At 46.1% G+C, this 57,671-nt stretch carries 48 protein-coding genes and 2 tRNA genes (1 of these 50 running past the window's edge); 34 read left to right on the top strand and 16 right to left on the bottom strand.

The features are described from left to right. The 8 genes from CIK96_RS11990 to CIK96_RS11960 form a co-directional block, all read left to right on the top strand. A protein-coding gene (locus tag CIK96_RS11990; protein WP_094440708.1) for a hypothetical protein crosses the window boundary here: on the top strand, nt 1–978 show its 3' portion. Its footprint begins 12 nt before the window's first position; only the last 978 of its 990 coding nucleotides appear in the window; its start codon lies off the left edge, out of view; it ends in the stop codon at nt 976–978. Further along, nucleotides 938–1,744 (top strand): hypothetical protein, encoded by an 807-nt coding sequence (locus CIK96_RS11985; RefSeq protein WP_094434352.1) that lies wholly within the window; start codon nt 938–940, stop codon nt 1,742–1,744. The genes CIK96_RS11990 and CIK96_RS11985 overlap by 41 nt, the downstream gene beginning before the upstream one ends. Nucleotides 1,745–2,147: 403 nt before the next feature. Then, entirely contained in the window at nt 2,148–2,648 is a 501-nt protein-coding gene (locus CIK96_RS11980) for a hypothetical protein (protein WP_216820949.1), read from the top strand. 229 nt (nt 2,649–2,877) lie between these two features. Next, nucleotides 2,878–4,209 (top strand): hypothetical protein, encoded by a 1,332-nt coding sequence (locus CIK96_RS11975; protein ID WP_254047138.1) that lies wholly within the window; start codon nt 2,878–2,880, stop codon nt 4,207–4,209. A 14-nt stretch (nt 4,210–4,223) separates the two neighbouring features. Next, entirely contained in the window at nt 4,224–5,156 is a 933-nt protein-coding gene (locus tag CIK96_RS11970; RefSeq protein ID WP_158214868.1) for a CHC2 zinc finger domain-containing protein, read from the top strand. 59 nt (nt 5,157–5,215) lie between these two features. Next, a complete protein-coding gene (locus CIK96_RS11965) occupies nt 5,216–5,434 on the top strand; it encodes a DUF4248 domain-containing protein (protein ID WP_094440706.1) in 219 nt (72 codons plus the stop codon). 595 nt (nt 5,435–6,029) lie between these two features. After that, nucleotides 6,030–6,140 carry a smalltalk protein gene (locus CIK96_RS13290; protein WP_158214867.1) on the top strand — a complete coding sequence of 37 codons (111 nt, stop codon included), beginning with the start codon at nt 6,030–6,032 and terminating at the stop codon, nt 6,138–6,140. 36 nt (nt 6,141–6,176) lie between these two features. Next, complete coding sequence (locus CIK96_RS11960; RefSeq protein WP_094440705.1) at nt 6,177–6,674, top strand: hypothetical protein; 498 nt, start codon at nt 6,177–6,179, stop codon at nt 6,672–6,674. Nucleotides 6,675–6,817: 143 nt separating this feature from the next. On the opposite strand, the gene CIK96_RS11955 is transcribed toward CIK96_RS11960, so the two are convergent. The 3 genes from CIK96_RS11955 to CIK96_RS11945 are packed head-to-tail and all read right to left on the bottom strand — an operon-like array spanning nt 6,818 to nt 7,745. Then, nucleotides 6,818–7,039 carry a hypothetical protein gene (locus tag CIK96_RS11955; RefSeq protein ID WP_005847932.1) on the bottom strand — a complete coding sequence of 74 codons (222 nt, stop codon included), beginning with the start codon at nt 7,037–7,039 and terminating at the stop codon, nt 6,818–6,820. 2 nt (nt 7,040–7,041) lie between these two features. Further along, on the bottom strand, nt 7,042–7,554 hold the full coding sequence (locus CIK96_RS11950) for a DUF3990 domain-containing protein (RefSeq protein WP_254047137.1): 513 nt from the start codon (nt 7,552–7,554) through the stop codon (nt 7,042–7,044). Beyond that, nucleotides 7,521–7,745, bottom strand: coding sequence for a DUF3791 domain-containing protein (locus CIK96_RS11945; protein ID WP_094434045.1), 225 nt, complete (start codon nt 7,743–7,745; stop codon nt 7,521–7,523). Before CIK96_RS11945 ends, CIK96_RS11950 begins: the two co-directional genes overlap by 34 nt. Nucleotides 7,746–8,350: 605 nt before the next feature. Here CIK96_RS11945 and infC point away from each other — a divergent pair. The 15 genes from infC (at nt 8,351) to CIK96_RS11865 (ending at nt 27,400) form a co-directional block, all read left to right on the top strand. Next, nucleotides 8,351–9,037, top strand: coding sequence for a translation initiation factor IF-3 (gene infC / locus CIK96_RS11940; RefSeq protein ID WP_094390500.1), 687 nt, complete (start codon nt 8,351–8,353; stop codon nt 9,035–9,037). A gap of 73 nt (nt 9,038–9,110) precedes the next feature. Further along, nucleotides 9,111–9,308: a 50S ribosomal protein L35 gene (gene rpmI / locus CIK96_RS11935; RefSeq protein WP_094440703.1), complete on the top strand. Its 198-nt coding sequence runs from the start codon at nt 9,111–9,113 to the stop codon at nt 9,306–9,308. A gap of 37 nt (nt 9,309–9,345) precedes the next feature. Next, a complete protein-coding gene (rplT, locus tag CIK96_RS11930) occupies nt 9,346–9,690 on the top strand; it encodes a 50S ribosomal protein L20 (RefSeq protein WP_094390499.1) in 345 nt (114 codons plus the stop codon). Nucleotides 9,691–10,492: 802 nt separating this feature from the next. Then, a complete protein-coding gene (locus CIK96_RS11920; RefSeq protein ID WP_094440701.1) occupies nt 10,493–12,433 on the top strand; it encodes an ABC-F family ATP-binding cassette domain-containing protein in 1,941 nt (646 codons plus the stop codon). A gap of 21 nt (nt 12,434–12,454) precedes the next feature. Continuing rightward, nucleotides 12,455–14,494 carry a M13 family metallopeptidase gene (locus tag CIK96_RS11915; RefSeq protein ID WP_094440700.1) on the top strand — a complete coding sequence of 680 codons (2,040 nt, stop codon included), beginning with the start codon at nt 12,455–12,457 and terminating at the stop codon, nt 14,492–14,494. A 132-nt stretch (nt 14,495–14,626) separates the two neighbouring features. Continuing rightward, on the top strand, nt 14,627–15,568 hold the full coding sequence (locus CIK96_RS11910) for a zinc ribbon domain-containing protein (protein ID WP_094440699.1): 942 nt from the start codon (nt 14,627–14,629) through the stop codon (nt 15,566–15,568). Then, complete coding sequence (locus tag CIK96_RS11905; RefSeq protein ID WP_094440698.1) at nt 15,565–18,528, top strand: protein kinase; 2,964 nt, start codon at nt 15,565–15,567, stop codon at nt 18,526–18,528. Before CIK96_RS11910 ends, CIK96_RS11905 begins: the two co-directional genes overlap by 4 nt. A 2-nt stretch (nt 18,529–18,530) precedes the next feature. Next, the gene (locus CIK96_RS11900; RefSeq protein ID WP_094440697.1) at nt 18,531–21,839 is read left to right on the top strand and encodes an AAA family ATPase; all 3,309 of its coding nucleotides are present in this window, start codon (nt 18,531–18,533) and stop codon (nt 21,837–21,839) included. 50 nt (nt 21,840–21,889) lie between these two features. Beyond that, nucleotides 21,890–22,480, top strand: a complete 591-nt coding sequence (locus CIK96_RS11895) for an FHA domain-containing protein (RefSeq protein WP_094440696.1) — start codon at nt 21,890–21,892, stop codon at nt 22,478–22,480. Nucleotides 22,481–22,499: 19 nt separating this feature from the next. Next, complete coding sequence (locus CIK96_RS11890; protein ID WP_094440695.1) at nt 22,500–23,255, top strand: PP2C family serine/threonine-protein phosphatase; 756 nt, start codon at nt 22,500–22,502, stop codon at nt 23,253–23,255. A gap of 60 nt (nt 23,256–23,315) precedes the next feature. Further along, nucleotides 23,316–24,233, top strand: a complete 918-nt coding sequence (gene metA, locus CIK96_RS11885) for a homoserine O-succinyltransferase (protein ID WP_094390491.1) — start codon at nt 23,316–23,318, stop codon at nt 24,231–24,233. After that, the gene (locus CIK96_RS11880) at nt 24,230–26,056 is read left to right on the top strand and encodes a U32 family peptidase (protein WP_094440694.1); all 1,827 of its coding nucleotides are present in this window, start codon (nt 24,230–24,232) and stop codon (nt 26,054–26,056) included. The genes metA and CIK96_RS11880 overlap by 4 nt, the downstream gene beginning before the upstream one ends. Then, nucleotides 26,037–27,008 carry a zinc ribbon domain-containing protein gene (locus tag CIK96_RS11875; RefSeq protein WP_173815103.1) on the top strand — a complete coding sequence of 324 codons (972 nt, stop codon included), beginning with the start codon at nt 26,037–26,039 and terminating at the stop codon, nt 27,006–27,008. The genes CIK96_RS11880 and CIK96_RS11875 overlap by 20 nt, the downstream gene beginning before the upstream one ends. A gap of 199 nt (nt 27,009–27,207) precedes the next feature. Beyond that, nucleotides 27,208–27,294: transfer RNA gene (locus tag CIK96_RS11870), tRNA-Ser, on the top strand. 31 nt (nt 27,295–27,325) lie between these two features. Then, a tRNA-Glu gene (locus tag CIK96_RS11865) sits at nt 27,326–27,400 on the top strand. A gap of 474 nt (nt 27,401–27,874) precedes the next feature. On the opposite strand, the gene pheS is transcribed toward CIK96_RS11865, so the two are convergent. Beyond that, complete coding sequence (gene pheS / locus CIK96_RS11860; RefSeq protein WP_094435924.1) at nt 27,875–28,912, bottom strand: phenylalanine--tRNA ligase subunit alpha; 1,038 nt, start codon at nt 28,910–28,912, stop codon at nt 27,875–27,877. A gap of 127 nt (nt 28,913–29,039) precedes the next feature. On the opposite strand from pheS, the gene CIK96_RS11855 reads away from it, so the two are divergent. The 3 genes from CIK96_RS11855 to CIK96_RS11845 are packed head-to-tail and all read left to right on the top strand — an operon-like array spanning nt 29,040 to nt 31,658. After that, nucleotides 29,040–29,882: a DUF4348 domain-containing protein gene (locus tag CIK96_RS11855; RefSeq protein ID WP_254046306.1), complete on the top strand. Its 843-nt coding sequence runs from the start codon at nt 29,040–29,042 to the stop codon at nt 29,880–29,882. A 19-nt stretch (nt 29,883–29,901) separates the two neighbouring features. Next, the gene (gene murB, locus CIK96_RS11850; protein WP_094390488.1) at nt 29,902–30,903 is read left to right on the top strand and encodes a UDP-N-acetylmuramate dehydrogenase; all 1,002 of its coding nucleotides are present in this window, start codon (nt 29,902–29,904) and stop codon (nt 30,901–30,903) included. Beyond that, nucleotides 30,900–31,658, top strand: a complete 759-nt coding sequence (locus tag CIK96_RS11845; protein ID WP_094440693.1) for an MBL fold metallo-hydrolase — start codon at nt 30,900–30,902, stop codon at nt 31,656–31,658. Before murB ends, CIK96_RS11845 begins: the two co-directional genes overlap by 4 nt. Nucleotides 31,659–31,834: 176 nt before the next feature. On the opposite strand, the gene CIK96_RS11840 is transcribed toward CIK96_RS11845, so the two are convergent. From CIK96_RS11840 to CIK96_RS11815, 6 genes are read right to left on the bottom strand one after another with little or no spacing between them, the layout of a single operon-like run. Next, complete coding sequence (locus tag CIK96_RS11840; protein ID WP_094440692.1) at nt 31,835–32,650, bottom strand: SDR family oxidoreductase; 816 nt, start codon at nt 32,648–32,650, stop codon at nt 31,835–31,837. Beyond that, nucleotides 32,643–33,875, bottom strand: coding sequence for a mannonate dehydratase (uxuA, locus tag CIK96_RS11835; protein ID WP_094440691.1), 1,233 nt, complete (start codon nt 33,873–33,875; stop codon nt 32,643–32,645). Before uxuA ends, CIK96_RS11840 begins: the two co-directional genes overlap by 8 nt. A 48-nt stretch (nt 33,876–33,923) precedes the next feature. Further along, nucleotides 33,924–34,400: a hypothetical protein gene (locus CIK96_RS11830; RefSeq protein ID WP_144007529.1), complete on the bottom strand. Its 477-nt coding sequence runs from the start codon at nt 34,398–34,400 to the stop codon at nt 33,924–33,926. Nucleotides 34,401–34,410: 10 nt separating this feature from the next. After that, on the bottom strand, nt 34,411–35,892 hold the full coding sequence (locus tag CIK96_RS11825; protein ID WP_094435854.1) for an ATP-binding cassette domain-containing protein: 1,482 nt from the start codon (nt 35,890–35,892) through the stop codon (nt 34,411–34,413). Next, nucleotides 35,880–36,437, bottom strand: coding sequence for a crossover junction endodeoxyribonuclease RuvC (ruvC, locus tag CIK96_RS11820; protein WP_094390482.1), 558 nt, complete (start codon nt 36,435–36,437; stop codon nt 35,880–35,882). Before ruvC ends, CIK96_RS11825 begins: the two co-directional genes overlap by 13 nt. A gap of 36 nt (nt 36,438–36,473) precedes the next feature. Beyond that, nucleotides 36,474–38,126: a glycoside hydrolase family 10 protein gene (locus CIK96_RS11815; protein WP_094440689.1), complete on the bottom strand. Its 1,653-nt coding sequence runs from the start codon at nt 38,124–38,126 to the stop codon at nt 36,474–36,476. 107 nt (nt 38,127–38,233) lie between these two features. Between CIK96_RS11815 and CIK96_RS11810 the strand changes: the two genes are divergently transcribed. The 4 genes from CIK96_RS11810 to CIK96_RS11795 all read left to right on the top strand — a co-directional run bounded on the left by CIK96_RS11810 (nt 38,234) and on the right by CIK96_RS11795 (nt 44,516). Beyond that, nucleotides 38,234–39,697, top strand: coding sequence for a carbon starvation protein A (locus CIK96_RS11810; protein ID WP_094390480.1), 1,464 nt, complete (start codon nt 38,234–38,236; stop codon nt 39,695–39,697). Between the two features lie 21 nt (nt 39,698–39,718). Continuing rightward, nucleotides 39,719–40,567 carry a carboxylating nicotinate-nucleotide diphosphorylase gene (gene nadC, locus CIK96_RS11805; RefSeq protein ID WP_094440688.1) on the top strand — a complete coding sequence of 283 codons (849 nt, stop codon included), beginning with the start codon at nt 39,719–39,721 and terminating at the stop codon, nt 40,565–40,567. Nucleotides 40,568–40,617: 50 nt separating this feature from the next. Further along, entirely contained in the window at nt 40,618–42,264 is a 1,647-nt protein-coding gene (locus tag CIK96_RS11800; protein ID WP_094440687.1) for a dipeptidase, read from the top strand. A gap of 236 nt (nt 42,265–42,500) precedes the next feature. Beyond that, nucleotides 42,501–44,516, top strand: a complete 2,016-nt coding sequence (locus CIK96_RS11795; RefSeq protein ID WP_094440686.1) for a sensor histidine kinase KdpD — start codon at nt 42,501–42,503, stop codon at nt 44,514–44,516. A 96-nt stretch (nt 44,517–44,612) separates the two neighbouring features. Here the strand turns inward: CIK96_RS11795 and CIK96_RS11790 are convergent, their stop codons facing one another. After that, nucleotides 44,613–44,972: a hypothetical protein gene (locus CIK96_RS11790; RefSeq protein WP_094440685.1), complete on the bottom strand. Its 360-nt coding sequence runs from the start codon at nt 44,970–44,972 to the stop codon at nt 44,613–44,615. A gap of 303 nt (nt 44,973–45,275) precedes the next feature. Between CIK96_RS11790 and CIK96_RS11785 the strand changes: the two genes are divergently transcribed. After that, nucleotides 45,276–45,908, top strand: a complete 633-nt coding sequence (locus CIK96_RS11785; RefSeq protein WP_094390475.1) for a peptidylprolyl isomerase — start codon at nt 45,276–45,278, stop codon at nt 45,906–45,908. Between the two features lie 18 nt (nt 45,909–45,926). After that, nucleotides 45,927–47,003, top strand: a complete 1,077-nt coding sequence (aroC, locus tag CIK96_RS11780) for a chorismate synthase (RefSeq protein WP_094390474.1) — start codon at nt 45,927–45,929, stop codon at nt 47,001–47,003. A 213-nt stretch (nt 47,004–47,216) separates the two neighbouring features. Here aroC and nifJ read toward each other — a convergent pair whose 3' ends face one another. Both nifJ and CIK96_RS11770 read right to left on the bottom strand, forming a co-directional pair. Next, on the bottom strand, nt 47,217–50,795 hold the full coding sequence (gene nifJ / locus CIK96_RS11775; RefSeq protein WP_094440684.1) for a pyruvate:ferredoxin (flavodoxin) oxidoreductase: 3,579 nt from the start codon (nt 50,793–50,795) through the stop codon (nt 47,217–47,219). Nucleotides 50,796–50,830: 35 nt separating this feature from the next. Beyond that, nucleotides 50,831–52,018 carry an ATP-binding protein gene (locus tag CIK96_RS11770; protein ID WP_094440683.1) on the bottom strand — a complete coding sequence of 396 codons (1,188 nt, stop codon included), beginning with the start codon at nt 52,016–52,018 and terminating at the stop codon, nt 50,831–50,833. Nucleotides 52,019–52,136: 118 nt separating this feature from the next. On the opposite strand from CIK96_RS11770, the gene CIK96_RS11765 reads away from it, so the two are divergent. Beyond that, nucleotides 52,137–53,222, top strand: coding sequence for a hypothetical protein (locus CIK96_RS11765; protein WP_094440682.1), 1,086 nt, complete (start codon nt 52,137–52,139; stop codon nt 53,220–53,222). 41 nt (nt 53,223–53,263) lie between these two features. Beyond that, nucleotides 53,264–54,895, top strand: a complete 1,632-nt coding sequence (locus CIK96_RS11760) for a glycoside hydrolase 43 family protein (RefSeq protein WP_094440681.1) — start codon at nt 53,264–53,266, stop codon at nt 54,893–54,895. A 399-nt stretch (nt 54,896–55,294) separates the two neighbouring features. Here the strand turns inward: CIK96_RS11760 and CIK96_RS11755 are convergent, their stop codons facing one another. From CIK96_RS11755 to CIK96_RS11745, 3 genes are read right to left on the bottom strand one after another with little or no spacing between them, the layout of a single operon-like run. Then, a complete protein-coding gene (locus CIK96_RS11755; RefSeq protein ID WP_094440680.1) occupies nt 55,295–55,939 on the bottom strand; it encodes an MBL fold metallo-hydrolase in 645 nt (214 codons plus the stop codon). Then, nucleotides 55,933–56,556, bottom strand: a complete 624-nt coding sequence (gene rsmG / locus CIK96_RS11750; protein ID WP_094435834.1) for a 16S rRNA (guanine(527)-N(7))-methyltransferase RsmG — start codon at nt 56,554–56,556, stop codon at nt 55,933–55,935. Before rsmG ends, CIK96_RS11755 begins: the two co-directional genes overlap by 7 nt. A 17-nt stretch (nt 56,557–56,573) precedes the next feature. Continuing rightward, nucleotides 56,574–57,365, bottom strand: a complete 792-nt coding sequence (locus CIK96_RS11745) for an RsiV family protein (RefSeq protein WP_094440679.1) — start codon at nt 57,363–57,365, stop codon at nt 56,574–56,576. Between the last annotated feature and the right edge of the window lie 306 nt (nt 57,366–57,671).

Genomic DNA, 57,671 nt, shown 5'->3' with positions numbered 1-57,671 from the left:
AAGTTTGTCTTCTGTAGGTATTCTTTCAAGGAAGACCCAGATTCTAAAGAAGAGAAAAGAGTTGAAAAGGAAAAAGTTCAAGAGCAATTTGGAAAGCTATTTCAAACTGCTGGAAAATTTCAGATATACATGAAAAAAGGAAAGGAAGAAGTGTGTTTGCAAAATAATGTGATTGCCGAGCATGATAATATTATCGTATTTAGACTTAATGATGATAAAGATATAAAGATAACATTACCTACAGGAACAACTACCAATAATATAGATGATTATAAAGAAAAGACTGAATCTTCCTATCCATATTGTCATATAATTTTTCTTAATCTTGGAGATGTGAAATATGTGGCTATTGAAAAAAATTACTCTACTTTCAATGGTAATATTGATAGGATTTTAAAGATACTTACTGCAAATTTTAATCGTTTAATAAAAGAATATGGTTATACTATTGAATTTGAAAAGATTTTGATGCGTGCAAAAGCTTGGAGTCTTATCAAAAGACGTTGCATAAGTAATAACGATTATGTGACTCAGATTTGCCTAACTGCAAAACGTGATGGGGAGACTGCAAAATTTGCTAACTTCTCGAGTGATAACGATATCAATGGGTTGATCAAGCGAGGTGAAGAAAACGAAGCAAAAGAGGTTTTCTTTGGAAGTAAATACGCAAAGGGTACCAATGAGCTAAGCATAAAAAATGCTATCGACACCATGTTTAATGTTGCAGAATTCGTATCCAAAAATGATTGTGAAATAAGGGTTAAGATGAGTAAAAGTGGAATGATATGCTTAAATGACGAGGTTGTGCCTATGTATTTTATGCCAGATTTAGCCATCGAAAATTTTCAGATGAAATCCTCTATTTCTATTGAAAAAGGCGACTATGAACTTCTTAAATGGCTCAATGAATGTATTGACGATATAAAGAAAACAGAAAATGAAACAACGCCTCCAGCCAAAATCAGTTGCCCTAATTAATGACACTCTACAGGATAATGTCATTATGAGGTTAATAAATACCAGTTGTAAACAATTTGAGAGCCGCATGAATACTTTGCGGTTCTCTACAATTGAAATTTTTATAGAAACGGTCGAAATTATTGATGAAATCAGAAAACAATCGTCCGATTACGATATTAAAAATTCTTATGACTGCCTTTTCTGTTATTTACGAGATTATGATGAAAGTAAAGATAATGTTGATGCAAAGTTGGCTGCATCTGTAATTATTGTATGGGTTTCTATTCTTTTAAATTATTGTTCCAAAGATAAAATGTTTTATGCTGATTCTTCTGATGGTTTGCTTGAAACGCTTCCTAAGGATTCTAAATGGAGGGATTTGGTACAAAACATTCAATCTCGATTATCCAAATTGCAAGAACAAGAAGACGAACTTAGTAAATATATGTGTGATTATATTGATAATCCGAAAAAATGGTTATCTGTTCAAATTCGGGATATCATAGATTATAATGGCATGAATAAAAAACTTATCGATGATCTAAAGCCTCATTTCTACAGCGATAATCAGCTTGAAAATATAATTGCTTATATTAAAGATATTCAAGAAGCTGGTAATGATCCTGCTATTGCCAAGATAACAGCCCAATATATCAAGAATAAAAAAATATCTGACTATAACAATTCGTACCTAAAACCTCTTTGGACGATCCTTAAAAGTCATGGTTTATATACTGCGACAAGCAATAACTGGAACAAAGCAATGAATAATCTACTGTCCTAATGATTCCTTGATATTATCTTCCCATTCTTTATAAATTCCTCGAAAATAGGTCAGCATTCCTCCTTTTGGGTGATTTGCTGGCCTATTTTAATGATATATTGCTTGATTTGTTCTATTTTAAGCATTATCTCACCGGTAATTCTTTGATTCTTTCCTTTTCAATTCCTTTTCATTCCTTTTTATTCCTCGAGCGAATGATACATTAGAAAAATAATACACTCCGCATTTTCTTTATCATATCTTTGCAGCAGAAATTTCTAATTCGGAGTTTCTGCTGCATTCTTTTATAGATTTCAGTCAGCGGTCAAAAACGAAACACGGCTCCGAGCGTAGGACATGAATTACATTGTCTATATGATCCTGCGTAGTGTGAGACAATACTTTTTTTAAAAATTATACAACAATGACAAAAAAGATTGTCGAGAACGGTTCTGCTTCATCGCACGAGCCACAGATTATCGGTAGCGTAGTTAACGACATGCTACAAGGTGATTCACCATTTGCTTGCGCTTATCGCGAGCATACGTCGGCCTATCCCCATACGGAATTGGGGATTTACCTCAAACTGATGACGCAACAGCCAGGGAGATTGCCTGTAGGCAGGTATCTCTGCGGTACGATCACGCGTGATGCAGAGGATCATTACCTCTTCGTGGAGCATGTGGCAAAGGCGTTATGGCCGGTAAAGCGTAACCCACACGTGTTTGTGGGACGGTATATCAACGTGAATAGAAAACCAGACGGGACTATCTATCCTACGTTCAATCGCCCAGACTACAACGAGAAACTCACTTTCGCTAAATTCTGTATGGAAGCTGCCAAAGAACTGAGGCAGGTTGCCAAACTGGTAGATAGTGCAACAGGCCTCGGAGAGGGAGAGGGGATAGGGTTGATCAGAGCGTAGAATCTTCCAATATTCCAGTTCTTCCAAATTCCAATTAAGGGTGTGAAAACGCAAAACCCCTTTTTAGAGTCTTATAACTTATTAATAATTAAATAGTTATATATATAATAAGAGAAAAAGGCACCCTCGAAAAATTAATTGGAAGAACTGGAATTGGAAGATTTAGTCCATCGAATTTCTATCTAAAAGGCAGAATATCAACAAGTTATAAAATTTTGAAAGAACAATCATGAAGTATAATATTAGTAAAAACACCGCTCCGACGATGCCAAAACTTGGAAAAGGAACGGAAATTGTGGCTCTTTTGCTCTCACAAGTATCAAAAGACATGCATGAGCCCCTCGTTCCGATGATTTTCCCAGTTCTCGGAGCACACGTCAGCGGAGCGGAATTCATGTATCCTGACCTTAGTTGGAAGGAATTATGTGGCATGATGGCCAATCTTGTTGCAGATTCCGGCTGTAATAAAGGGCAATTTACAAACATTTCGGAAGCTATGTGTCGCGACTTCCGCAGTCACGATGAGGACGAGCTTGCCAAACTGGTGGAGTGGCAGAAACTGATTAAAAGCAAGTCTGCCAACAAGGAGAAACCTGTGCGCCCAGATGTGGCTTTTTGGTTTCCCCCTGCCGATGTGACCAACGCTGCCTTCATTCAGAATGCCATGGGATGCGAGGTGTTGGGCAAACGCACACAATATCTCAACATGCCTGAGGTGGAGATGGCTGATAAGATGTGTGGCGGACATAAGCAGGTGAGCCAAATGCTTCGCAACATCTACGACAAGGCCAGAGCTGGTGCGCTTCGTGCCACAGCTGAGGGTGTGACGGGAAATCCGGTGCTGCGCACCAACATCACCATTTCTTCTACTCCCTTTGCCGCTCGCAAATTCTATAAGAACGACCTGTTCAACGGTACGTTTGGGCGTATGGTCTTTTCCTACAAGGCTCGCACAAACCGCGACGGACGTATTCCCCGGCAGGGTAAGTATGACGAGACGTTCTACCATAAGCTTGATGAGTATATCGCCCGTCTTGGCATCTGCAAAGGGCGCTTTGTCATCAAGCCGCTGAACAAACTTGTTGACCAGTTGGCACAGGACATGGCATCGCTGGCTGATCTTGCGGACGACGATATGTTGTGGGACATCTCCAAGCGTGCTATCGTGTCGGCATGGAAGGCGGGCTGTCTGCTCTGGGTGCTCAACGGCATGGCGTGGTCCAAGTCTATGGGCGAACTGGTGGAGTGGCTCGTGTATCATGACATCTGGAGCAAGATGCAAATCTTTGCTGACATGCTCGGACAAGAGGCTGACAACATGAATGTGGCAGGCAGACGTGGTCCCAAGAATCTGTTGGACGATCTGCCTGAATCATTCAACGAGGCTCAATTGGAAGCGCTGCGTCTCTCATTGGGCAAAGATAAAGATGGGACAAAGAACCAACTCTACAAGTGGACTCACCGTAAATTCATCACGTATTCTGCCCAGACGGGGCTGTACTCCAAGACGCAGGAGTATCTGACGGGGAATGTTGCCGGACGTGGTACTAAAAGGAGATAGCCATGCTCGACAGAATGAAGATTGAAAAGCTTCGCGCACTGCCCATTGAGGCGGTGGCGGAGCGCCTCGGACTGCGGGTGACGCGACATAAATGTCTGTGTCCGTTTCACGATGACCATCATGCGAGTATGACGTTTCTCGCAAGGACTAACAGCTTCAGGTGTTTTGCCTGTGGGGCTCACGGCGGCACGATAGACCTCGTGATGCGCCACCTCGACAAGGACTTCCCCAGGGCGTGCCGTTGGCTGGCTGACGATGCTAACGTGGTGATCGACGAATACCGACCGCGTACGCCTGTGGCGGAGAAAACCATGAGGCCGTTTGATGCCTCGCGCTATGTCCGCAACTTCGAACATCCGTGGTTGAGCAGCGAGGCGCAACAGTTCCTGTTTGCCGAACGGAAGATCAATCCGCGTGTGGTGCGCTGGTGTCGCCTGTCGTCGTGGACTGACCGCCAGGGCATCCATTGGTTGCAGACGCCGTATTTCGACACGACGGGGCAGCTCATCGGTTTGCAGAACCGCAACCTCGACTACCACAAGGGGGACGTGACGCCTCGCTTCCGCTTCCCCTACGGGGCACGCTGCACCATCTACAACCTGCCTGTGGTGGCGATGCTGCGGCCTGAGGAACCGCTCTACATCACGGAGGGATGCTCCGACTGTTGGGCGATGCTCTCGGCGGGTCATAAGGCGGTGGCGATTCCGTCTGCCACCTTGCTCTCCGTGGCAGACAAGGAGCTGTTGGGCGATCTGGCAAACCGGTTGGGTACGTCGTTCCACATGTTTCCCGACCGCGATGCGCCTGGTGAGCGTCTCTTCATGCAGTTGCGTGAGGTATTGCCGACGCTCCATCACCACCAGTTGCCGGCAGGGTGCAAGGATTTCTCTGATTATTATGTTTCATCTATTAACAATTCAAGTTTCGCAACTGAGGGAATTGATTGAAGTTAAAGAAGTTATCTTAACTTCCCCACATGCGAAAGTTCAGTTAACAACAACACGCTATGAACAATTTTGAAATTCGGTCTTATACCAAAAAAGATTTGGCGCTCAGATATTTCCCGTCTGCCACGCCGCACACGGCGGTCAACCGCCTGATGTCATGGATCTGCCGCTGTCAGCCCCTGACGGCTGCCCTCGCGAAGCAGGGGTACAGGAAAACGAGTAAGTGGTTTTCGGCACGTGAGGTCAGACTCATCGTGGAATACCTGGGTGGGCCGTGATCCATCGGATCATCGGATCATCGGATCATCGGAATTTAGACGGATGTTTTTGGTTGCGCGAGCGCAAGAAATCTTTGGGGGAAATCTTTGATTAAATATGGCCTTTGACCAGAAATAATAATCTTTAACGAAAATCTCGACTGAAAATGCGCTCGAATACCTCGCTTTTGGGAAGGGCTTTATTATGGATCGCCTTACAGGCTCGAAATCTTAATGAAAATCTTTAAGAATAATCTTTATTCAAGTTTCGCAACTGAGGGAATTGATTGAAGTAAAAGAAGTTATCATTTCCTACGGTCGTTCGGGAAGTTAAGAGACAATAGGCTTTTTCCGTAAGACGTAGGACATTTGTCCCTTAACTTCTCTCTAACTTCCCTAACTTCCCTTAACTTCCCCACATGCGCAACAGAGGGAATTTTAAAAGAAAATGTCCTCGAATCGCAGGAAACGTATAGAAACGTATGATTGATTTTTGGGGATGTCGTATCTTTGCAACAGAAACAAAAAAGGCTGGCAGAAGCCGAACGCATCTCGGAGGCGCCCCGAATGTAGCAGGTGACAACAGCCAAGTAAGTAACTTTAATGATCTAATACCATGAGTAACTCAAAAAACAAAGAAACGCTCAAGACTGTACTCCAGTTTATCGTAAGCGTGATCACAGCACTCCTCGCCACACTCGGCGTTCAGAGTTGCGTCGGCATCTGACAAATTAGTTATTAACCTTAAAAAAACACAATTATTATGGCTACAATTCAAGCAATCGACATCATCAAGGGTATCAGTGGTAAGTATGGTAACAAGTCTAACGACTACTTCGCCACTAACAAGTCTAGTAACAAAATCCATCTCGCCAAACTCGCCAACCCATACAAGGGTCCTGCTACCGAGAAGCAGAAGCTGCAGCGCGAGAAGTTCGCCAAGCAGCAGGCTGCCAGCAGCGCATGGCTTAAGGCTAACCGCCCGAACGAGAAGAACGGCATCAAGGGTACTCCTATCTACCAGTATGCCCTGAAGCTGAAACGCACCTTCGCCTTCTCTAACGTCAACCAGGTGTTGTTTAAGTACATGGACAAGGAGTTTAACATCAAGTTGCCTGACTCCATCGATGTACCTAAGGTGGACGGCGAGGATACCGGTTCTACTACCAATCCTGGCAGCGGTGACCAGGGTACTGAGCAGAAGCCCGGTGGAAGCGACCAGGGTACAGAACAGCCTGGTGGCGGAGGTCTGGAGGGTTAGTCTTCCGTTTTCTTCTTAACCATAATTCCTTCATCGTCACAGCGCTCCTTGTTGTCAGGGGGCGTTGTATTCTTTATCCACGGAGGACACGGATGACACAGATTTTATTTGTGTTCCGGGGACTTTAGTTGCTTCGCAAGAAATCATTTTACCACTCCTGTTTCCATCTCATTCTCCAAATATGAGAATACATACACTGCTCCTTCGTAATACAAGCCACAGGCAGGATTACACAGGCGCTTATAGGTTTCTGAAGAATACAGCTCATCCAGAGCTTTCTTCATATCCCATCCATACTTCTGCATTAGCATCTCAACCAATTCTGTAGAGAGACATTCTATCTGAAACTGTATATCTTCATTCATAATCAAATCTTCTTTAAGTAACTAACAGCTTTTTCTGTTCCAAAGAAATACTGAACAGCAGGCTTTTGAAATCGCAGTTCTTCAATCATTCTGTCAATACTGATATAGCCCTGGATAAAACGACGCATTTGAAGACCTACCGTATCGTCTGCAATCGGACCAATAACTATATCATAAGGATGAGCAGGCGTAGAAGACATATTTCTTCTATTCATCAAAATAAATTCTGCCCATTCTTCAGAATAATTTTCAAAGACTTTAACGGATAAAACCGTTGAATCTTCCATAAGCAAGCTGTCATCAAACAAGTAAGCATTAACTACAGGTGTTCCCTCCTGTAGTCTTTGGGCAGTACGAACTGCCATTTCCCTTGCTTGCGATTCATTTGGATTCAGATAAAAGCCACATCCAAAATCCTTGCCTTTTCGTGAAAGACATAAATCTATTTTATCTATCACGACATTGCTACCATGATATAATTTTAGCATCCTAATCGCCCTCCATTCTTTTGACATAATATGGTAATATCCTCCACCGCATCCTCTATTGAAAGAGTATGCTCAGCCGCATAGCAATCAACAAGGAAGTCTATTCCTTTAAATCTACGCAGATAGGCGTACGAATCTGCCAATGAAAGCTTAAAACGATTCGCAAAAGCACCCACGCAGCAGTTCACGTATTCAATTATATTATGAGTCAAATCCATATTTCCCGCTTTTAAAAATTTTTAATGCAAATATAACGAAATATTTAGAAATCACCAACTTTTCCCGGTATTTTCTTTTATAAAGAGAAAAAAATAAGGGGGGGAGGGATGAAGTCTGAAGTCTGAGGTCTGAAGTCTGAGGTTTGTCATCCTACGATAATTTCAAAATAAAAATCTCGACTGAAAATGCGCTCGAATACCTCGCTTTTGGGACGAATTTTTATGGGGATCGCCTTACAGGCTCGAATTTTTGGAGTAGCGAAGACAGAGCGAAAGCTCGCTTTCACTATGCTGAGTCACGACAAAAATAACCTATGGTGTAAATCTAAACTAGAATCTTAAAAATAATCTTTAACTAAGATGAAGTCTGAAGTCTGAGGTCTGAAGTCTGATGGAGTGGTCTTTGTCATCCTACGATAATCTTAAAAATAATCTTTAACCTTTAACCTTTAACCTTTAACCTAAACGCTCCTTGTGCGACAAAATAGGGTGGGGAATAAAATTATGTGAGAAATAATGAAAAAATAATGCGAAAAGTTTTGTTAGTCCGAATAAAAGCAGTAACTTTGCAGCCAATTTGAGTAATTACACCGAAAATATAGTCGATGAAGAATGACAACATGAAGAATCAGTACCGCGTCAACGAACAGATTCGTGTGCGTGAGGTACGTATTGTGGGAGACGACGGATCAACAGTAGTTCCCACCCGTCAAGCATTGGATATGGCTCGTGCAGAGGGCGTTGACCTCGTTGAGATATCCCCAAATGCCAACCCTCCCGTTTGTCGCATTATCGACTATTCGAAATTCCTCTATCAGCAGAAGAAGCGTCAGAAGGAAATGAAAGCCAAGCAGGTGAAGGTGGAAGTGAAGGAGATTCGCTTCGGACCTCAGACCGATGAGCACGACTACCAGTTTAAGCTGAAGCACGCCAAGGAATTCCTGGAAGATGGTAATAAGGTACGCGCATACGTATTCTTCCGTGGACGTTCTATCCTGTTTAAGGAACAAGGAGAAGTGCTCCTGTTGCGTTTCGCAAACGATCTGGAGGAATACGGTAAGGTAGAGCACATGCCCTCACTCGAAGGTAAGAAGATGTTTATCTATCTCGCTCCTAAGAAAGCAGGTGTGGCCAAGAAGAGTCAACAGGCTCGCGACAGAGAGGCTTCTGCAGCCGAGATCAAAGAGGCAGAGCAGCAGCAGGCCAAAGAGCGCGTGGAAACGAAAAGCGGTATGCTGGCAAATGCCAAGATTAGCGCAGACGCTCTCGAAAAGTTGAAAAACAATATCTGAACGAAAACAGGTGCGTAACGCCCGGTATATGCGTTGCCACCATATTATTAAATAACAATTAAATAACAAAACAATGCCAAAAGTAAAGACAAATTCCGGCGCAAAGAAGAGATTTCGTTTCACCGGTACAGGTAAGATCAAGAGACACCATGCTTACCACAGTCACATTCTGACTAAGAAAACTAAGAAGCAGAAGCGTAACCTGGTTCACCAGGCTATCGTGGACAACAGCAACATGAAGCAGGTTCGTGACCTGTTGTGTCTCCGTTAATTCACCTATTGTCAAACATTAAAGTAAGAAGAAAACTATGCCAAGATCAGTAAATCACGTTGCTTCAAGAGCAAAACGTAAAAGAATTCTGAAACTCACTCGCGGTTACTTTGGTGCCCGCAAGAATGTTTGGACAGTAGCGAAGAACACATGGGAAAAGGGTCTTACCTACGCTTACCGCGACCGTAAGAACAAGAAACGCAATTTCCGCGCTCTGTGGATTCAGCGTATCAACGCTGCTGCCCGTATCGAAGGTTTGAGCTACTCTGCTCTGATGGGCAAGCTCGCTCAGGCTGGTATTGAAATCAACCGTAAGGTGCTTGCTGACCTCGCTGTCAACAACCCTGAGGCTTTCAAGGCTATCGTCGAGAAGGTTAAGTAAAGTCTTATTCTCGTAAGAGAACGAAAAAATGCAGGAATACTCGCAAGGTGTTCCTGCTTTTTTTATCTCACACGGATTTATTCTTTTGCTGGTTCCCCCCTTTTTAATGTCACACAGAAATCATGGATGTTTTTTGGGGGTTGCTTCGCAAGAAATCTTTGGGGGAAATCCTGTTTAAGATGTTGCCTACGGCAAGAAAAATTTTTTATCATCGGAATTTAGACGGAATTAGACGGAAATAAAATCTTTACTGAACTTTCGCATGTGGGGAAGTTAAGAGAAGTTAGGGAAGTTAGAGAGAAGTTAAGGGACAAATGTCCTACGTCTTACGGCAAAAGGCTATTGTCTCTTAACTTCCCGAACGACCGTAGGGAGTGATAACTTCCATTTTATGGCACCTTTTCTCGCCATGACAGAATTAAAGCGAGCTTTATTCTGCTCATTTGGCTTAACGAAAACGTTCTTTAACTTCAATCAATTCCCTCAGTTTCGAGACTTGAAATCTTTAACGAAAATCTCAACTGAAAATGCGCTCGAATACCTCGCTTCTGGGAAGGGTTTTATGGGGATCGCATCGGAGATGCTCGAAATCTAAACTAGAATCTTGAACAAAATCTTTAACTATAATCACTAATCACTAATCACTAACCTCTAACCTTTAACCTTTAACCTTTAACCTATAACCTAAACACTCCGTGTTCTCCGTGTGTTCCGTGGATAAAAATTTCCTTGTAATCCGTGCGACCTTTTCGGTGGGAATACGGGAATAATTTTGTAACTTTGCATGGTAAATATAAATAGAATGATATCAGTAGAAGGATTACAGGTGGAGTTTGGGGTCAAACCCCTCTTCCAGAATGCCAGTTTTGTGGTCAACGACCGCGACCGTATTGCCCTTGTGGGTAAGAACGGAGCTGGTAAATCAACGCTCTTGAAAATACTGTGTGGCTTGCAGCATCCTACGGCAGGAACTGTCAACGTGCCCTCCGACACCACTATCGGCTATCTGCCACAGGTGATGGTGTTGCAGGATGATACGACCGTGAAAGAAGAGGCGATGAAAGCCTTCGCCAATGTCACACGACAGCAACAGTTGATAGACAAACTCAATCGCGAACTCGCAGAACGTACGGACTACGAGAGCGAAAGTTATTTGGCGCTGGTGGAACGCTTCACGCAGGAGCACGACCGCTACATGATGATGGGAGCGGACAGTAATGATGCCGAAGTGGAACGCACCCTGACAGGTCTCGGTTTTGTAAGAACAGATTTCGACCGTCCCACACGCGAGTTCTCAGGAGGTTGGCGCATGCGTATCGAACTGGCAAAGATTCTGTTGCAGAAGCCCGACGTGCTGTTGCTCGACGAGCCTACCAACCACCTCGACATCGAGTCGATACAATGGTTGGAGCAGTTTCTTGCACAAAGTGCGAAAGCCGTAGTATTGGTCAGTCACGACCGCGCCTTTATCAACCATGTGTCTAATCGCACCCTGGAGATATCGTGTGGACACATCATAGACTATAAGGTGCGCTACGATGAATATATGGTGCTTAGAAAGGAACGCCGCGAACAACAGCAGCGTGCCTACGAGAACCAGCAGAAGGAGATAGCCGAGATGCGCGCCTTTATCGAGCGCTTCCGCTATAAGCCCACCAAAGCCGTACAGGTGCAGCAGAAGGTGAAACAACTGGAGAAGATAGTACCTATCGAGGTGGATGAGGTGGATAACTCCGCCATGCACCTGAAATTCCCACCCTGTCTGCGAAGCGGCGACTATCCCGTCATCTGTGAGGACGTCAGGAAAGACTATGGCGCCCATACCGTATTCTCGCATGCCAATCTGACCATCAAAAGAGGAGAGAAGGTGGCTTTTGTGGGAAAGAACGGCGAAGGAAAGTCAACCCTCGTGAAATGTATCATGGGCGAGATACCCTACGACGGTATGTTGAAGATAGGGCATAACGTACAGATCGGCTATTTCGCACAGAACCAAGCCCAGCTCCTCGACGAGTCGCTCTCCGTATTTGAAACGATAGACCGTGTGGCAAAAGGAGAGGTCAGACTGAAGATCAACGACATCCTCGGCGCTTTCATGTTTGGAGGCGAAGCATCTGACAAGAAAGTGAAGGTGTTGAGCGGCGGCGAACGCAGTCGTCTGGCCATGATCCGGCTGTTGCTCGAACCCGTCAACCTGTTGATCCTCGACGAGCCCACCAACCACCTCGACATGCCCTCGAAAGACGTGTTGAAGGAAGCCATCAAGGCCTTCGACGGCACAGCCATCATCGTGAGCCACGACCGTGAATTCCTTGACGGCCTGGTCACCAAGGTCTATGAGTTTGGCGGAGGACGCATCAGAGAACACCTCGGAGGCATCTACGATTTCCTACAGTCGAAGCGTATTGACGAACTGAGCCAGTTGGAAACGAAGCCTGCGGCAGAAAAGACGCCCAAGGCAGCAGAGAAAAAATCAGACGAAAAATCGCCAGCCCTGTCGTATGCCGAACGCAAAGAACAGCAGAAGAAGATCAGTAAGGCAGAAAAGGCCGTAGCCGCCTCGGAGAAGAAGATCAGCGAGATGGAAGACCGCCTGAAACAGTTGGACCAACTCCTCATGGACCCCGCACAGGCATCCAATATGGAACTGGTGACCGAATATACCAATATCAAGGCAGCCCTCGACGAAGAAGTGGAGCGCTGGGAACAACTCTCAGAAGCGTATGACGCATTAACGAAATGACGAACAAAGATCAATAATATTATGAAAATGAAAAAATTACTTCTAATGATGGCAGTTACAACGATGGCCATTCCTTCGATGGCTCAGCAACAACTGAAATCGGGATTGTCTCTGGCCGACATGGATCAGAGTGCCCGTCCTGGAGACGATTTCTACACTTATGCCTGTGGCGGATGGATGAAAGCCAACCCTCTGCCGGCAGCCTATTCACGCTATGGAAGTTTTGACCGCCTGGCAGAAAACAATACCAAGCGCATCAACGGCATCCTGAAGGAGCTGCAAGAGAACAGCTATGCCGAAGGAACGGTAGAGCGTAAGTTAAGCGACCTTTACAAAATGGCTGTAGATACAGACCGCAGAGAAAAAGACGGACTCTCGCCCGTACAGCCCATCCTCAAGCGCCTTGAAGCCGCCAAGACTACCAGTCAGCTCTTTGCCATCCAAAAGGAAATGATGCCCGCAGGAGCACCTATGTTCTATGGCGCCGGTATCGGAGCCGACGAGATGAATGCTACGCAAAACATCCTCGGCGTCAACCAAGGCGGACTGACCCTCGGACAGAAAGACTACTATCTGGAGAATGATCCCGCCACGACAAAAATCCGTGAGGCGTACAAGCTCCACATCGTGAAAATGTTCCGACTCTTCGGATTCAAGACGGGGACGGCACAGAAGAAGATGCAGAACGTCATGAAGATAGAGATGGCTTTGGCGAAAGTATCACGATCAAATACACAGCTGCGTGACCCGAAAGCCAACTACAACAAGATGACGCTCCAGGAGTTTCAGAGCAAATACCCCCATCTGCAACTGGAACAGCTGATGAATGCCAAAGGCATAGACAGCAAATACCTGCAGACACTCGTCGTAGGCCAGCCCGACTTCATGGCAGGTGCCGAGAAAGTGATTGCCGGTCTCTCAGCTCCGGCATACCGCGACTGGATGGAATGGCGCATCATCAACGGCGCCGCCAACCTGCTGAACGACGAAGCCGCACAAGCCAGTTTCGATTTCTACGGCAAGGTGATGGCAGGACGCAAGGAAAACCATCCCCTCTGGCGCAGAGCCACCTCGCAGGTGGAAGGCGTGATGGGTGAGGCCCTTGGAAAAATCTATACAGAGAAGTATTTCCCCGCCTCTTCTAAGAAGCGCATGACCACCTTGGTGGAAAACCTCCGTATCGCCCTGGGCGAGCGTATTGCCGCACAAACCTGGATGGACGACAGTACCAAGGTGAATGCCTTGTTGAAACTCAACACCTTCTATGTCAAGATAGGATATCCCGACAAATGGACCGATATGAGCGAGCTGACTATTGATCCGTCGAAATCGTATTATGACAATATGAAGGAATGTAACCGCTTCTGGAACAAATGGCAGATCAACCATACCGCAGGAAAGCCTGTTGACAAAGACGACTGGTATATGAATCCGCAGACCGTCAACGCCTATTATAATCCAACCACCAACGAAATCTGTTTCCCTGCCGGCATCCTTCAGCCCCCGTTCTTTGACCCAGAGGCAGACGACGCCTTCAACTATGGTGCGATCGGCGTGGTCATCGGTCACGAAATGACCCATGGATTTGACGACCAGGGACGACAATACGACAAAGACGGTAATATGCATGACTGGTGGAAGGCTGAGGATGGGAAGAATTTTACGGAACGTACCGACCGCTATGTGGAATTCTTCAACAATATCAAAGTATTGCCCGACCTCAATGCCAACGGACGTCTGACCCTTGGTGAGAACCTGGCCGACCATGGCGGTCTGCAGGTGGCCTATTACGCGCTGAAGAACGCCACCAAAACCCAGGCCCTTCCCGTGATCGACGGACTGACACCTGAGCAACGCTTCTTCCTCGCCTACGCAGGAGTATGGGCAGGAAATATCAATGAAGCCGAAATCCGCAACCGCACCAAGAGCGACCCACACTCCCTCAGCCGTTGGCGTGTGAATGGTGCGCTTCCCCATATCGACATGTGGTATGAGGCATTCGGCATCAAGGAAGGCGATAAGATGTTTATTCCGAAATCAGAACGTTTGGAACTCTGGTAAACACCCGATTTGAGGCATTTACAAAAAGAAATTATAAGAAAAACCGCTGTAGATGATAATTTACAGCGGTTTTTTTAGTATATTTTCAAAAAAAATAAGTATCTTTGCAACAATATTACAACGTTTGTAGTAATGATAGAAGATAACCAGACAATTAAAAACCAAAACCAGCGCACAGTACGTCCGCAGGAAATGTTGCCAAGCCAAGAACTCCAAGAAGATCAGGTTTTGCAGCAGGCGGAAATGCAAACCTTGCGTGCCAAAGTCAAAGTATGTCCGTATTGCGGCGCAGAAAATGAAGAAGAATCCATCTTTTGTGCACAATGTGGACAACCCATAGGAAAACTTACGTGTCCCTATTGCGGGGCAGAAATGGACCCAGGAGCAGATTTCTGTGAGACCTGCCATCGGTATGTGCGCAAAGACGTTTGTTCGTACTGCGGCTATGCGCTCCACGGCAACGAAGCCTACTGTCCCGAATGTGGAAGTCCGAGAGGAGGACTGGTTTGTCCGACCTGTCATACGATGAACGATTTTGCTTTCTGCAAGAAATGCGGTACTCCGCTGACGGCAGAAGCCAAGGAGATGGTGAAGCGATTGCAGAAAGAGCCCGATTATATCCATCTGCAAGAAATCGTCAAGGAGTACAACCGTCTGGAAAGCATCCTGCCTGCCTGTACGGAGAAAGACCGTCTGCGCGACAAAAAGAACGATGAGTTGAGAAAACGCGTGTTGACGCTTCTCGCGAAAGACTCGGGGATGCCTGAGGAAGACATCGTTATTCCATCGCGCAACCGCATGACCGATAAACAGTTGGAGAAGTTGAAACAGCAAAATATGGAGGCGCTGGCAGAAGCGTTGGAAAAACTTGCAACCAGACCTACCGAGTCGCCTATCATGGCCAGAAACTACACTATGGCCTGCAAGCCACAAGGCATACGCCTCGCGTGGGTATGCAACTATAAACACGCCATGCACAGCAGTCCTTGCGGATGTGCCAAGCCACAGCTTGGAGGCAAATGGGTGGTATTGGGAACAAAGAGCAGTTCCGACATAAAAGATGATAAGAAATGACAGACAAGACCATCGTAAATCCGGAACAGACACAACGGGTCCAACAGGCAACGTTTCGTGTACAGGCATCTGCCATGGCGGATGACCAAACCATTCGTACCAATAGAATTGCCAATGACGATGAAGAAAAGACAGGAGATTTCATTCTCAAAGGCAAATGTTATCAGAATATCAAATGTCTGAGCGACCATTCTGGTGAAGCACAGGTGTTTCTGGTGAAAGACGGAGAAGGGGAGAAGGTGCTGAAACTCTATTACCCCAACTTCAGCATCAACAAGACGTTGATGCGCATCATTCAGAACTTTGACATGGAAATGGTTGTCAAAGTGCAGGATTACGGCAAGACATACGTTGACGGCAAAAACCGAGACTACGAACTGATGGAATATCTGCGAGGAGGTAATCTTGGAGAATACGACCTTGACGGTAACTTCAATCAGTTCAGACGTATTGCCCTGCAAGCCGCAGCAGCCTTGGAATATTGCCACAACAGCAATATCATCCACAAAGACATCAAACCTAGTAATTTCTTCTTCCGCGATGAGAATCACACGCAATTGGTGCTGGGCGACTTCGGCATCTCAAGTGTGATACGTGACGATGAAGATATGCATAAGACCACACAAGCGCGTACCCCTGCCTATGCAGCACCGGAGATGTATAACGACGTGATTGACGGCCAGGTGGAGATTACGCCTTCGGTAGATAGCTACTCGCTGGGAATCGCCTTGATGACCCTGTGGCTCGGAGAGAGTCCGTTCAGCCAAAATGAGCGCGTGATGATGCGCAAGAAAAACGAAGGACGTCTGCCAAGAATCAACGAACTGCCAGAACGCGTCAAGATGATCGTACTGGGTCTGACGGCTGTCAACCCAAAGAGCAGATGGGACTACAATCATGTGGAGCGCTGGTTCCTGGGAGAGAATGTCCCCGTGGATATTTCATCGCCACTTCTGAAATATCGCAGTTTCGTGGTAGATCCAGAGCGCAACCTTGTGGCGGATAATGTGCATGAACTCATCCCCTTGTTGGTAGATAACGAGAAGCTTGCCATCAACTATCTCTATAACGGTCACATTACCAGTTGGTTGGAACAATGTGGTAATGTAAAACTTAGCGCTACATTGAAGGATATCGTCAGCAATCGCTATCCTGTCGATCAGACAGCAGGTCTGATGTCGGCCATCTACGCCATGGAGCCTACCTATCCGTATCGGGACCTCCGAGGCAAGCTATGTGACAACCTTCACAGTGTGGTCATCTCTGTACTTGCAGCCTCCGATGAATATGCGCTGGCCCTGAAGAACGAAAATGACAGCCTGTTCCTGTATCTTGAAAGCCATTCAACAGCTAATATTGAACGCCTCAGAAGTTATTTCCGCGAAGACAGCCACTTAGACTCGCGTAAGGCGATACTCCAGTTGGCCTATGAGGTAGATAGCGAAATACCGTTTCTTCCGAAATATCCATCATCCAACATCTCGGAAATCGTCAGAGCATACGGGTATGAAGACTGTACAGACGACGAATGGATGGCGCTGAGCGACGGACGCCTGCTGTCGTGGATGTATGCACACGAAGATCGCATGGCCTGTGAGTCGTTGCGCATCATGACAGAAGGACAGCAGCCTTCAAAGGCGCTGGGGTATAAGGTGTTGTATAATATCGACCGCAACGCGGCATTCGACCTGCGCGAAGCACAAACTCCAGATGCCGTTGGCGCCTGTCTTCTCGCTTTGCTTCACGATACCCAGCATAGTAATGATGAGGATTTTGCGGCAGCCATAGCCGATTACTCAGACCCCGACGGCCGATTCCATTATTTCGCACAGTTGCACGGATGGATGGAACAAATCAATATGGCACGTTCATGTTTCGACATGTCGAGCGATGAGAATACCGAACGCCTGGGAGTTTACGACCTCCGTACGGCAGCCTATCGCTTCTGCATGATGCTCGGCGTCTGTCCAACCTATATGTTGGAGGACGGTATCGAACTGCATGATGTCAAGGCGATGCAGCAGTATGGGAAACGTACAGTACTCATTGGCGAACTCCAACGGGGTTCGTTGAAGCAATGGATGTCGATCTTCTACCACGAGAATCCGAAAGAAGACTTCCGCGAGTCATACAGTTACGAACGGAGTCTGGAACAATGGATACTGGCATTAGGAGAGATAGACCAGACGCAGACCTATTATAAAAGGTATTGTGAGGCGAAAACACAAACCGCGCAGAAATTTGAACGCGTGCATGGCGATTATATCCGCGCCAATATGAAGGAACGCATGTCGCGCATGGTCTTTTATGCGCTATGCGTACTGTGGGTTCTGATGCTGGCGGTCTGCGGCATCAGCGGACGCGAGTATTTGCTGGAACATGCCGGACTCACCATCGTACTGCCTGTGGGAGGAATCATGGCACTTATCATAGCCATGAGAGCCTATTTCCACGGTTTCGGATTCGTGCTCTCGGCATTATGGGGAAGTCTGGGACTCTTCTCTACCTATATTCCTGTGGCCATTCTGCGGCATACGCAGAAAACGGCCCCCGCTATGTTTGTCCCGGTAGTAATCGTCATTACAGCCGTATATATGGCCATCTGCTATTTTACCGACTACCGGAAGGAAAGACGTAATGACGGAAACCTGATAGACGAGGTGATGGACGACGACATCAAGACCTCCCTGCTGGAACCATTGTACTTCACCTTCAGACAGAAGAGTTATCGGTTTAAGGGTTCTAAGTTCGGACTGTTGGACGATGTCTCCAATCAGATACGTTCCATCAGCGGAGAGTCGGTAGCCCACTACCTGCTGTGGTCTGTCATGGTGCTCATCATGGTCATGGAACTGCTGGTCTATAGCCCGAAGCTATTGAATGTGAAGAATCCTGATTTGGACAACTGGCGGCTCAATCCTACCAAAGTTGTCAATCAGTTGCAAAGAGATGTAGAATAATTATGGTCTGTGAGAAATGTCATAAAGAAAATCGCTCGATAGCGAAATTCTGCAAGTGGTGCGGCCAACCTCTTGCCACAAAACACGTGCTTGACCGCATGGTCGGTCTTGACGAGGTGAAGCGTCAGTTGAAGACCGTAGTAGATACCTATACCTATTTACAATCGCGCAAGGATATTGTCAATATCCGGTTGAGCATCAATACCATTATTATTGGTGAGACAGGTACGGGAAAGACCGCTTTGGCCGAGGTCATTCGCGACTATTTCTATCAACATAAGATTATCGAGAAACCCAAGTTGACCATGGTTGACGCCGTGGATTACCAGCGTTTCGTGGATAAATGGGACGATAATGTGAAAAAGGCGCGCAACGGTATTCTCTTCTTTGACAACGTACAGAAACTGTTGCCAGACCGTTATTCCAATCAGGTCAACCCGCTCGACAAGTTGTTTGTGGAAATGGACAAATGGAACGAGAATCCTATCGTGATCATTTCGGGACTTCCCAAGGGACTTGACGATTTCCTGAGCAATAATCCTGCGGCGCAGAACCGCTTCAAATATACTTTCCGGTTGCCTGCACCAGGCTATGCAGAACTCTGTGAGATCTGTAAACTGGAGTTACGGAAGAAATACGCCATAACCTCCTTTACCCAGGCTGCAGATCATAAGTTGCAACGGTTCTTCCAGTATCAACTGAAGATCAAGGACGAGACCTTCGGATACGGACATCTTGCCGTGAAGACAGCAGAAGATATCTTCACCTCTTTCATCAGCAGGGGAGCCCAAGCCGATACCGTTGAGGAGTGTGACATCAGAGGATATGTTCCTGCAGAACGTTCTGTGGATGACATTCTCAAAGACCTTGACTGCTTCATCGGAATGGATGAAGTCAAGAAGACCGTGCGCGAGATTGCCTATAGCGTGAAGAATAGTGTGGAACGTGCACAACGGGGACTCGGCGATCAAGAGAAAGTCGGCATACATATCGTGCTGACGGGTAATCCCGGAACCGGTAAGACGACCATCGCCCGGAAACTGGGCGAGATACTGGAGTCGATAGGTTATCTCGACAGCGGTCATGTGGTAGAAGCCGACCGGTCGAAGATGGTGAGTCCATACCAGGGCGAGACTCCGAAGATCGTAGATCGCCTGTGTGATAAGGCCATGGGCGGCATCCTTTTCGTGGACGAAGCCTATACGCTGGCGCCACTCAGTCAGACGGGCGAGCGCGACACGCAAGGAGCGCAGGCCCTTGAACAGCTGATGAAACGAATGGAGGACGACCGCGGCAAATTTGTTGTTATTGCCGCAGGTTATCGGTCGGAGATGGAAAATCTGTTCCGTATCAACGTGGGTTTCAGAAGTCGATTCAGCTATTTCCTGAATATAGAAGACTACTCTCCAGAGCAACTTTTCGACATCATGAACATGTTTGCCAAGGAGAAGAAATACGAATTTAGCGAGGCGGCAGAAGGATTGGCGCGCAAGATGATCAAGGAGATGTATCAGTCGCGCGACAAGGATTTTGCCAACGGCCGCACGATGCGTCAGTTGTTTGACAAAATCTGTACCCGTCAGGCAGAACGTCTGCAACGCCTTGACATCAACAGTCTCGACAATCAGCAGTTGATGACGATAGAGCAGGTGGATATTCCCTATCAGGCTCCCAAGAGTGTCAACTACGACGAGTGTCTCGAGAAGCTCCATGGCATGGTGGGTCTTGCTGCGGTAAAACAGGAGATTTCCAATCTTGTCTCGTTTCTCAATCTGCAGATTCGCCGTGGAGAGACGGATACATTCCAGGGAAAACACTATGTGTTTACAGGAAATCCGGGAACCGGTAAGACTACCGTTGCTCGCATCATGGCAGATGTGTTTCGTACACTCGGAATCCTGTCGAAAGGTCAGCTTGTAGAAGCCGACCGCAGCAAACTCGTAGCGGGCTATTCCGGACAGACAGCTATTAAGACCAACCAGGTGATCGATTCAGCCTTGGGAGGCGTATTGTTTATCGACGAGGCCTATACGCTCAAGACCAGCGATGCCGACACATTCGGTAGTGAAGCCATAGACACCCTGTTGAAGCGTTTGGAGGATGACCGTGGAAAGTTCATCTGTATTGTTGCCGGATATACGGACCAGATGCATGATTTCATCAGTTCTAACCCCGGACTGAAGAGTCGTTTTACCCAGACCATCCATTTCGACGATTATACGCCTGATGAGTTGACGCAGATATTCATCAATATGGCGACGGCAAAGAAATTCACCATCGATGCATCAACCACCAACGCCATTCACCGGCAGTTTGAGCAGATGTATCTGCGACGGGATAAGAATTTCGGTAATGCGCGAGAGGCACGCCGCCTTTTCGACTCGGCAGTAGAGAAACAAAGCCAGCGCCTGATGAAACAGATGAGCGATCCGAATTTCAATCAGGAAGATATGTTCAAAATCGTGGAAGACGATTTGGCAGACGGACGTAACGAGCAAGCACGCCCATTGGACGAAGTATTGTCAGAACTGGACGAGTTTGTGGGCATGCGTTCGGTCAAGAACATGATCCGTCGTCTGGCAGTACAGAGCATGTTCATGAAGCAACGTGCCGCCATGGGCGCAGGAAAAGTGCAGCAGATGTCTATGAACTTCATCCTGATGGGTAATCCCGGAACGGGAAAGACCACTATCGCCCGTAAGATGGGAGAAGTGTTGCAAAGCATGGAGATTCTCCCGACAAGTCACGTGGTGGAAGTGAGTCGTGCCACGTTGGTAGGAAAATACATGGGCGAGACTCCCAAGATCGTCAATAATATGTGTGACAAAGCCATGGGCGGCATCCTGTTTATCGACGAAGCCTATACGCTATCGGAAGAAAACGACCAGTATGGTAAGGAAGCCATCGATACGTTGATGAAACGGATGGAAGACGACCGTGGCAAGTATGTGGTTATTGCTGCAGGCTATAAGGATCAGATGGAAAATTTCCTGATGACCAATCCAGGTCTTGCCAGCCGTTTCACACATAAGATGCAGATAGACGACTATAATGAAGACGAGTTGCTGGCCATTTTCAAGAAGATGGCACAGAAAGACAATTACACCTTGTCGCCAGCAGCTGAATTTAAGTTGATGGACCTGATCTGCAGAAAAGTGGTATCGAAGGATCAGAATTTCGGTAATGCACGAGAAATGCGCAACCTGCTCGATGCAACCATCCAGCAACTCTCCGTCAGAGTCAGCGGTATGCAGGAGGTGACCAAAGAAACCTATCAGACCATTATGCCAGAAGACATCTGTGACGTGTAGGTCGTGAGGGGAATTGCAAATAAAATAAGAATCTACGTAGAAAAGAAATTATGATAATATGTCCTAATTGTAAAGAAGAGATCGACGACGATTCGCGCTTCTGCGATCAATGTGGTCAGGCATTACTCTATTGCAGCAGTTGTGGTAGGGTAGGACTGGGTCATCGCTGTACCCATTGTGGCGGTCTGATGATCAGTTACGATGAATTACAGAAGAAGCGGGAAGAGCGCAATAATATGACCTCCTTGTCAACGTCTTTTGTCAGCCAGTCGGTAACCATCGGTCAGGCAACGAAGGGCAATATGGAAACAATTCCCAACGATGTCCCGCAAATCAAGGGAATGCCCATGCTGTTGTTATACAACTCTTCTTTGGCCATCCGTATCGTAGGAGTGAACGGGGCTGTCATAGGACGCCGCCAAGGTCCATACGCAAAATTCTTCAGCAACAACATGTATGTATCGGGTGTTCATGCCCAACTGCTCTTCAAACAAGATTCTGGATGGTGTGTCATAGACAAGCATTCTTCAAACGGAACGAAGCTGAACCAACGGGATCTGTTGCCCGATGTGCCGATGTCTGTTAAGAATGGAGATATTCTGACCATAGCAAATGTCAGTTTACAAGTAAGTATAAAATAATGATAAGATAAGATAAGATATGAGTAAGATAACGATAACTGCATCGAGTCGTGTCGGATGTATTCGAAGCAATAATGAGGATATGATTCTGGTGGAAAACAAGTATGTAAGGAGTGAGGCCTGTGACTTGCAGTTCTTTACAGAAAACAAGGATCGTTTTATTGTGGCTTTGGCAGACGGAATGGGCGGACATAATGCCGGAGAAGTTGCCAGCGAGGAGACGCTAAGAAATCTACATTTCTTCATCCACGACCTACCTGCACATATGAGCGAAGGTGCCTTGTGTGAAGCTATGGTGGAGTGGCTCGTTTCCATCAATAAGATCATCTCTTCGCGTGGTGTTGAAGACCGCGAGCTTCAGGAAATGGGTACCACACTCGTTGGAATACTATATTACGAAGGAAACTATTTCTGGATGAACTGCGGAGACAGTCGTCTGTATATGCTGTCAGATGGTAAACTGAAGCAAATCACGACAGACCACAGTCTGAACGAAATGACTGGTGTAAAACGCCATTCCAACGTCATCACCAACTGTATCGGAGCTGGATGTACCACCTCGTTTCTCGACTTTACCGAGTTTACCAATGATGTAAAAGCAGGTTGTACCTTCCTGTTGTGTTCTGACGGACTCAGCGATATGGTAGATGATGAACATATAGAAAAATTACTCAATGAAGGGAAGGATGCCAACGCTTTGTGTGAGGCAGCTATCACAGCCGGAGGTTTCGACAACGTGTCGGCTTGTGTTGTTGCTGTTGCTGAGAGCCATTGAGGATATATAAAAAAGATTGTATTGAAAAAGATTGTGTTGAAAAAGTAAACTGAAAGAAACATGCCTTTAAAATTACCAGATCAATTACCGGCAATAGAGTTGCTGAAAAAGGAAAACATTTTTGTGATGGACGATTCACGCGCCCACATGCAGGATATCCGCCCGTTGAAGATTGTGATTCTCAATCTGATGCCATTGAAGATAACTACTGAGACAGACCTGATCCGTCTGCTTTCAAATACACCCTTGCAGTTGGAAGTGAGCTTCATGAAACTCAGAAGCCACACGCCAAAGAACACCCCAATCGAACACATGATGATGTTCTACCGAGATTTCCAGCAGATGCGCAAGGAGCGTTATGATGGCATGATTATTACCGGTGCACCCGTCGAGACTCTTGATTTTGAAGATGTCACCTATTGGGATGAAATGACAGAAATATTCTCATGGGCACGTACGCACGTGACTAGTACATTATATATCTGCTGGGCTGCGCAGGCGGGATTGTACTACCATTACGGAGTGCCGAAATACCAGTTGCCCAAGAAAATGTTTGGCGTATTCCCCCAACATACATTACAGTCCAAGCTCCCTATCTTCCGAGGCTTTGACGATGTGTTTCAGATGCCGCATAGCCGACATACCGAGATTCATCGCGAAGACATAGAAAAGCAGCATGAGCTGAGTCTGATTGCCGAATCACCGGAAAGCGGAGTGAGTATTGTGATGGCGCGAGAGGGTAGAGAATTCTTTATTACCGGCCATCTGGAATATGCTCCCAATACTCTTGACAAGGAGTATCGACGAGACTGTGGCATACGTGACGATGTGGATTTGCCTAAGAACTATTATAAAGACAATAATCCATCCAATGAGCCCCTTGTCACATGGAGGGCCCACGCCAATCTGTTTTATAACAATTGGATCAACTATTACGTATATCAAGCAACACCGTTCGATATCAATACTATACGATGAGAAAACTGGAACTGCTGGCACCTGCCAAGAACCTTGCCTGCGGTATTGCTGCTATTGACCATGGGGCCGATGCCGTATATATCGGAGCATCACGTTTCGGAGCAAGGGCTGCTGTGGGAAATAGTGTGGACGACATCAGACAGTTGTGCGACTATGCCCATCTGTTTGGTGCAAAAGTTTATGTGACGGTCAATACCATTATTTATGATGGTGAACTCGACGACACGCTGTCACTTATCCGCGAACTCCATGGGGTGGGGGTTGATGCCATTCTCGTACAAGATATGGGACTGCTCAAACTCCAGTTGCCTCCTATAGCGCTTCATGCCTCAACACAGACCGACAATCGTACGGCAGATAAGGTGAAATGGCTGGCAGAATTGGGATTTCAACGGGTGGTCTTGGCACGCGAACTATCGGTAGAGGAAATCAGAAGCATCCATGAGGCTGTGCCAGATGTCGAACTCGAAGTGTTTGTTCATGGAGCCTTGTGTGTCAGCTATAGCGGTATCTGCTATGCGTCGCAATACTGTTTCGGACGTTCTGCCAACCGTGGAGCGTGTGCGCAGTTCTGTCGTATGAAATTCGACCTTGTCGATGCAGAAGGACGCGAAATCGAACACCAGCGCCACCTCTTGTCGTTGAAAGACCTCAATCAGGCGGATGTGCTCGATCAACTCGTCGAAGCAGGAGCCACCTCATTCAAGATAGAAGGAAGGTTGAAGGATGTCACCTATGTAAAAAATGTCGTGGCTGCCTATAACCTTCGCCTCAATAAGATTGTTGCCAATCAGCCTGATCGCTATTGCCGCGCTTCGAAGGGAACGTGCAGCTATACCTTCACACCCAATCTGAAAAAGACCTTTAACCGTGGTTTTACACATTATTTCCTGAATGGACGCCAACCAGACATCTTCTCTCCCGATACACCAAAGGCCATGGGCGAGTATGTGGGATATGTGAAAGAGATACGCAACAACTCCTTTAATGTTGCAGGAACTGCTGCATTTGCCAATGGTGACGGATTGTGTTTCATTACGGGAGACCGCGAACTGGAAGGATTCCGTGTCAACCGAGCGGAAGGCAACAGACTCTATCCTCAAAAGATGCCTCGGAATCTTCGTCCAGGAATGGCACTCTATCGTAATAACGACCAGGAATTTGAAAAACTACTCTCTCGTCCGAGTGCAGAACGCAAGATTCCCATCATCATGCGGTTGGCAGCCGACGAACAGGGCTTTAATCTCTCGGTTGGCGAGGTTTCGGTAGGTATTGCCTGTGAGCATCAGGCTTCAGAGAAACCACAACGCGACAATATCGTCAGGCAACTCTCGAAACTCGGAGGAACACCCTATCTTTGCGAGCAGGTGGAGATGAGTGATGATTTCAATTATTTCATCCCCAGCAGTTTCCTCGCAGATCTGCGCAGGCGTCTTGTCGAAAAACTCATGTTGTCCACTCCTCAAGCGGATGGTCAGTCTAAAGTTTTATCGGCCCACATTCCCGCGTCTGTGTCGGCCCTTTATCCGTATGACTATCTGTATAATATCTCCAACGCAAAGGCACACGACTTTTATATCTCACAAGGGCTTCATCCTTCCGAACAAGCATTCGAACTCCAGTCATCACGACAGAAGGCTTCCTTGTTGATGCAATGTCGCCATTGTCTGCGCTATGCGCTTGGCGGTTGTGTGAAACATGGCGGGACAAAGGCCCATTGGAGGGAACCCTTGTTTCTGCGATTGTCTGATGGTCGTAGGTTTCGTTTAGAGTTTGATTGTCGTCATTGTCAGATGAATGTCTATGGAGAAAGTGAAAAATAGCCTGTTGTGTGTGATCGTCCTGTTGTTGTCTGCCTGTTACAACCATGGACCTGTTTCGCCTGACGCATGGGACCTTACCGAGCGTCAGATAGACTCCTTGTCGTTCTTTACTACCCATCATTATTCTCAGAACTATAACTTCGTGGTTAAGGCCAGCCAGATGCCCATTTCCGATGAGGCAGGATCTCAGGCTTTCGATACGCTATATGTGTCGAAAGGCGATCCCCTTGTTGTGGCCGACATCAAGACCATCTCGTCAGATACGATAGATTCCGTTTGGGTGAAGGTGGCGCGCGACCAGATGACACAGGGATGGATTCGTGAGAGCGAGATGTTGCCTTGCGTATCGCCCAACGACCCCATTTCCCAGTTTATAGATTTCTTTTCAGATACCCATCTGTTGCTATTCCTGGCATTATTGGTTGTTGTCGTAGTGGCATACGGTCTTCGTCGTTTGATGCGCCATAATGCGCGTATAGTTCATTTCAACGATATTGATTCGTTCTATCCTACATTGTTGTGCATACTCATCGCCTCTTCTGCAACGCTCTATGCATCCATACAGATGTTCAGTCCCGAATCGTGGCGACATTTCTATTATCACCCTTCGCTCAACCCGTTTTCGCTACCGTGGTTTCTTGCACTCTTTATTGCCTCCGTATGGGCCATCCTTATCGTAGGTGTGGCGACGATAGATGATGTAGTGCATCGTTTGGAGCCTTCTGAAGGGTTGCTTTACTTATGCGGACTTGCTGGAGTATGTGCAGTCGATTATGTTCTTTTCAGCATCACTACCTTATATTATATAGGTTTCCTATTTCTTGTTGTCTATATCATCTTTGCCCTGTGGCGCTATTTCCGGTATTCGCATTATCGGTATGTTTGTGGCAATTGTGGCGCAAGGATGCATCGCAAAGGTATCTGTCCGAAGTGTGGGGTGGAGAATGTCTAAGGGATGTGCGGAAAACTCAAGAATCGTCAATATATAGGCTCAAGAGGGTAGGGCTTGCGGTGGAAAAGCAGAAAAAATGGGCATAATGCAGAAAAAATCAGAAAAATTTTTCAAAATATTTGGTGTTCTCAAAAATATGTAGTACCTTTGCACCGCGTTTGAGAGAAAACGCCTAAGGTTAAGAAAGAACAACCGGTTAGGAAGTTTGGGTGAGTGGCTGAAACCAGCAGTTTGCTAAACTGCCGTGCGGGTTACCGTACCGGGGGTTCGAATCCCCCAGCTTCCGCTGGGCTTTCCTAAAAAGACAAAAGAATGATGGTCGATTCATCTAATGGTTAGGATACAAGATTCTCAATCTTGGCATAGGGGTTCGATTCCCCTATCGACTACCAACAAGCAGCGTAAATGATGTATTTACGCTGTTTTTTTTTGTTCAAAAGTAGTATGTGAACCACCTTTTGCAGATTAGTCTCTTATGGTGATGCCGTGTAAAAAAAGTAAATCTAGAACTCGCAATTTTTCGGAAAGTTCCCTAACAGATTATTTCTTATCGAATATGGTCTTTCTTTTCTACATTCTATAGCTGTTCAACCTTTCTGTTGATTATGGTTTGAGAAGCGTAAGACTACTACCTCTATCCGTATTATTCCAAAGCTACCTCTATCCGTATTATTCCTCTAAGGAGAGGATGATACTTTTGTTTGAATGATTGGAATGATTATTCTTGTGGCGCAAAAGTAATTTTCATGGAGCCTTGAAACGGTTAGAACTTTGCCGTACAGACGAAAGACTATGGTTGAGTATAGCAACAAAAAAGAAGGCTCGCTGATGACAGGAGCCTTCTTGAATATGTCGGTGTGATGAAATTAGTCGGCTGACTCGAATTCGTGGAGGAAGCGGACGTCGTTCTCAGAGAACATGCGGAGGTCGCTTACCTGGTATTTTAAGTTGGTAATGCGTTCAACACCCATACCAAAGGCATAGCCGCTATAAACGCTTGAATCAATACCGCATTGTTCAAGAACATTGGGATCGACCATACCACAACCGAGAATCTCTACCCATCCTGTGTGCTTGCAGAATCCGCAGCCTTCTCCGCCACAGATGAAGCAAGAGATGTCCATCTCAGCGCTGGGCTCGGTAAATGGGAAATAGCTTGGACGAAGACGTATCTTGGTATCTGCACCAAACATTTCACGTGCAAAGGACAACAATACCTGCTTGAGGTCGGTAAACGATACGTTCTTGTCGATATACAATCCTTCTACCTGATGGAAGAAACAATGAGCACGGGCGGTAATGGCCTCGTTACGATATACGCGTCCGGGGCAGATGATGCGGATAGGAGGCTGGGTAGTCTCCATCACGCGAGCCTGTACACTTGAGGTATGGGAACGGAGCAGGATATTTTTGGTGACATCGTTAGGATGTTGTGACACAAAGAAAGTATCTTGCATGTCACGTGCAGGATGGTCTGCAGCAAAGTTCATACGGGTGAACACGTGGAGGTCGTCCTCTACTTCAGGTCCATCGGCTAATACAAATCCCATACGCGAGAAGATGTCGATAATCTCGTTGGTAACAATAGTGAGCGGATGACGTGTACCCAATCCGATGGGGTAGGGTGTGCGTGTGAGGTCGATATGTTGCGCATCGCATTCTACTGTTTCGGTATCAGTCTTGAGTTGGTTGATGCGCTCCTGTGCTATTTGCTTGAGTTCGTTGATTTTCATGCCCACAGTCTTTTTCTGGTCGGCTGGAACATTGCGGAAATCGTTCATCAAAGCTGTAATGGCACCTTTCTTGCTGAGGTATTTCAGTCGTAACTGCTCTACCTCTTCTGCGTTGGCGGCCGTCATTTGCCGCACTTCGTCTAAGAGTTGGTTTATCTTGTCGAGTATCATAATCATTGATATAAAACTAAATTTTCTGCAAAGGTATAAAAAAAATAAGAATTATGGATTAGGAGTTGGGAGTTTTTTGTACCTTTGCCGAAAAATTGAGAGAAGTTTATAAAATAGATGGAGGTCAATGATGAAACGATATTGGATTGCGTTTTATGTTATGGTCTGTTTGCTGGCTGGTTGCCAGGGTAACAAAACGGTAGAATCTACCGAAGAAACGGTTGCTGACACTACTGCGACTGTTGACTCTACGGTTGCTGACAACGAGATGAAGGCAATCGAAGAGGAGCCGATGCCAAAAGCGGCTGATGAGCTGTTTGATGATTTTGTATTCAATTTCGCCGCCAATAGGAAATTACAATACAGCCGTATTAAGTTTCCACTACCTGTCGTACGTGGAGACGATATTGAATTGTTGCCTAAAAGCAAATGGCATATGGAGAATTTCTTCATGCGACAAGATTTCTATACGCTGATTTTCGACAGCGAGAAACAATTGGAAGAAACCAAGCAGATTTCTGTCTCACATGCTGTGGTGGAGAAAATATATTTTCACTCGAAATCCATCAAACAGTATGTCTTCGACCGTATTAACGGAAGATGGATGATGCAGAAGATCATACACATTCCTTTGCATGAATCACATAATGCATCGTTTCTTGACTTTTACGAGCATTTTGCTTCTAATGCCGACTATCAGATGCACCATCTCCGAGAGACGGTAGATTTTGTGGGACCGGATCCTGACGATGACTTCAATGAGATGGAAGGAGTGATAACACCAGATACGTGGCCAGCTTTTGCACCTGAATTACCTACGGATATGATTTATAACATTATCTATGGTACCAATCATAAAGCAGGAAAATGTAAGGTGTTCGTGCTGAGAGGTATCGCTAATGGTTTGGAGACAGAACTGACCTTCCGACACGAAGGAGGAAAATGGATGCTGTCTAAACTCTCAACCTAATATAAATAGGAACAACGCTATGAAAGATATTCATGACTATAGTTTGAAGCAGCACAATACCTTTGGTATTGAAGCCCGTTGTGACCGCTTCTTGGAATATTCGACTGCCGATGAAGCAAAAGCTGTGGCCGACATTCTTCGTCAGTCAGCCCAACCTTTTCTGATTATTGGAGGTGGAAGTAATCTCCTGTTGACACAGGATTTCAAAGGCATTGTCGTGCGCTCAGCCATCAAAGGCATAACACCACAGAAGGACACCCTACGCTGTGGAAGCGGCGAGGTATGGGATGATGTAGTAGATTATAGTGTGAAGCATGGATATTACGGCATGGAGAATCTCTCGTGGATTCCGGGTGATGTGGGTGCCAGCGCGGTACAGAACATCGGTGCCTATGGTGTTGAGGTGAAAGACTTTATAGAGACCATTGAAGCCATCGAGATCGCTTCGGGAGCGTTACAGCTCATAGATGCCGCTGCTTGTCGGTACGCATATCGTCAGAGTCGGTTTAAAGGAGAATGGAAGAATCAATATCTGATCACCCATGTGACCTATCGTACCCAAAGAGATTTTCAACCTAAACTCGATTATGGTAACATTCGCAGCGAACTTGAAAGGCGAAACATGACTCATCTCACAGCAAGTCAATTGAGAGAGGTCATCATCGGCATACGACAAGAGAAACTGCCTGATCCTGCTGTTATGGGAAATGCAGGAAGTTTCTTCATGAATCCCATTGTGGAACGATCACAATATGAGGCATTGGCATCACAATATGAGAATATGCCACACTATACCATCGATGCAAATCACGAGAAGATTCCTGCAGGATGGATGATAGACCAATGTGGATGGAAGGGACGTACCGTAGGACATGCAGGCGTTCACGATCGTCAGGCCTTGGTGTTGGTGAATCGTGGTAATGCTACCGGTCAGGAAATTGTTGATCTTTGCCGGATGATCCAGCGTGATGTGAAAGAAAAATTCGGAATAACCATCAAACCAGAAGTGAATATTATATGAAAATAACCTTCCTCGGTACTGGAACATCGTGTGGCGTTCCTACCATTGGATGCCAATGTCCTACCTGTAGCAGTCAAGATCCACATGATAAAAGGTTGAGATGTTCGGCGCTGTTAGAGGAGGGAGACACACGCTTGCTTATCGACTGTGGGCCAGACTTCCGTCAACAGATTATGCCCTTGCCCTTCAGTCGGATAGATGGAATCCTTATCACCCATGCCCACTATGACCATGTTGGAGGACTTGATGATGTCAGGCCTTTCTGTCAGTTTGGAGAGGTGAACGTCTATGCGGACCCTATTGCACGTCAATCGTTATTGAAGATGCTTCCATATTGTTTTGGAGAACATCGCTATCCCAATACTCCTGTCATCAGACTTCATGAGATTCATCCTCATGAGGTGTTTAACATCAACGGTATTGATATCATGCCGATACAGGTGATGCATCACGACTTGCCCATTTTAGGTTATCGGATTGGTGGATTGACATATATTACAGATATGAAAACCATTGCAGATAGTGAATTGGAATATCTGAAAGGAACAGAAGTGCTGGTGGTTAACGCGCTTCGCCGTACTCCGCATCATTCACACCAGACGCTTGATGAAGCGGTGGCATTTGCGAAAAAGATAGGAGCACGTCAAACATGGCTTACTCATGCGGCACATAGCATAGGAAAACATGATGAGGTCAATAATATCTTGCCTCCTCATATTCGCATGGCATACGATGGACTTGTGGTCAACATATAATGAGTCGCAGGAGGTTCTCTGCCTTGAGAATCTCTTTTTGTCTTATGCCGTAATCCTAACTCTCTTTTTATAATCATACACAGAAAATTTATGAGGAATACTAAAACTTTCTGGAAAAAGAAAGAGAGTCACACGAGGTGTGGCTCTCCTTTGGAGTATGATGTATTGTTTGGAACTTACATGGCAAAAGCATTAAAACCTCCGTCAACAACAGCAACGGTACCGGTGACGAATTTTGCAGCTTCTGACATCAGATAGTGGATTGTGCCACAGAGTTCTTCAGGATCACCCATGCGGCCGAAGGGAGTCTGACGAATCACATCCTGACCACGCTGTGTGAAGGTACCATCGGGATTGGTCAACAAAGCACGGTTCTGTTCGGTAATGAAGAAACCGGGAGCAATGGCGTTGACGCGAATTCCTTCGCCAAACTTCTTGGCACATTCTGTTGCCATATATGCTGTGAAATTGCTGATACCAGCCTTGGCAGCAGCATAACCACATACGCGAGTCATGGGACGGAAAGCAGCCATCGAAGAGAAGTTGATGATGCTACCTTTTCCCTGAGCTACCATGGGACGAAGAAATACTTGGGTGGGGATGACCGTTCCTGTGAGGTTCAGATTGAGAACAGTCTGGAACTGTGAGGCATCGAGGTCGAAGAAGGTTTTATCGGGAGCGATGGTAGCGCCCGGCATATTACCTCCCGCAGCATTGAGGAGAGTGTCGATACGTCCGTATTTACGCATGATGTCGTCGCAGTTTTGCTGAACGACCTCTTGGTTCATGACGTCAGTTTTCATAAACTCACACACGCCACCTGCTTCGCTGATGTCAGAAGCAATTTTCTGTCCAACCTCTTCCTTACGGCCGAGGATGATGACTTTGGCTCCTTCAAGGGCCAGATACTTAGCGATGGCACGTCCAAGAACGCCTGTTCCGCCTGTGATGACAACAACGTTGTCTTTAATGTTGAAAAGGTTGTTATTCATAAAATCCGGGTTGTTTGTATTCTATTCCTAATTCACGGTCAACGGTGGCGAGAATGCCTTGTACTTGTCCCATGGCAAACATACGTCCGAGGAACGAGTAGCCTGCATTATAACCTTTAGTCTCGTCGCCAAGCATTGTCATGCCGTGATCCACACGCATGGGCAACGCAGGATTCTCTTGTTCGAAAATACGTGCCAGTTCGATGATATCGGCACGTCCTCCAAGGTGTGAGGCTTCTGTAAAGTCGCCATTGGGGAAGATATGACAAGAGCGGAGGTGTACGAAATGGGTGCGTGGTGCAAATTTACGTGCCATCTCCACCACATTGTTATAAGCGCCAGCAGAGAGACTCCCAGCGCAGAAGGTCAGTCCGTTGTGCTTGTTAGGAACAGCATCAAGGAACCATTGGATATCTTCTTGGGTGCGTACGATGCGTGGGAGACCGAGAATCTCGATGGGGGGATCGTCGGGATGCACACACATGTTCATATCACACTCTTCGCAGGTAGGCATGATAGCGTTGAGGAAGTATTTCATGTTTTCCCTCAGTTGATTCTTGTCAATACCATCATAGTTTGCGAGCAACTGGTGGAAGAGTTCGAGGGGGTGTTCGTCGCCCTCTTTGAAGTTGCCACTTACAAAACCTTGCGTTTTGATAACGATGTTTTCTACCAGTTGATGGTCTTTCTCTGGAGTCATGGTTTTGGCGAGCGCATCAGCCTCTTCCAGTACGTTACGTCCTTCACCTACGCCAGCTGGGAATTGGAAGCGTGCCCATTCTTCGCGTGCGCCTTGTCTTTTGAGTATATAAATATCGAAATAGGCAAATTCTGCATAAGAGAAGAATAGGTTTGACGAACCGTTAGGATTCGCGTGAAGCAAGTCTGTACGAGCCCAGTCGAGTACGGGCATGAAGTTGTAACAGATGGTATGGATGCCTTCAGCCGATAGGTTGCGGAGCGATTCCTTATAGATTTCTATCTGTTGGTCACGGTCAGGACCTCCGTATTTGATAGTCTCTACCACGGGTAATGATTCCACGACGCTCCATCGCATGCCGTAGCTTTCGATATATTCGCGGAGATCTTTGATTTTTTTCCTGGTCCAAACTTCACCAAGAGGTACGTCGTGAAGAGCAGTTACGATGCCTTCCACACCGATTTGTTTTAGCATGGCAAGCGTTATCTTATCGTTTTTGCCAAACCATCTCCATGTTCTTTCCATAGTTGTTGATCTGTTTTTGTTATTGTTATTGTTAGTTTTTGGGTAATGTTAGTCTTTCAGTTGTGCTTGAACAGCAGCCAAAGCCCGAGGCCAGTCGGTATCGAGTGAGAATCGTGTGATGCTGCTGGCATTGTTTAGATAGCTGTGTGCAGGTTCTTCTTCCTTGTCGTTGAAGAGTGGGTTTGACACGGAGGCATCGATAAAAATCTTGGTGATCTTCACTTGTGCAGCATCGGGCATATTATTCATTTTTACCAGTTGCATGATATATGCCGTAATGAAATTGTTCAGTCCTAATGCCTGTTCGTCAAGATAGAGTACTGGTGCGTCTGGCATCTGTTCCTGCATGCTTATTGCAAGATAATTGAGCGCATCGAGTTTAAACTGATTGATCTGTTTCATGATTGGCAAAGTCTGTTCGTTGCTCACAGCATCGAAGGCTTTGTGTTTAATCTCGTTGAAGATATCCTGTGCTTGCGCATTAGCACAGAAAGCCATCATTAGTACAATAAATAACTTCTTCATATATAATATGTTATTGTTGTTTGATTAAGTAAATCTTGTTAGTGATATTGTTGGGTAGTTCCTCTTCGTAGTGGGTCACCATGACCATTGTCTTGTGTGGACGTTGGCAGAAGGTTTCTATCACATCTTTCACCAAACGGCGATTGTAGAGGTCGAGCCCGTGGAGTGGTTCATCAAGGATAATGAGTTGTGGGTCTTTAACGAAGGCACGAGCCAAGAGTACGAGTCGTTGTTCACCACTTGACAGTTTGAGAAAGGGTCTGTCGTAGAGTCCTTCGAGTCCGAAGATATCCATCCACCATCTGCATATTTCGTATTCTTCGGGATTGGGTTTGACGTAGAGTCCTACAGAATCTTTCAGTCCGCTTGCTACGATGCGAACGGCAGGAAGGTCTTTTTGATAAGCTCTATGCATTTCAGGAGATACATATCCAATATGTCGTTTGATGTCCCAGATGCTCTCTCCCGATCCGCGTTGTCTGTCGAAAAGTGTTATGTCGCAAGCATAGCTTTGAGGGTTGTCGGCGCATACCAGAGAGAGAAGAGTGGATTTTCCGCTTCCGTTCTGTCCGCTGAGCGCCCAACGCTCTCCATCGCATACCGTCCAATCGAGTTCTTTCAAGATGGTTCGTTCTCCATAGCGTATGCCCACCTGATGCATGGCAATAACCTGATGTGCTGTATAGTCATTGGCTTTGTTGGGCAATTGGATGATAGCTTCGCGTTTCTCTTCGGAGAGGACGTGTGAAGGTATAGTTGGTTGTCTGTTGTTGTATTCTTCTAATGTGCATTTGGGTTGTACCACTCCTTGTTTGACCTCCACGACATGCGTGATGAAGTCTGGAATGTCATCAGTTTTGGAGAGCACAAGGATGATCTGTAGCGCGCGCTCATGAGCCAGGGTGCTCAGCAATACTTTGAGTTGGTCGCGTGTTGTGGCATCGAGTCCAATAAACGGATTATCCATGATTAGTACGCGAGGATCTGCAAGGAGCGTCTTAGTGAGCTGGAATTTGCGCAGTTCACCACTCGACAGACTGATGATATATTTATCAGTTAGCTGTTGGATATGGAAGAGTTCGTATAGATGTTGTTGTAAACCTCGATGTTCTGGTGTATCTTCGCCTGCCATTTGGTATGCCTCTTCCAAGAGGTCACCCACACGTGGAGTCTCAGGGTCTATATCGTGTTGATTCCATCGTTGCTGGAGGTAATATGCTCCGTCAGACGTACCGTATGAATCGCGAAATGTGATGTATCGTATGTTGTCTGAAACCAACGGTTTTGTACTTGGTGAGAAATCGTATTTAGGAGGCTGCAACCGTAAAGGATGTCTGCCGGTAATGATATCTACGAGCATGGATTTTCCACTGCCGTTGCGTCCTACAATGGCGATATGTTCGCCGTCGAGAGATTGGAAATCGACGGGTTGAGCCATTCGCCATTCTTCCATACGGGTGACACCCTGTTGTATATCAATTATTTTTTGCATATTCTATTCTGATTTTTATTGGCGAAGTCTTTCCAGCTACGATAGTTGGCCTGTGATTCTGGTCTTCCCATTTGCAGAAAATGGCAATAGGCTGCGGCCAGCGCATCTGTTGCATCCCGGAATTTTGTTAAAGCGTCTGCATCAAATTTCAACATTCGTTGTAGCATTCCTGCTACCTGTTCTTTGGATGCCGAACCGATACCTGTTATTGCCATTTTGATTTTCATCGGAGCATATTCATGAATAGGAACTCCATGATGGATGGCTGCAGCGATGGCTGTACCTTGTGCACGTCCGAGCTTCAGCATGGTCTGTGCGTTCTTTCCGAAGAAAGGTGCTTCAATAGCCAATTCGTCGGGCAGATAGGCATCGATGATTCCCGTGACTCGCTCGAAGATGTGTCCGAGTTTAAGGTAGCCATCTGGAAATTTTCGCATATCGATAACTCCCATCGTCACCATTTCGGCGTGATGGTCCACCACTTTCAGCACACCATATCCCATGATATTCGTGCCAGGGTCGATACCTAATATGATTTTTTCCATTTATTTTGTTTTGCAAAGTTAGTCAATTCGTTTGAATTATTTCCCTTTTCTGATGACAAAATATCCAATATGTTGTTGGTTGTCGTGTTGTCGTGGCGAAACAACCTCATATACGCCATCTGGCAGAAACCCTACGGGGATTGCTGTGTCAGCGGGATGGGTGGCAAGTGTTTGTCCTTGCATAGAACAAATGGCAATTGTGGTAATCTCCCCAGTCAGCAGTTCGGTAGGAACGTGAAGAGTTGTACCATCGCAGTCGAGTAGGGAAGTCTTAGCCTCTTGTTGAGCAGTCGTTCGGTTAGGTTGAGCAGGCTGGCTCTCCTGTCCGTAGCGATCTACTGCTGATACTGCGAAGTGAAGTGGTGCTTCTGTTTTCTGTCGTTTGATTTCTATTGTCGTATCTTGCCAACGGATGGCGACGATGTTGTTGGCATCATTTGTGTTGACAGGATAGTGAGTAGAAGCATAGACGGTATAGACGATGTATTCGTTGGGATGCTGTGAGGTAACAGGAGCCCAAGACAACCGGTAGCCCGATGGAGACGGAGTTGCCGAGAAGTGCTGTGGAGCCGCAGGCGCAGGTGTTGATGTCTTGAGGGCAGGGGTGAGCGCCAATGTGGCATCGAAACGACAAACGAAGTCGTATATGCCCTTCACATTGTCTGTGAGGAATTTTGTACGGAAGTAAGCATGTCCCAATCCCATTTGTCGTGCCACATTCATTTGTCTTTCAACAGCCGACAGCGACCAGTTGCGCTCTTTGGGTGAGAGCATATAAATGCCCAGTCCTGCTGCTGTTTGTCCATCATAACGGTTGTCGCTCCAATCGCTGGCAAAGGGATAAAAGTGTTTGCCGTCGAAATACATCATCGGATAGAGTTGATCCATTATTCCGTCACGTAACCATTGCTGTGCATCTTGACAAACGCGTGTGTATGCATTCCACCCATAGCTTTCTTGTCGGTCGAGGTCTTTGTATTTTCCGATAGGAGAACAGCTCATTTTTACCCAAGGTTTGATGGATTTCACCCTTTGGCTAATTGCCTGTGCGATGCGAGTAATATACGTACGTCCCGTCTGCCTGTTGATATTAATTTTCCATGTTTCTGGGTAGCGGATGTAGTCGAGATGGATTCCGTCCACATCGTAACGCTTGGTAATGTCGCCACAAAGGTCTGCCAGATAGTCTGCAGTACCAGCCGCTTCAGGATTCATATATGCCTCGTCTCCTATACGTTTGACGAGGCGTGGGTTGCGTCGCATTAGGTTGCGAGCTCCAGCTCCATTCCATTTACCTATCGGAATGGTAACCACCCAAGCGTGCAGTTCCATACCTCTGCGATGACATTCATCGATGGCAAACTGCAGGGGATCGTAGCCGGGATTTTGACCGGGATTGCCCGATGTGCATCCGTCCCATGGCTCTTGTGTAGAGGGGTAAATGACAGTACCGCGGATACGCGTCTGAAAGAGCACGGTATTGACGTGAGCCTCTTTCAGAAGGTCGAGAGTGCGACATAGTTCTTCTTGTTGCCGACGTATAGATTTAGGAGACTGCGCATAGTTATGCGGCCAGTCTAATCCACCTACTGTGGTGAGCCATGCTGCCCTTAATTCATGCTTCGGCTGTGCTTTACAGGAGAGCGCAAAGAGTGCGATGAGGATATATAAAAAGGTTGTCCGTTTCAATTTATTAGAGTTTTTGTGCACAAAGGTACAAAAAAGTTGGTAGAACGGCGTTCAAACTATAAAGTTTTTATTATCTTTGCACGAAGTTTATAAATAACAACTAAAAAATGGTATCTTTTATATTGAGTCTTGTGGCTCTGATTTTGGGATATCTTCTCTATGGACGCTTTGTGGAGAAGGTATTCGGTCCAGACGACCGTGTGACGCCAGCTGTTGCTAAGGCTGACGGTGTTGACTACCTTGTACTTCCTGGATGGAAGATTTTCATGATTCAATTTTTGAACATTGCCGGTACTGGTCCTATTTTCGGCGCTATTCTGGGCGCGAAGTTTGGTCCTGTGGCTTATCTGTGGATTGTGCTCGGCTGTATTTTTGCCGGAGCTACGCACGATTATCTCAGTGGTATGCTTTCCATGCGTAATGACGGAGCCAGTCTGCCTGAACTTATCGGCAAGTATCTGGGCCGCAATGCCAAGATGGTGATGTTGGCCTTCACCGTACTGCTGCTTATCATGGTCGGTACGGTATTTGTATATTCCCCAGCCGAGATCCTTCATTCGATATGGGGTTCGAGTCTGTTTTGGATTATAGTCATTTTTGCTTATTATGTAATTGCAACCATGTTGCCAATCGATAAGATCATAGGAAAGATCTATCCTCTTTTCGCTTTTTCGTTGCTTTTTATGGCAGGCGCTCTTATGGTGATGCTCTTTGTGAAGATGCCTCAGCTTCCAGAGCTATGGACTCATTTTTATAATATGGGTGCAGAAGCCGAACCGGAGAAATGGACAGATCAGATATTTCCTTGTCTCTTTATCACTATTGCCTGTGGTGCCATTAGCGGTTTCCACGCTACTCAAAGTCCATTGATGGCTCGTTGTGTGAAAAGTGAGCACATGGGACGCCCCATCTTCTATGGTGCCATGATTACCGAAGGAGTTGTTGCCTTGATTTGGGCTACCGTATCATCTTGGTTCTTCTATGGCAGTCCAGCTCCTGGATACGAACTGATTGCTGCTGTGAATACAGGATTTTCGACATCAGCCCCTGCGGTCGTAAATATCGTTTGTAACGACTGGTTGGGTGTGGCAGGTGCTATTCTTGCCTTGTTGGGTGTCGTAGCTGCCCCTATTACCAGTGGTGATACTGCATTCCGTTCTGCCCGTCTGATCATTGGTGAATGGCTTCATATCGACCAACGTCCAATCATCAAGCGTCTTGCCATTTGTCTGCCCTTGTTTATATCCTCCATCGCCATGTTGGTTTGGCAGATAGAAAATCCTGATGGCTTCAATATCATTTGGCAGTATTTTGGATGGGCAAACCAGACGCTTAGTGTATTTACCCTATGGACATTAACGGTGTATCTTGTACGCCAGAAGAAACCCTATATCATCACGCTCATACCTGCGTTGTTGATGACAACGGTGTGTACCACATTCCTCTTTGTCTCCAAACAAGCATTCCACCTGCCTGAAAACATCGGATATCTGTTAGGCATCCTCTGTCTGGTTGTAGCTCTTGTGTGGTTTATTGTCTGGTACAGAAAAGAAAAAAGCAAATTAGTATAAACTCTTAAATACAAAAACATTATGTTAAGTGTAGAACAACTCGTGGATCAACTTATTGATCTCTCCTTTGCCGAAGATATTGGCGATGGTGACCACACCACTTTGTGTTGTATTCCTGCTGACGCCATGGGAAAATCGCATCTACTCATTAAGGAAGATGGTATTCTTGCTGGTGTAGAAGTTGCCAAAGAAGTGTTCCGTCGCTTCGACCCAGAAATGCAGGTAGAAGTACTGATGGGTGACGGATCGAAAGTGAAGAAAGGCGACATTGCCATGGTAGTAACAGGTAAGGTGCGCTCTTTGCTTCAGACAGAGCGTCTGATGCTTAATATCATGCAGCGCATGAGTGGTATTGCCACCATGACCAATCGTTATGTAGAACGCTTGCAAGGTACAGGAACACGCGTGCTCGATACCCGTAAGACCACACCAGGTATGCGCATGTTGGAGAAACAGGCCGTGAAGATTGGCGGTGGTGTGAACCATCGTATTGGCTTGTTTGACATGATTCTGTTGAAAGACAATCATATAGATTTCGCAGGAGGCATTGTTAATGCTATTGACCGCTGCCACAAGTATCTTGAAGAAAAAGGACTCCATCTAAAGATAGAAATTGAGGTACGCTCGTTTGATGAATTGCAGCAGGTTCTCGATCATGGCGGCGTAGATCGCATCATGCTCGATAATTTCTCTGTTGCTGACACCAAGAAGGCGGTTGACATTATCGCACATCGTTATGAAACAGAGTCGAGTGGTGGTATTACCTTTGATATCATTCGCGACTACGCCGAACAAGGTGTTGATTTCATCTCGGTTGGCGCTCTGACCCATTCTGTCAAGGGATTGGATATGAGTTTCAAGGCTTGTTAGATATTGATGTATAACTATGAAATTTCACGATAATGTTACAATGTAAACGAATGATTCTTTCGGTGAGCATGCTGATGGCAACCATGATGGCCACCGAAGTGGAAGCTTGCACCAATTTTATTGTCGGCAAGAAAGCCAGTGTTGACGGATCGGTCATCTGCAGTTATAGTGCAGATTCCTTTGGCTCTTACATGCCACTTTATCATTATGCAGCAGGTAAACATGCTAAGGGTACTAAGCGTAAGGTTTATGAATGGGATACCAATAAATATCTTGGCGAGATTGATGAAGCAGAAGAAACCTATAATGTAGTTGGAAATACCAACGAATGGCAAGTTACTATTGGTGAGACTACGTATGGCGGTCGTGAGGAAATGGTTGATTCTACAGGTATCATCGACTATGGTTCACTCATTTATATCGCCCTGCAACGTTCACGCTCAGCTCGTGAGGCCATCCGCGTAATGACCTCTCTTGTAGAACAATATGGTTATTGTTCAGAAGGTGAGACATTCACCATCTGTGATGCTGACGAAGCATGGATTATGGAGATGCAGGGATGCGGTCCTGATCGAAAGGTATCCAAAGAGCGTACCGTATGGGTTGCTTTGCGTATTCCCGATGATGCTATCTGTGCACACGCCAACCAGAGCCGTATCGGACGTTTTAATATGAAGGACAATAAAAACGTTCTCTATTCAAAGAATGTGGTGAAGTATGCCCGTAAGATGGGATGGTACACTGGTAAGGATGAAGATTTCGCATGGAAATGGACTTACGCAGCTCCCGATTTCTCTGGTCGCCGTATTTGTGATGCTCGTGCATGGAGTTTCTTCAATCACCATAAGAAGGGAATGGAACGCTATCTGCCATGGGTACTCGGTAAGGACAAAGATGCCGAGGATATGCCTTTGTGGTTAGTACCTGACAAGAAACTGAGTGTTGCCGATGTCATCAACGACATGCGTGATCACTATGAAGGCACCCCGTTGGCTATTGATTCTACCGACATCGGAGGAGGAATCTGGCAGATGCCATATCGCCCGACACCTCTTTACTATAAGGTTGATGGTAAAACTTACTTCAACGAGCGCCCAATCTCAACCCAGCAGGCATCCTTCGTATTTGTTTCGCAGATGCGTTCTTGGTTACCTCGTGAGGTAGGAGGATGTTTCTGGTTTGGCAACGATGATGGCAATATGGTGGCATTCGTGCCTATCTATTGTTCGATGACCCAGCGTCCGGAATGCTTCAATGCACCAGGAGCTGATGCCATCACTTTCAGCGACCGTAGTGCTTTCTGGGTGTGCAACTGGGTGAGCAATATGGTTTATCCCCGTTATTCAGCTCTCTTCCCCGACTTGAAACAGGTGAGAGACTCTTTGCAGCAGTCTTATTTCGACCAACAGGCAGAAATAGAGGCGAAGGCACAGACGATGGAACCTGCACAGATGCAGAAGTTCCTCAATGACTATAGTGTCAATAAAGCACAGCAGATGCTTGCTCGTTGGAAGCAGTTGGCTACCTATCTTATCGTTCGCCATAACGACATGGCAGTCAAACCTGTAGATGCTCAGGGACGATTCTTGCGTAGCGAGTATGGTTTTGGTAAAACTGTTGAACGTCCTGGTTATCCTCAGCCGTTTGCTCGTCGCCTTGTCAAAGAAGCTGGCGATCGATATAGTAAACCTGAATAAAAAAGCTACAATAAGCCTAAATCCGGTCATAAGGATTTGGGAGAGATTAAATAATCAGCACACTGGTTTCCCCGACCGGTGTGCTTTTTTTATTTGCTTGTCCAGGAATGCGAATATTTTAAGGTTCTGTATAGAGAAAAAAGATAAAAAACTTGGTAGTGAGTCAATTAGTTTGTATATTTGCATATTGGTTAACCACGACCATATCATATTACTAACACCTAACCAGATAATATATGACCAAAATCGTAACTGTTTCAACCTCTGTGCTTGTCAAGAGTGTTTTGACGATATTTGTGTTGGCAATAGCATTGTCAGTCCAAGCAAAAAGTCAATATGACGGCTTCAAGACCGCCCACCTTCAACAGTTGTATAAGAATGCAGAAGCAGCCATTTATAATGATAATGCCATGCAACTTTCACAAATGCTGATGAGAGAAGGAAAGAAGCAGAACGATACGCTTGCCATTACTGAAGCCTATACGCAGCAAGTGTATATTTATGCGCTGAAATATAAAAATCCTAATAAGGCGCGTGAAATCCTTTACGAACTGAAACAGCACTATCCTAAGCGTATGAATGCCATTTTCAACTGCTTTCGCTTTGTGATGTATGGTTATCAGAACAACGGACTATTCCATACTGCAATGGTCATAGCACGCGAAATGACAAATATTTCCCAAGAACCTCGCTGTGTGATAGAAGGCAAAAGTGCTATCTATGAACACTATAATGATACCAATAATGAGCAAATGGCATTGAATACTATGCAGGAACTCTGTCAATATATTGACCGCACCTTCCCAGGTGAAAAGATCAAAAAAGCCTATATGGCAGCGACCATATTCTCTGAAATGGCATTAGCGGCTTGCAGCAATGGTAAGAATGCTTTGGCGTTGAAGTATCTGAAGCGTACTAAGGAACTCTACGATAAGTATAAAGATGACTATGAAAAGCGCGACCATCCATCGCAACATTGCCTGTGGGCATTTCAATTGAATCGGTATTGGTATATTTATGGCACCTATTGTTTGCAACATGATACAAAGAATAGCAAACCGAAAGGTGACAACATAGAATTGTCAACCGTGCTAAAAACATTATTAGCAGACAAAAGCGATGATTCAAAGCGCTATTACTATAATCTTGTTATGGAACACGCTATGAACCAAGGCAAATGGCACCAGGCTTTACAAGCTTCCGATTCTATTGTCGCTATCAAGAAACGTATGGAAATAAATCCATATACCAGTTTGTATTTTAAGAATCGTGCAGAAATATTGGAACATCTGAGAGACTATAAAGGTGTCGTAGAATGTTATAAGAAACTGGTGGAAATCAACGATTCTAATCGTCTGGCGGAGGCACGTAGCAGTACGGAGGAATTCTCACAAATTCTTGGATTGCATGATCTTCAACGCCGCAACTCTGCTATTCAGGAAGAACTCGAACATAAGAAATTGCAAGAGGCATATTTCTTTATCTTTGTCTCTGTTGTCATATTGATCGTATTAGGATTGTGGCTCTTCTCGGTATTAAGGGCACGCAAAAAATTGCAGAGAGCTTATAATGATGTGTCGTGTGCACTTGAAATGAAAACCAATTTCATCCGTAATATCCAACATGAGATTCGTACGCCGCTCAACGCCATTGTGGGCTTCTCTCAGATTGTAGATATGAATTATGCAGATAATCCTGAGTGTAAGGAGATGACCAAACTCATCGTCGATAATGGCGTCTTATTGACTAAATTGATCGACAATATTATTGATGTGTCCGATGTTGAGAGCAGACAGTTGAAGGTAAGTACTTTCAATCCGGTAGCATTACTCCACGATACAGTACGTCAGATGGAACATCATACAGAATGTTCGTTTGAAATAACAACGCAAATAGAGCCAAATTCCGACCAGACATTCTGCAGTGATATGGATCTCATAGGCAAAGCGTTAGCACTCGTTATTGATAATGCTACAAAATTTGCAAAAGAAGGTCATGTGGTGTTGAACTGTGCCATAGATGGAGATCTCTTGCGTTATACGGTGACCGATAACGGTCCTGGTATTCCTGCCGATAAGCAAGAATGGGTTTTCGAACAGTTTACAAAGATTAATCCGTTTACTGTAGGTACGGGTATTGGACTTCCTCTGTGCCGTGCCATAGCCCGCCGCTTGGGAGGAAATGCAAAGATAGATGCCTGTTATACGCAAGGATGTCGCATCATTATAGAAGTGAAGCGTATGAAAGGGTAGAGGAGTTGTATAACAGAGCAACAAAAAAAATCGCTGTCCTCATCATGAGAACAGCGATTCCATTGTCTATATTAACCTTTTCACATCGGAGGCTGATTATTTCAGACCACGGTTGGTCATGGTCGCGTTCAGCAGCATTACATACTTTTTGTACTGCTCTTCATTAAGTACGGTGTGCATGTAAGCCAAGTCCTTGTTGATGGCTTTGTTCATCATAGTACCACGCTCTTCCTTGCTTGACTGTCCGGCAAAGTCCATTTCTGCACAGAATACCTTGTGGATGTCAGCAACGCTTGCCTTTTGGTCACCAGTCAAATCAAGTGCACGTGAGAGCATGTTCATGTTGATGTTCATGTTGTAAGCCTCAGCATTGTTTACGCTGTTAGTGTTCTCATTGTCTGCAAAAGCCATTGTCATGCTCAACATTGCAGCTACTGCAAAAATCATTCTTTTCATTTTAGTTACCCTTTCTTTTACCTTAAATTAATAATGTTATCCTTACTTGTCTTCAGGTCTTTTTCCTGTTTGACGATGCAAAGATAGAGAGTATTTTGATATCATACAAGTGGTTTTGTATGTTTGTGTGCGCAAACAGCTTGTTTCTTGATTTTAATCAAATAACAGCGAATATAGAACACATTTTATCAGATTTTCACGAAAGCGCATAGAATATTTGTTTTTCCATCAAATTATGCGTACCTTTGCATACAAATTGAAAATAGAGTTAGAAACATAATTGTAATACAAATAGATAAAGATATGAATAATGCAAACAATAAGTTTATAGCCCTCACTTACAAACTCTATGTGGATGGTGATCATGGTAAAGAAATGGTAGAAGAAGCTAAGGCTGACAGACCATTCCATTTTATAAGTGGATTTGGATTTGCCCTCGATGCTTTTGAACAACAGGTGATTTCCTTGGAAAAGGGTGCGCAGTTCAGCTTCTCTCTTTCTAAAGACGAAGCTTATGGTGATTATGACGATCAACAGGTTGCATCGTTGGACCGTACCATATTCCATGTGAATGGCAAATTTGATAGCGAACATATATATGAGGATGCCATTGTTCCCTTGCAAAACGCAGAAGGGCAACGCTTCTACGGTCGTGTATTGGAAGTGGGCAACGATAAGGTGAAAATAGATATGAATCACCCTCTGGCTGGCGAGACCCTCTATTTTGAAGGTGAGATTCTGGAAAACAGAGATGCTACAGAAGATGAGGTTAAGAAACTGATTGCTCATCTCAGCGGTAAAGGTTGCGGTGGCGGTTGCCATCACGACGGTGAAGGATGTTGTGGCGGTGGGTGTGGGAACCACGACGGAGAAGGTTGTTGCGGAGGACACGGCGATGGTGAATGCAGTTGCGGTGGCCATTGTCATGAAAACTAATCATTAAAACGATATAAGGTGAAAAATACGTTTGGACATCTTTTCACGCTTACCACATTCGGGGAAAGCCACGGTGAGGCAATTGGCGGTGTGGTAGATGGAATGCCTGCGGGCATTCTCATCAATCCTGATTTCATCCAACAGGAACTTGATCGCCGACGTCCGGGACAAAGCAAGATAACCACGGGACGGCAGGAAGCCGATCGTGTCGAACTGCTTAGCGGTGTCTTTGAAGGACGTTCGACAGGTTGTCCTATTGGTTTTATTGTACGTAACACCAACCAACATTCGTATGATTATGACAATATGCGTGATACATTCAGACCATCGCATGCTGATTATACCTATCAACAAAAATACGGACTGAGAGACCATCGCGGTGGTGGACGTTCGTCAGCTCGCATTACCATCAGTCGGGTTGTAGGAGGTGCATTGGCAAAACTTGCTTTACAACAGTTGGGTATTTCGGTCGAGGCGTTCACCTCTCAGGTAGGGGATATTGCCTTATTGCATGATTATACCCATTACGATCTATCGTTACGGGAGAATAATATCGTGCGTTGTCCAGATAGCGAGAAGGCTGCGGAAATGGTGCGCTTGATAGAAAGCGTCAAAGCTGATGGCGATACTATTGGTGGCATTATCACTTGTGTGGTAAAAGGGTGTCCTGCTGGATTGGGTGAGCCTGAATTTGGAAAATTACATGCTGCTCTTGGTAGTGCCATGTTGAGTATCAATGCTGCCAAAGGTTTTGAATATGGTGAAGGTTTCAGTTGCGTCAACTCACGTGGTTCTCAGCAGAATGACATCTTCGTCAATCGAGATCATCACATCACCACATTAACCAACCACAGTGGTGGAATTCAAGGTGGCATCAGCAATGGAGAAGATATCTATTTCCGTGTTGCCTTCAAACCAGTGGCTACCATTCTGCGCGAGCAACAGACTGTCAACATCGAAGGACAGGAAACAACGCTTTTAGCGCGTGGCAGACACGATCCTTGTGTATTGCCTCGTGCCGTACCTATTGTAGAAGCAATGACGGCAATGACCATCTTAGACTATTATCTGCAAAACAAGGCAACGACTTTGTAAATAAGGCATAATAGTCAATTCGTCCAAACACAGATTGAATAGGAATAGCAAACAGGTGTCAGTTTCTGATGCCTGTTTTTTTTTCGACTATAGAATGATGAAACTGGTGCGGTTTCTATATTTACAAGAACGAGTATGTCATGACTTGACAGCGCATAAAAAAAGGCAAGGCCCATATAGAGTCTTGCCAATGATTATAGAGAGGAGAGGGGATTAGTCTTCCCAGTTCTCCTGAGTCTTGCGAACATAGGTCTTGTAACGCTGCTGAGCCATCTTCTGTGCCTCGGCAAACAGTTCTTCGGCCTCGTTAGGATAAGCCTTCTTGACAGAAAGGTAACGAACCTCACCAAGCAGGAAGTCGTGGAAGTTTGCCCAGTTAGGCTCCTTAGAGTCGAGTGAGAATGGGTTCTTGCCCTCGGCAGCCAACTCTGGGTTGTAGCGCCACAGGTGCCAGTAACCACATTCTACAGCCTTCTTCTCCTCAGCCTGGCTCTTACCCATACCGCCCTTGGCCTTCAGACCGTGGTTGATACATGGAGCGTAAGCAATGATGAGTGAAGGTCCGTGGTAAGCTTCTGCCTCGCGGATGGCTTTAAGGGTCTGAGCGTGGTCAGCACCCATAGCAATCTGAGCAACATAAACATATCCATAGGTAGTGGCAATCATACCGATATCCTTCTTCTTGATGCGCTTACCCTGTGCAGCAAACTGTGCGATAGCACCGAGAGGAGTAGCCTTTGAAGCCTGACCACCGGTGTTAGAGTAAACCTCGGTATCGAGAACGAGAATGTTCACATCCTCACCGCTGGCGATAACGTGGTCGAGACCGCCGTAACCGATATCGTAAGAAGCACCGTCACCACCGATGATCCACTGTGAACGTTTCACGAGATAGTGGTCGAGTGTCTGCAGTTCTTTGCAGATATCGCATCCAGCCTCTGCACCTGCCTTGATGCAAGCCTTGAGTTTTGGAGCAATCTCCTTGGTCTTTTCAGCGTCTTCCTTGTTGTCAATCCATTCCTGAGCAAGAGCCTTGTATTCGGCAGGTGCATTCTCGCTGGCGATGATTTCGCCGAGCAGGATGGCAACGCGCTCCTTCATCTTCTTGTTACCCATAGTCATGCCAAGACCGAATTCGCAGAAGTCCTCAAACAATGAGTTGTTGAAGGCAGGACCCTGACCCTTTTCGTTGGTGGTGTATGGAGTAGAAGGAATTGATGCAGAGTAGATTGAAGAACAACCGGTAGCGTTGGCAATCATCTGACGGTCACCGAAGAGCTGAGACAGCAACTTCACGTATGGAGTCTCACCGCAACCAGCGCAAGCACCTGAGAATTCGAAGAGAGGCTGAGCAAACTGTGAGTTCTTCACGTTGCTCTTCACGTCAACGAGATCCTGCTTAGACTTCACGTCCTTCACGAGTTTCTCCCAGTTCTTAGCTTCCACCTTCATATCCGCAGCATCAGGGTTGAATGGAGCCATGGTGAGAGCCTTGCCGAGTTTTGGATTACCTGGGCAGATATCAGCACAGTTACCGCAGCCAAGACAGTCGAGTACTGATGTCTCGATACGGAAGTGCATGCCCTTCATAGCGGCAGGAGCCTTCATCTGGATAGTCTTGAAGTCGTCGCCGAATCCTGCAAGTTCCTCGTCGGTCAGAACGAATGGACGGATGGCAGCGTGAGGACAGATGTATGCACACTGGTTACACTGGATACAGTTGTCTGGATTCCAAACGGGAACGAAGGCTTCTACACCACGCTTCTCGTAAGCAGCAGTACCAACCTGCCATGAACCGTCAACGGTGTTGTGTTTCACAAAGTCGTTCACAGTCAGCAGATCGCCGGCCTGGGCGTTGATGGGGCGAACAAGCTCCTTAACGAATGCGGGAGCGTTGTCCTGCTTCTCGGCATCATCAGCCAAGTTAGCCCATTCGGGTTTAACCTCGAATTTCTTGAATTCACCACCACGGTCGATAGCAGCATAGTTTTTGTCAACAACGTCCTGACCCTTGGCACCGTAAGACTTCAAGGCAGCAGCCTTCATCTTTTCAACGGCAAATTCTACAGGGATAACCTCTGTGATACGGAAGAAGGCACTCTGTAGGATGGTGTTGGTGCGGTTACCCAGACCGATTTCCTGTGCAATCTTGGTAGCGTTGATGGTATAGACAGTAATGTTGTTCTGTGCGAAGTAGCGCTTAACCTTGTTAGGCATGAATTTCTCCAGTTCAGCATCATCAAAGATGGTGTTCAACAGGAATGTACCGTTCTTCTGCAGACCACGTGTTACATCGTACATGTGGAGGTAAGCCTGAACGTGGCAAGCTACGAAGTTAGGAGTAGTTACCAGATAGGTAGAACGGATAGGAGTATCACCGAAACGCAGGTGCGAGCAGGTGAAACCGCCAGACTTCTTAGAGTCGTATGAGAAGTAAGCCTGGCAATATTTGTCGGTGTTGTCACCGATAATCTTTACAGAGTTCTTGTTGGCACCGACAGTACCGTCAGCACCCAGACCGTAGAACTTAGCCTGGAACATGCCGTCGCCACCGAGTGCGATTTCCTCTACTGCAGGCAGAGAGGTGAAGGTCACGTCGTCAACGATACCCACGGTGAAGTGGTTCTTGGGCTCTGGCATGGCGAGGTTGTTGAATACAGAGATGATCTTGGCGGGAGTAACGTCTGATGAGCCGAGACCGTAGCGGCCACCTACGATGAGAGGACGGTTTTCCTGGTCGTAGAAAGCTGCCTTAACGTCGAGGTACAGAGGTTCGCCGTCGGCTCCTGGCTCCTTGGTGCGGTCGAGTACAGCGATGCGCTTTACGCTCTTGGGAACTGAAGCGAGCAAGTGCTTCACTGAGAAAGGACGATAGAGGTGTACGCTGATCATGCCGACTTTCTGTCCGTTGGCGTTCAGATAGTCGATAGCCTCGCGTGCAGCGTCTGTTGCAGAACCCATGAGGATAATCATTCTGTCTGCATCCTCAGCTCCATAGTATGAGAAGAGGTGGTATTCACGACCGGTAATCTTTGAAATCTCACCGAGATACTTCTCTACTACTTCAGGTACTGAATTATAGTAGCTGTTGCATGCTTCACGGTGTGTGAAGAATGTTTCGGGGTTCTCAGCGGTACCGCGAGTAACAGGGCGCTCAGGGCTCATGGCACGGTCGCGGAAGCGCTTGATGTATTCCTCGTTGACGAGAGGACGGATATCTTCCTGATCCATCAACTCAATCTTATGATACTCGTGAGAGGTGCGGAAACCATCGAAGAAGTTAACGAAAGGAACGCAAGTCTCGAGCGTTGCGAGGTGGGCAACGGCAGTCATATCCATCACCTCTTGAACAGAACCTTCGCAGAGCATGGCGAAACCGGTCTGGCGGCAAGCCATGACGTCCTGGTGGTCACCGAAGATACACAGTGAATGTGAAGCCAGAGTACGTGCAGAAACGTCGAATACGCATGGGATAAGCTCACCGGCAATCTTGTACATGTTAGGAATCATCAGGAGCAGACCCTGTGATGCGGTGAATGTGGTGGTGAGAGCACCGGCCTGCAGTGAACCGTGAACGGCACCTGCGGCACCAGCCTCAGACTGCATTTCCTGTACTGCTACGTTTTGTCCCCAGAGGTTCTTACGACCACGAGCAGCCCATTCATCGACGTGCTCCGCCATTGGAGATGACGGGGTGATGGGGTAGATAGCAGCTACTTCCGAGAACATGTAGCTCACGTGAGCAGCAGCCTCATTACCATCACAAGTGATAAATTTCTTTTCTTTTGCCATTGTTTTAATAAAAATATTAAATGATAAAACTTTGTTTAGTATAGGAATCCCAGAAGCCATAGTGGTATCTGGTTGTCTTTTCCGATTTCTGTATTATAGCGTGCATAGATGGTGTCGGGCGAGTTTCGGGTCTTTCCTGATGCTTCTGCATCACAGACGCGGAACTTCAAGCGTTCATCTACCATATATAAGGAGTCGCGCGAACCTTGATTTACCTTATGGTCTTTCCACAGCGAATTGACGAAGAAGGTCTCCATGGCATTCTGCTTTTCTACGTGGATGGGGTAGATGGCATAAAGCAGATTGGAGTTGTGCAGCATGATTTTTGCCGGTTTCTTGGGGAAATCCTGTCCCACAGGGTAAATCATGTTCAGCAGTCTGGCGTCAGTAAGATATTTCACGTAGTTCATGACTGTGGCGCGACTGGTCTCTATCTTGTTGGCCAACTGGCTGACGTTGGGCGCTTTCGGACCTTCTTCTGCCAGGAGGTAGAACAGTTGTTTGATTTTCGTGAGATATTTCAGTTCAATCTGTTTGATGAGCAGGATATCCACTTCTGTCATCATGTTCATGGTTTTCAGCAGGTTTTCCGAATAGTTGCGCTGTTCCTGATAGAATGGATAGAAACCATGATGAATATAATCTTGGAAGTATTTGTTGGGTGATACCTTTGGTAATATTTCCTTGATGATGTGCTCGTGGTCGGCAAGAATCTCTTCAAGCGTATAGGGATGGAAATTGTTGCCGGTTTGGAGATTGATGAATTCACGGAAGGAGAAACCTCTGAGGTTATAACTCTTCACGATGCCGTTCAGTTCGGGGTTTTCCTCTTTCAGTCGCATCACGCTTGATCCGGTGAATACTATTTTCAGTCCGGGATGCTCGTCATAACATCGACGAAGCTCCTCCGACCAGTTGGGTTGTTTGAAAACCTGGTCAACCAACAATACGCGTCCTCCTCTGTGATAGAATTCTCCTGCAAAATCTGCAATGCCTCTCTCCTGAAAATAGAAATTGTTCATGTTGATATAGAGACATTGGCGGTCTTGAATGTCGAATTTCTCTTTTGCATATTGCAACAGGAAGGTTGTCTTTCCGATACCACGTGTTCCCTTGATGCCTATCAAGCGGTCGTTCCAGTTGATTTCGTCCATGAGGATTCTGCGAACGGGTGCGTTCGTGTGCTCAACCAAATATCGATGTGTTCGAAAGAATGCTTCCATTGAAAAGTACGATTTGTTTTAAAACGTTTGCAAAGTTAATAATTTATTTGTAATTTGCAAACTCTATATTGCAAAATATCAAAAAAAAGTTGTAAATTTGCATCCGAAACAAACTATTATGAGTAATTTCTGCCTTTTCAACCCAGAACATGAAATTGCTTTAGCGAGCAATTTGATGAATTTCACAGCCCCGAAGGCTGGACGTATGCTACGTGCCGACTTGGGATTTCTGCCTGTTTTTTGGGCGGAAGAGGGGGATGTTATTCTTGTGGATGATGTTGACAGTTGTCAAAACGCCTTAGACGATTTCCTTTCTGACTGCGCATGGTGGTTGAAAACTGCAGACAAGCATCTGCCTCATGTCGTATGGACTGATGGTCGCAGGATGGATCGTATTCCCCTGCCGTCTTCCATCGACCCTTGGGGATGGGATCCGGCTGTTTGGAACAGATTGTCGCGTATCGCCATAGACAAGGCCTTGTTGCCGTCGCTGCATCATATCGAACAGATACGCCTGTTGGCACATCGTCGTACTGCTGCCCGACTGCTGGCGCAGTTGTCGGGAACGGGAATTGTCGGTGAGGCTTTTGAGTGTCATACGATGAAAGAAGTCGAGGACCTGGTCGCTCGTTACAAGTGTGTCATGATCAAAGCGCCTTGGTCGTCGAGTGGGAGAGGGGTGCGCCCCTTTACTCCTGATAAGCTGTTGGAGGCTCCGCAAAAAAAGTGGATAGAAAACCTTCTCCACCAGCAAGAGTCTGTCATGGTTGAACCCTATTATAATAAGGTGAAGGATTTTGCCATGGAATTTACGATGACCCATGATGGTCAAGTCAGGTATGAAGGTCTGTCGCTCTTCCATACCGACCATACTGCCTATACGGGTAATCTCTTGGCTACAGAAGAGGTAAAGCGAAAAGCCATAAGTACTTATGTTTCAACCCAACAGTTGGATGATATTAAAGTGAAGATTTGTAACTGTTTGCCCCGCCTCTTAACTCCTGTTTATCAAGGTCCTTTAGGCATTGACATGATGGTCGTGGAAGATGGCAAGGGTCATTTGCTCTTGCATCCCTGCGTCGAAATCAATCTCCGCCGTACCATGGGACATGTGGCTTTATCGCTTTCCCCTACGCATGGTGATGAGGTTGCCATGATGCAGGTTGTTTACGATCAGCATTACCAACTCAAAATTACCAAGTAACAAGTATTTCGAAATCTCATTTATCAAATAACAATAAAAACATGAAAAGAAAAACTCTTCTACTAACGCTGCTGGCAGTTACCCTGTGTGGTCATGCGCAGTACAAATCTCAGGTGTGGTCACCCGATAATGGTGACGGAACATACACCAACCCCGTCATCAATGCCGATTATAGCGACCCCGATGTCTGCGTGGGATCTTCTGGCGATGATTACTATATGACAGCATCCAGTTTCCAGTGTATTCCCGGTTTGCCCATCCTTCATTCCAAGGATCTCGTCAACTGGCAGTTGGTGGGACATGCGGTGAAGGAACTTGAACCCAAAGAGGTTTTCGACAAACCGTCACACGGTAACGGTATCTGGGCGCCTTCCATCCGTTATCATAACGGCGAATATTATATCTATTGGGGAGATCCCGACTTTGGCGTCTTTATGGTTAAAAGCAAAGATCCCGCAGGAGAATGGAGCAAACCGCATTGCGTGATAGCAGGCAAGGGAATGATCGACACCACGCCGTTGTGGGATGAAGACGGACGCTGCTATCTGGTCAACGGATGGGCTAATTCAAGAGCTAATTTTGCATCGATGCTGTGTGTGCGTGAACTCTCTGCCGACGGAACACGTGCCATCAGCGATCCTGTCATTGTCTTCGACGGTAATGGTACGGAAAACCGCACTTGCGAAGGTCCTAAATTCTACAAGCGCGACGGATGGTACTGGATTTTGTGTCCTGCCGGCGGCGTACCTACCGGTTTCCAGTTGGCTATGCGCAGCAAGTCGCCATACGGTCCTTACGAACATAAAATCGTATTGGCACAAGGCAAAACCAATATCAACGGTCCTCACCAAGGCGGATGGGTACATACGAAATATGGGGAAGACTGGTTCCTGCACTTCCAAGACAAGGATGCCTATGGTCGTGTGGTTCATTTGAATCCCGTTGACTGGTCCACAGGATGGCCTATCATGGGCAAGAAGGGTGAACCTGTCACCACTTACAAGAAACCTAAGTCGTCATCATCAGTTATTGTCAATCCGGAAGAGAGTGATGAGTTCAACAAGCCGACGTTGGGTCTCCAATGGCAATGGCACGCTAATTATCATCAGTTCTTTGGAATGCCTACTGCTTTCGGCACCATGCGTGTTTTCACATATAAACAGGATGGAGGTGCGAAGAATCTTTGGAATGTGCCCAACATGCTGTTGCAGAAGACCCCTGCCGACCGTTTTACCGCAACAACCAAAATTCGCTTAACCGCTAAGGCAGAAGGTCAGTATGGTGGTTTTATCATGATGGGACTTGATTATTCAGCATTGGTAGTGAAACGTGTCGGTAATGAGTTCCGTCTGATACAGATGACCTGTAAATCGGCAGACAAGGGAAATGCGCAGAGCGAGACACTCATCGCCACGCTTCGTCCTACCGCTGTTGACAAGGTAAATTACAAACCAGCTATTCACGAAGATATTTACCTCCGCATGACCGTCAACGATGGTATGATGCAGTTTGCATGGAGTCAGAACGGTAAGAAATTCACCACCTGTGGCGAACCGTTCAAGATGCGTGAAGGAAAATGGATTGGTGCGAAGATTGGTTTCGTAGCAGCAGATACAAATCCCAATGCGGATAAAGGTTGGATTGATGCCGATTGGATTCGCATCACCAAATAATCATTTCAGTAAGAGACACTCTTAGATGATATCATTTCCGCACCACTTGGACGTTCTTCCAGTGGTGCGGATTTTTTTTGTACGTGGCATAAGAATCCACAGAATACACGGAGCGTTTAGGTTATAGTTTAGAGGTTAAAGGTTAAAGGTTAAAGGTTAAAGGTTATAGATTCTCTTAAAGATTTTTGTGAAGATTTTTGTTAAGATTTCGAGCATCTCTGATGCGATCCATAATAAATTCGTCCCAGAAGCGAGGTACTCGAGCGCATTTTTAGTCGAGATTTTTGTTAAAGATTTTGTTTCGTGTTGTTTCGTGTTGCGCTCGCGCAACCCCAAAAAACATCCGTCTAAGATCCGATGATTGATTTCCGTGTGAGATATTTCCGGTGTCACCATGGATTAGTATATCAGATAGGGATTGGAGCGCAGCTCGTCCGCCATACTTGTTTGTGGCCCATGACCACATAAGATTATAGTGCTTTCGGGCAGACTGCGCAGCAGTTTCAAACTCTCCTTCATTTGCGCATAGCTACCGCCAGGGAAGTCAGTACGTCCGATACTCTGTTTGAATAGCGTGTCGCCCGTAAACGCCACCTTTTCTTCTTCGCAGTAGAACACACATGATCCTGGGGTATGGCCAGGTGTGTGAAGAATCGTAAAGGAATGGTTGCCAAACGCCACCGTTTCTCCATCAGTAAAATAATGTCCTACTGGAGCGTACTCCTTTTGAAGCAACATGCCGAGCATCGACGATGCCTGATCAGCCAGGTTTTCTATGAGCGACCGGTCTTCAATCCTTAGTTCAATCTTCAGTCCAAACTCCTTGTATATGACATCATTACCGATATTGTGGTCGAAATGTCCGTGGGTGGCAATTAGGTGCACAGGCGTCAGCTTGTTGTCGTGGATGAACCGTGAGATGGCTTGATGCTCCTCAGGGTAAAAAGCCCCACAGTCTATGATGACACACTCTTTTGTTTCGTCATAGACCACATAACAGTTTTCCTGCAGCATGTTGCAGGTGAAGCGTTGGATATTCAGCATGGCAGATATACGATATTTTTCTCTTGAAACCATTCCTCATCAAAGAAGGAACTGATGTCTGTTATTTCCACGATATTGCGGAACGGTTTTGTTTCCTCTTCCAGATGCCCGCCCTTAAGACAGATGATGCCGTTGGGCAGACTGTTGCGTTGATCGCGTGAGATATTCTTCTTCACTATTTTATAAAGGTCAGTCAACGGCATGACAGCGCGACTCACCACAAAATCATACTTGCCCTTTTCCTCTTCACCCCGGAGGTGGGTAGGGTGGCAGTTGGTCAGGCCGATAGCTTGGCAAACCTCCTGCGCCACGCGGATTTTCTTTCCCGTACCGTCGATGAGTTTGAAGTCGCATTCAGGAAACAGTATGGCGAGGGGTACACCGGGAAATCCGCCACCAGTGCCGAAATCGAGAATGGTAGAACCGGGAGTGAAGTGCGTCACTTTCCCGATAGCCATCGAGTGGAGCACATGGTGCTCGTAGAGGTTGTCGATGTCTTTACGTGATATCACGTTAATCTTCGCATTCCACTCCCGATAGAGTGCGTCAAGCGCCTCGATTTGCTCCTTCTGTCTGGAGGTGAGATCAGGGAAATACTTGAATATAATGTCTGTCATCTTGATTATTGAAGCGTTTATTGTTTTTTCATTATAGCCTTGAGTTGTCCATAGGAAATCGTCAGTTCGGTATCGCCCGTGGCGTATGGTGCTATTTCGTATGGATTATAGTGGAACGTCACCTCTTTTGTGCCCAATATATAGTTGTCAGGCACATAGAGGTCCATGGTCATCAGATACCCCTTGTCGTGCAGCTCATCCATGTTCTTCGAGTTTGTTTTGCGCATCAGTTCCGAAAGGAGCATGTCGCAGAGCGGTTGCTCATAACCCGTCACGAAGATATCGTTGAGTTTCAGCAGTTGTCCACTGTCAGCATCGAAGTTCATCACCATGGTCTGGTGGTTAGGATGTGCTCCGCCTTCGTATGTCATGAGTTCCACCCGATAGACGATGGCATCGTTCAGTCCAGGTGTTACTGTCGTTCCCAGTTTATACTGGTATTCGTACCATCCCTGTCGTTCCGTGTCGTGTTGGTCATCCCTGTAGAGCGGCATCATGTTTTCCCGATAGCTGTCAGCGTATTGCTTCACAAACGCGTCAACAGCCTGTTGCATGCTCAGTTGTTGGAGATTGAAGATCCGTTGTTCTATGGTGTTATTGATGCGTTCCGCCCTTATGCTTTTTTCATCCAGGTATTTCACTTGGATATCGATGGTGCATGCAGGGCTGTGTGGAGCATCAGTCAGTGCCATATTCCGGTTGACAACAACCTCTTTGAAAAGGCTGTTGACATCGTCTTTGTTTTTACATCCGCATAGCACCAAGCAAACAGCCAATGCAGTGTATATAATCTTCTTTACGTCTTTCATCGACTTGCAAAGTTACGCATAAGGGTTTGAAAATGCAAATTATTGCAATAATAGTTTCTCTTTCCCATTCGTTTTTTGTATTATCCAAAAAAAATCCACGGAGCACACTCTAAGCAATCATCGGAATTTAAACGGATGTTTTTTTGGATTCTTCGCAAGATTTGATATACAAGCAACAACGGGCTGAAGGCCCAATGGCTTCCTTAGCCCAGGGTAACACCCTGCGGACTTGATGTAACATATACACCTACGTCCTGTAAGGACAAAAGTATTTACCTAGACAGGCTGATATCAAAAATCTTTAAC

Source organism: Prevotella sp. P4-98, assembly GCF_002251405.1.
In the GTDB taxonomy this organism is placed as follows: domain Bacteria; phylum Bacteroidota; class Bacteroidia; order Bacteroidales; family Bacteroidaceae; genus Prevotella.
The sequence above is the reverse complement of the archived record's forward strand: the minus strand, read 5'-3'. Positions and strand labels throughout refer to the sequence as shown.

Bases quoted from the DNA above. Each gene is read 5' to 3' on its own strand.
- CIK96_RS11950 (WP_254047137.1), bottom strand. From the start codon at position 7,554: ATGTCAAAAGAATGGAGGGCGATTAGGATGCTAAAATTATATCATGGT.
- CIK96_RS11880 (WP_094440694.1), top strand. From the start codon at position 24,230: ATGAGAAAACTGGAACTGCTGGCACCTGCCAAGAACCTTGCCTGCGGT.
- CIK96_RS11855 (WP_254046306.1), top strand. From the start codon at position 29,040: ATGATGAAACGATATTGGATTGCGTTTTATGTTATGGTCTGTTTGCTG.
- CIK96_RS11745 (WP_094440679.1), bottom strand. From the start codon at position 57,365: ATGAAAGACGTAAAGAAGATTATATACACTGCATTGGCTGTTTGCTTG.
- CIK96_RS11890 (WP_094440695.1), top strand. From the start codon at position 22,500: ATGAGTAAGATAACGATAACTGCATCGAGTCGTGTCGGATGTATTCGA.
- CIK96_RS11830 (WP_144007529.1), bottom strand. From the start codon at position 34,400: ATGAAGAAGTTATTTATTGTACTAATGATGGCTTTCTGTGCTAATGCG.
- CIK96_RS11980 (WP_216820949.1), top strand. From the start codon at position 2,148: ATGACAAAAAAGATTGTCGAGAACGGTTCTGCTTCATCGCACGAGCCA.
- rpmI (WP_094440703.1), top strand. From the start codon at position 9,111: ATGCCAAAAGTAAAGACAAATTCCGGCGCAAAGAAGAGATTTCGTTTC.
- CIK96_RS11955 (WP_005847932.1), bottom strand. From the start codon at position 7,039: ATGAATGAAGATATACAGTTTCAGATAGAATGTCTCTCTACAGAATTG.
- nifJ (WP_094440684.1), bottom strand. From the start codon at position 50,795: ATGGCAAAAGAAAAGAAATTTATCACTTGTGATGGTAATGAGGCTGCT.
- CIK96_RS11915 (WP_094440700.1), top strand. From the start codon at position 12,455: ATGAAAATGAAAAAATTACTTCTAATGATGGCAGTTACAACGATGGCC.
- infC (WP_094390500.1), top strand. From the start codon at position 8,351: ATGAAGAATGACAACATGAAGAATCAGTACCGCGTCAACGAACAGATT.
- CIK96_RS11790 (WP_094440685.1), bottom strand. From the start codon at position 44,972: ATGAAAAGAATGATTTTTGCAGTAGCTGCAATGTTGAGCATGACAATG.
- CIK96_RS11810 (WP_094390480.1), top strand. From the start codon at position 38,234: ATGGTATCTTTTATATTGAGTCTTGTGGCTCTGATTTTGGGATATCTT.
- rsmG (WP_094435834.1), bottom strand. From the start codon at position 56,556: ATGACAGACATTATATTCAAGTATTTCCCTGATCTCACCTCCAGACAG.
- CIK96_RS11795 (WP_094440686.1), top strand. From the start codon at position 42,501: ATGACCAAAATCGTAACTGTTTCAACCTCTGTGCTTGTCAAGAGTGTT.
- CIK96_RS11985 (WP_094434352.1), top strand. From the start codon at position 938: ATGAAACAACGCCTCCAGCCAAAATCAGTTGCCCTAATTAATGACACT.
- rplT (WP_094390499.1), top strand. From the start codon at position 9,346: ATGCCAAGATCAGTAAATCACGTTGCTTCAAGAGCAAAACGTAAAAGA.
- CIK96_RS11785 (WP_094390475.1), top strand. From the start codon at position 45,276: ATGAATAATGCAAACAATAAGTTTATAGCCCTCACTTACAAACTCTAT.
- ruvC (WP_094390482.1), bottom strand. From the start codon at position 36,437: ATGGAAAAAATCATATTAGGTATCGACCCTGGCACGAATATCATGGGA.
- CIK96_RS11875 (WP_173815103.1), top strand. From the start codon at position 26,037: ATGGAGAAAGTGAAAAATAGCCTGTTGTGTGTGATCGTCCTGTTGTTG.
- CIK96_RS11765 (WP_094440682.1), top strand. From the start codon at position 52,137: ATGAGTAATTTCTGCCTTTTCAACCCAGAACATGAAATTGCTTTAGCG.
- CIK96_RS11900 (WP_094440697.1), top strand. From the start codon at position 18,531: ATGGTCTGTGAGAAATGTCATAAAGAAAATCGCTCGATAGCGAAATTC.
- CIK96_RS11845 (WP_094440693.1), top strand. From the start codon at position 30,900: ATGAAAATAACCTTCCTCGGTACTGGAACATCGTGTGGCGTTCCTACC.
- CIK96_RS11910 (WP_094440699.1), top strand. From the start codon at position 14,627: ATGATAGAAGATAACCAGACAATTAAAAACCAAAACCAGCGCACAGTA.
- murB (WP_094390488.1), top strand. From the start codon at position 29,902: ATGAAAGATATTCATGACTATAGTTTGAAGCAGCACAATACCTTTGGT.
- CIK96_RS11970 (WP_158214868.1), top strand. From the start codon at position 4,224: ATGAAGATTGAAAAGCTTCGCGCACTGCCCATTGAGGCGGTGGCGGAG.
- nadC (WP_094440688.1), top strand. From the start codon at position 39,719: ATGTTAAGTGTAGAACAACTCGTGGATCAACTTATTGATCTCTCCTTT.
- CIK96_RS11755 (WP_094440680.1), bottom strand. From the start codon at position 55,939: ATGCTGAATATCCAACGCTTCACCTGCAACATGCTGCAGGAAAACTGT.
- CIK96_RS11905 (WP_094440698.1), top strand. From the start codon at position 15,565: ATGACAGACAAGACCATCGTAAATCCGGAACAGACACAACGGGTCCAA.
- CIK96_RS11895 (WP_094440696.1), top strand. From the start codon at position 21,890: ATGATAATATGTCCTAATTGTAAAGAAGAGATCGACGACGATTCGCGC.
- uxuA (WP_094440691.1), bottom strand. From the start codon at position 33,875: ATGGAAAGAACATGGAGATGGTTTGGCAAAAACGATAAGATAACGCTT.
- CIK96_RS11840 (WP_094440692.1), bottom strand. From the start codon at position 32,650: ATGAATAACAACCTTTTCAACATTAAAGACAACGTTGTTGTCATCACA.
- CIK96_RS11825 (WP_094435854.1), bottom strand. From the start codon at position 35,892: ATGCAAAAAATAATTGATATACAACAGGGTGTCACCCGTATGGAAGAA.
- CIK96_RS11965 (WP_094440706.1), top strand. From the start codon at position 5,216: ATGAACAATTTTGAAATTCGGTCTTATACCAAAAAAGATTTGGCGCTC.
- CIK96_RS11960 (WP_094440705.1), top strand. From the start codon at position 6,177: ATGGCTACAATTCAAGCAATCGACATCATCAAGGGTATCAGTGGTAAG.
- CIK96_RS11920 (WP_094440701.1), top strand. From the start codon at position 10,493: ATGATATCAGTAGAAGGATTACAGGTGGAGTTTGGGGTCAAACCCCTC.
- CIK96_RS11945 (WP_094434045.1), bottom strand. From the start codon at position 7,745: ATGGATTTGACTCATAATATAATTGAATACGTGAACTGCTGCGTGGGT.
- CIK96_RS11760 (WP_094440681.1), top strand. From the start codon at position 53,264: ATGAAAAGAAAAACTCTTCTACTAACGCTGCTGGCAGTTACCCTGTGT.
- CIK96_RS11800 (WP_094440687.1), top strand. From the start codon at position 40,618: ATGATTCTTTCGGTGAGCATGCTGATGGCAACCATGATGGCCACCGAA.
- metA (WP_094390491.1), top strand. From the start codon at position 23,316: ATGCCTTTAAAATTACCAGATCAATTACCGGCAATAGAGTTGCTGAAA.
- CIK96_RS11975 (WP_254047138.1), top strand. From the start codon at position 2,878: ATGAAGTATAATATTAGTAAAAACACCGCTCCGACGATGCCAAAACTT.
- CIK96_RS11770 (WP_094440683.1), bottom strand. From the start codon at position 52,018: ATGGAAGCATTCTTTCGAACACATCGATATTTGGTTGAGCACACGAAC.
- pheS (WP_094435924.1), bottom strand. From the start codon at position 28,912: ATGATACTCGACAAGATAAACCAACTCTTAGACGAAGTGCGGCAAATG.
- CIK96_RS13290 (WP_158214867.1), top strand. From the start codon at position 6,030: ATGAGTAACTCAAAAAACAAAGAAACGCTCAAGACTGTACTCCAGTTT.